We start from the raw sequence: 53,593 nt of genomic DNA, 5'->3' as shown, positions 1-53,593 counted from the left end.
AGCCTCCTGATATGAACGAAACTGTCAAGGCTCCCACTCTTCACCAGGTTTGGATTGTCTTTTGACCAACTCTAAGAAGAGAAGCTATTTACGGCTTCTTTTCTTGATTTTGTTAGTTAGCAAGCCATTCTGGCTAGAATAGCTCCTTCTTTAGCTTACTGACCACTTCTCACTTCTTTGTATGTCTGTCAAGTGGTCTCCTTGACTGTCATACAAAGAAGTGAGAGACTCCATTAAGCTATAGAAGGAATCTGTTCCTTTCTCCTTTTTTTGACTTGAATAGAAGTTAAGAACACGGCACGAAGGCAAAAATCTCTACTGCGGTTTACGCTCTGATATCCGTGGGTTTTCACATTTTATCTTTCCGTATAAAGGACTAATCCACTAACTCGGCACGTGCGTTAATCTATTTAGATATAGCACAGAGGAGGCCACGTGGGTTTTCCTTTCCGGTTTTTTTCTTTGCCTTCGAGCCCTGTTCTCAATCATCTATCTTTCTTCGTAAATTATTCGTGTGAAATTAAAGCCATACATAAAAAATGGATCAATAATACCTATATCACCGTAACATGACAACTTGTAAGATCAAAAACTAGCGTTTTTTACTTCTTCTACCTCTTGTGTAATAGCCCAAATAAAACCAGCTAATTCTCTGGCAACTGCAGTAATTGCTTTTCCACTTTCTTTTCCTCTTGATAATAATCGGTAATACTTTTTATGAAGTCGGTTTTGTGCTTTCCAGGATATCGCTTGAATAGTGGGGGACTGTCCATTTTGTCGTCTCATCAATTCTCCTTTAACTGACGGTTGATAACGATAACTCCATGCAGCTTCTACTAATAAGCGTCGTACATGACGATTCCCTGTTTTTGTGATGCTCCCTTGTATTCTTCTTTCACCACTTGAGTATTCACTTGGTATTAAACCAATATAGGCCATTAATTGTGTTGGTGATGAGAAACGTTTGAAAGAACCTATCTCCGCTACAAGACTAGTCGCAGTAATAAGAGCTACACCTCTTAGTGATTGTAAGGCTTGAATGGTTGGGGCGTGTACGCCCTCCGTTGCCTGAACTCTAATTTCTTCCTCTAGTCTTAAAATTCGTTGTTCTAGCTCTTTCAATTGATGATAATATTCTTGAAAGACCACACGTAGTTTGGAGCTTTCAAATTTTAATGCATCCAGCCATCTACGATATTTGACCGTCCATTTGTTCACACCTGACGGTGGCTTAATGTTATTACGAAGCAAAAATTTACTCAAACGGTGCCTTGCCCTAAGTTCATCTTCTTTTGCATCTTCACGACATCTTACAAGATCACGGAGAGCTTCATCCTCTTCGTTTGGAACATAGATGTTAGTTAATTCTCCTGCTCGATATAACTGAGCCAGTCGAATAGAGTCTCTACGATCTGTCTTAATACGTTCACCTGGTCTTTTAGGTATGAGAGATGGGGCTATCACATCACAATGAACACCTAGGGAAAGTAATAATCTATATAGTGGGTATCCAGTTGGACCGGCTTCATAACAGACTCGAAGAGTCTCGGTGTTTCCAAGTTTATTTATTAATTTCCTAACTGCTTCTGGTGTGTGAGGAATTACTCCCCAGTATCTCGGCTCTTCTCGCCCCTCATCCGCGATCGCAACTGCAATTTTTTCTTTTGATACGTCTAAACCTACATATTTTATGGTATCCTTCATAATAACTAGCTCCTTCCGTAATGTAGCTCTGATTTGGTTTGTTTTTACCAGTAAACATTCTAACCAAATTAACCTACGATGTTACGAGTAAGGAGCTAGTTTCGTTCATGATAACTCGGCTTCGCCTGTGGGGTCTCGACCCTTTCTCCTCTTCCCGCAGGAGTCAAGTGTCTTCCGCTCCATTACTATAGAAATTAAATGATATGCAAAAGCAACAATCTTTACAAAAACAGCCTTTATTAAAATGCAATTACGATAAAAGCTTGTATTAAATGTAATATGAAGAAGTTCTAACCCGACAATTTTAAAGAATAACTTTTACAACAACAGTCCTCAAGATATCATAATTAGGCACCTCATACTTGACTATAGCTACTATTTAAAAAGAGTCACCAATATGGCGACTCTTTTTAGATTAAGCATTTACTTTTAATTTCTTAAATTCTTCAGTTAATAGAGGTACTACTTCGAATAGATCTCCAACAATTCCATAGTCAGCTACCTTAAAGATGTTTGCTTCTGGATCTTTGTTGATTGCTACAATTACTTTTGAGTTTGACATACCTGCTAAATGTTGGATTGCTCCTGAAATACCACAAGCGATATATAAGTCTGGAGTTACAACCTTACCAGTTTGCCCGATTTGTAGGGAGTAGTCACAGTATTCAGCATCACAAGCACCACGAGATGCACCTACTGCACCACCAAGTACGTCTGCAAGTTCTTTTAACGGGTTGAAGCCATCTTCACTCTTCACTCCACGTCCACCAGCGATAACAACTTTCGCTTCTGAAAGATCTACTCCTTCAGTTGTCTTGCGTACAATTTCCTTAACAATTGTACGAAGATCTTTAATTTCCACATTAAGAGGTGTTACTTCTCCTGTACGAGAAGTGTCAGCTGCAAGTGGAGCAATATTATTTGGACGAACCGTCGCAAAGATTAATCCATCTGTTACAATCTTCTTTTCAAATGCTTTACCAGAGTAAATTGGACGAGTAAATACTACATTTCCTCCAGCTACTTCAAGTGCAGTAGCATCAGAGATTAATCCAGAGTTTAATTTACTCGCAATTTTTGGTGATAAGTCTTTCCCTAAAGCTGTATGACCAAATACAATTCCTTCAGGTTTTTCAGCATCTACTGCTGCCATTACTGCTTGAGAATATCCATCTGGAGTATAGTTCTTTAAATTTGCAGAATCAACTGTTAATACACGATTTGCACCGTAATGGAATAGTTGATCAGCTAAATGTGCTACTCCGTCTCCTACTATTAACGCAACTACTTCGCCACCTTCTGCAATTACATTCGCTGCTGCAATTGCCTCAAACGATACGTTACGTAAACCACCATCACGTACTTCACCTAATACAAGAACTTTTCTAGCCATTGTTATTACCCTCCTTGATCAATTGTAAGTATGAATACGGCGTATTACACCACTTTAGCTTCTGTGTGAAGAAGTTTAACAAGTTCTACAACTTGGTTTGATAAGTCACCTTCTAAAATTCTTCCTGCTTCCTTCTTTGGAGGTAGGTAAATTTCAATTGTCTTTGTTTTTGCTTCTACATCCTCTTCTTCTAGATCTAAGTCATCTAGTTCTAATTCTTCAAGAGGCTTTTTCTTAGCCTTCATGATACCAGGAAGAGATGGATATCTTGGTTCATTTAATCCTTGTTGAGCCGTAACTAGTACCGGTAATGTTGTTTCGATTACTTCTGAATCCCCTTCAACATCACGTTCGATAGTAACGGTTGATCCGTTTACATCTAATTTTGTAATAGTCGTAACATAAGAGATATTTAATAATTCAGCTAAACGAGGTCCAACTTGTCCAGAACCACCATCGATTGCAACGTTTCCTCCTAGGATAATGTCATACTCCTTGTCCTCGAAAAACTTAGCTAAAATCGTAGAAGTCGTAAATTGGTCTCCATTTTCCACATCATCTTCTATATTGATTAATACTGCTTTATCTGCTCCCATTGCTAGTGCTGTACGAAGTTCCTTTTCGGAATCTTCCGAGCCAACTGTTACAACTGTTACTTCTCCACCATGTTGGTCACGAAGTACAATCGCTTCTTCAACTGCATACTCATCGTATGGGTTGATGATGAATTCAGCACCATCTTCAGCTATCTTACCGTTTGTAACAGCAATTTTTTCTTCAGTATCGAAAGTTCTTTTCATAATTACAAAAATGTTCATGGTATACCCTCCCTGGAAATTTGCAATATTAAGTGGATTTATATCATTTAAAGGATTCCGAAAATTTTAGATAAAAAAATTATTCACCTTTAAATGTTGGTTCACGCTTTTCAATAAAGGCAGTAATACCTTCTTTTCCATCTGCAGATGTAAAGACTTCACCGAATAATTTCGCTTCACGCTTCACACCTTCATAAAAACTACCTGTTTTTGCGTAATTCAACAATTCAATCGTAGCTTTCATTGAAATTGGACTTTTCTTAGCAATTTTTGAAGCAAGTTTCTTCGCTTCTTCAAAAAGTGTCTCTTCAGGAACAGCACGGTTTGCTAGTCCTAATTGGGCAGCTTCTACTCCTGAAATCGGATCACTTGTTAATAGCATTTCAGCGGCTTTAGGTGCCCCAACTAATCTAGTAAGACGTTGAGTTCCAGCAAACCCTGGAATAAGTCCTAATTGTAACTCAGGTAATCCAAGCTTTGCATTTTCAGATACTAATCTGATATGACATCCCATTGCTAATTCTAGACCACCTCCGAGTGCAGCACCGTGAATCGCGGCAATAATCGGCTTCGGGAATTTCTCCATACGATCAAATAAATTTTGACCAAATGTAGCTAGCTTTTCAAATTCTTCTCCACTTGGGACTGTCGTAAATTCCTTTATATCAGCACCTGCTGAGAAAAAACGCCCTTCTCCGTGGATTAATAATACTCGTACTTCTTGGGATTGCTCCAGTTCATCTAACAGTGATGAAAGCTCTTTCAAAACATAAGACGATAAAGCGTTTGCTGGAGGTCTGTTTAGTGTAATAACTCCTACTGAATCTAGAACTTCATATTTAAAGAATTCCAAGCTTCCTCCCCCTACTCTTTGAATATATTATACTCTCAATCTATTTTAATGTAGATTGAGAGTATCCGCATCCATTTATTAATAATTGATGGACCGGATTTACTAATTGTAGTAAATCATATTTTTGGTCATTCATGATCCAACTAGTAACAGTCTCATCAATTGTACCAAAAATCATTTGTCTTGCTAGTCTTACATCTAGACCAGGGTTAAACTCTCCACTTTCCATCCCCGTCTTTACTATATGGTCGACAACTGCCAAATATCCTTTTAAAACTCCGTTAATACGTACACGAAGTTCAATATTGGATTGACGAAGCTCTAGTTGCGTAACAATCGCTAAATGATGATCGGATGCTAAGTGATGAAAGTGCATCTCAACTAACTTGTGTAGCTTTTCTGATGCAGTTGAGATTTTAGAGATTTTATTTTCTAACTCTCCAACAAAAGAACCCATCTTTTCTTCAAATAATGAAACGAGAATATCTTCTTTGTTTTTGAAGTATAGATAGATCGTTCCATCTGCAACTCCGGCAGCCTTGGCGATTCTTGATACTTGTGCAGCATGATAGCCATTTTCAGCAATAACTGTAACAGCAGCATCAATGATTTGCATATATTTCGGTTTATTTCGTTTCAAAATAAATTCTCCTTTATAAAATGAATGACCATTCATTCATATCTTCATTCTAATTGAGAGACAACTTTGTGTCAAGAGATGTAATGTATATTTGGTAATATTAAAGGGGCTTATTAGCCCCTTTAATATTACCATATTCATCTATAGATGGTGTATGTTTTATATGCTTTTAGCTAAGTTTTTCTAACTTTGCTTTCTCTTCATCGACAAGAGATCGCCTTAGAATTTTTCCAATTGCAGTTTTCGGTAGTTCTTTCCTGAACTCATACAATCTTGGTACTTTGTATGCTGCTAAATGTTTTCTAGCAAATTCATTTAGCTCCTCCTCAGTACATTGTGCACCTTCTTTTAATACAATGTAGGCTTTTACCGTTTCGCCTCGATAAGGATCTGGTATTCCAGCTACAACTACTTCTTGGACTTTCTCACATTCATATAAGACTTCCTCAATCTCACGAGGATATATATTAAATCCACCAGCAATGATCATATCTTTCTTTCGGTCTACAATGTAGAAATATCCGTCCTCATCCATGTAACCTACATCACCAGTGTATAGCCATCCATCTTTTAAAACAGCTTCTGTTTCTTCAGGCTTGTTCCAGTATCCCTTCATAATTTGAGGTCCTTTAACAACTAGCTCTCCAATTTCCTTAGGCGCTACTTCTTCACCCGTCTCAAGCGATATTATTTTTGCATCTGTATCCGGCCATGGCACACCGATACTACCGCTTACTCTCTTCGTCCAAATAAAGTTAGCGTGTGTAACAGGAGAAGATTCAGTTAAACCGTAACCCTCGACAAGCTTACCACCTGTAACCGCTTCAAAATTTTCTTGCACTTCAACTGGTAGAGGTGCTGAACCACTTATACAAGCGTCAATGGATGATAAGTCATATTTCTTTATGTCTGGATGATTTAACAATCCAATATAAATAGTTGGAGCACCCGGGAACATAGTTGGCTTTGTTTTTTGAATTGTTTTTAATGTCGATTCTGCATCAAACTTCGGCATTAGTATCATTTGTGAAGCCTGTAAGATTGATAAATTCATAACTGTCGTCATTCCGTACACATGGAAGAATGGTAGAATACCGAGTACTCTTTCCTCACCTTTTTTACCTTTGTACATCCAATGCGAACACATCACTACATTAGAAACTAAGTTCTCATGTGTAAGCATTACTCCTTTAGGGAAACCAGTTGTACCACCTGTATATTGTATAAGTGCTAAGTCATCCTTAGATGAGACTGAAACATTGAGTTCATTGTCATTGCCGTACACCATAATATGTTTAAATAAATGGTTATTTCCTTTATTTTCCACTTTTACTACAATACCATATTGCTTTTTTTGAATATAAGGATATACCATGTTTTTAGGGAATGGAAGGTAATCTTTAATGCCTGTTACAATGATATGTTCAATATTCGTTACACTTTTTACCTTACGTACTCGTGGATATAAAATATCAAGACATAATATAAATTTTGCTCCTGAATCACTTAGTTGATACTCAAGTTCTCTTTCCACATAAAGTGGGTTTGTTTGTACAACTATTCCGCCTGCTAGTAATGTTCCATAATATCCAATTACTGCTTGCGGACAATTCGGAAGCATTATAGAAACACGATCACCTTTTTTTAAGCCGATCTCAATTAAGTAGTTTGCAAACTTTAATGCCTCTTTATAGAGTTGGGAGTACGTTAATTCCTTCCCCATAAAATAAAGCGCTTTCTTTTGTGGGTATTCTTTTGCAGTGTCGATTAAGTATTGCTGTAATGTTCTACCTTCGTATGTGACAGTATGTGGGATTTCTGAGGGGTAATGTTCTAACCAAGGCCTATTCATCATACTCAGCCTCCTCTTCTATAATAGTATTATTTTCTTAACTTTATTATAGTACACAACTATTTATGTGACAATTATAATAAATTTAGAAAATTTAAAAATATACAAACTAGCTTGACCACTGCCTCGAAAAGCCACTGTAACTCAAATACTCTTAGGAATAAAATTCCTTTTATTTTAGTAATATACATATTTTGTATTAACAGAGTAGTTCAATAGTAATAGTTGTTTTGCCAACTAATAAATTTGGACAAAAAAAGTGGCCAAAGTTTTGGGCCACTTAGTCAGTAATCTATTTAGTTAAGACATAAACATATATATAGCACCTATGATGATAAACAATCCGCAAAGTGCCATTAGTACTTTCGCTAACTTTTCCACCGTATTCTCCCCTTTTATATTGTTTACGGCAATGAATGAGTATAGGAGAACTCTCATTACACTAATTATGCTCCAATACCAGCTCCAATAACGAATGATAATCCAACTGAAATGACCATTGACATAAATCCTACAGCACGATTGTCTTTTTCTATTTCATGGTCGATTCGAAATTTAGGAGTTAAGAATTCAAATATAAAATAACCCATCAATAATAGAAGAAAACCAAAAAAACCCCAACCTATCATCGTTAATAATGTATGATGAGCTTCAATTGAATAACGAAAAATGTTGGCAATTCCTAACAACTTTCCACCTGTAGCCATAGCAACTGCCCAATTCCCTTTTTGAATTTGTTCCCAATTTTTATATTTTGTTACAAGTTCAAATATTGTCAAAAATATGAGCATACATAAAATTACAACACTATAATAAGCTGCAGTTTGGATATAAACATTCTCCCAAAAATCTCCCACCGTTTCTCCCTCTTTTCATCTACAGTTTACTTCTTACTTAAATTCAATTACCGTGATTCCTGTTCCACCTTCTGATGCTTCACCATATCGAGCTTTTTTTACGGAACGATGGTTCTTCACATACTCTTGAACTCCTTTGCGAAGCGCACCTGTACCTTTACCATGAATGATCGACACACGCGGGTATCCAGCTAGTAACGCATCATCAATATATTTTTCTACTTTTAATAATGCATCCTCATATCGTTCACCACGTAGATCCAATTCTAGCTTTACGTGTGCATCGTTTCCTCTAACTGTAGCTAAAGGCTTTGTTTCTATCGGCTTTGGCCTGCTCATGTATTCAAGATTCTTCTCTTTTACCTTCATCTTCATAACACCAATTTGAACTTGCCACTCTTTGTCCCCAACTCTTTCTAATAAGTGACCTTTTTGATTTAAAGAGATTACTTTCACTTCATCACCTGGAGATAACTTTTCCGTCAGTTTATTGGCAGAGACAGGTGATTTTTTATTTTTAAGTAAATGAGGAGATGATTCTTCTAAGCGTTTTCTCGCCTCAATTAACTCGTGATCCTTAATCGTTGAATATTGCTCTTTTTGCATTCTTCTAAGCTGTTTTATAATGTCCTCAGCTTCATGTTTTGCTTTTTCAATTGCTTCAGCAGCTTTTTCCTCTGCCTTTTCATACATACGGTCACGTTTTTCATTAAATTCAATTATTTGTTTTTGTAGTTCTTTTTGAAGGTCTTCTGATTGTTTTCTCAGTTCTCTAGCTTCTTCAAGTTCACTTTCAGCATTCCTTCTATTCTCTTCCAGTGAAGCAATCATATTTTCGACTTGGTTGCTTTCGGCACTAATGTGCAGTCGTGCTTGTTCAATCACATCAGGATTTAATCCAAGTCTTTTTGAAATTTCGAACGCGTTACTTCTTCCCGGTACACCAATTAATAATTTATATGTTGGACTTAATGTTTCAACATCAAATTCCACACTAGCATTAATGACTCCTTGACGGTTGTATCCATAAGCTTTTAATTCTGGATAGTGCGTAGTCGCAATGACTCTTGCACCGCGTTGGTATACATAATCGAGAATTGAAATCGCTAGAGCAGCTCCTTCTCCTGGATCAGTTCCCGCTCCAAGTTCGTCAAATAATACCAAGCTATTAGCATCTACCTTCTTTAAAATCTCTACAATGTTAACCATGTGAGAAGAAAATGTACTTAAGCTCTGTTCAATCGATTGTTCATCACCAATATCAGCATACACAGATTCAAACATTCCCATTTCAGAGCCATCTAATGTTGGTAGCTGTAAACCCGATTGAGCCATCAACGTAAGTAACCCCACTAGTTTAAGTGTTACAGTTTTCCCACCTGTATTTGGTCCTGTAATCACGATGCTCGTAAAATCCTTTCCTAACTCAATATCATTAGGAACAACTTCATCTATTGGAATGAGTGGATGTCGTGCCTTTTTTAACTTTATATAGCCGACATTATTCATCTTTGGCTTTGAACCTTTGATTTTATGGCTGTATGATCCCTTCGAAAACATGAAATCTATTTCGGTTAACAGACTTACATTATTAAGTAGATTATCAGCCTCTACAGCAACTTCACTTGAAAGTTCAATAAGAATTCTTTCAATTTCTTGTCGTTCTTTTAATTTTGTTTCATTTAACGTGTTATTTATTTCCACAACTGACTGAGGCTCAATAAAAAGCGTTGCTCCTGATGCAGATTGATCATGGATCATTCCACCAAATGCACTTCGATACTCTTGTTTTACTGGAATGACATATCGATCATTGCGAATTGTAATAATTGCATCAGAAAGCATTTTCTGAGTTGAAGAAGAACGTATAATTCCTTCTAGTTTTTCTCTTGCACGTGATTCTAGTGTTTTTAATTGTTGACGTATTCCTCTTAGCTTTTCAGATGCACTATCTAACACTTCACCATTTTCACCAATACAAAAGTTAATTTTCTTTTCTAGGTCACTTAGCACAATAAGCTTTTCCCCGTATTTCTGTAAATACGGGGTTGTTAGCTCCTCTTCCAAAAGTTCTTCGATAAATTTTTTGACCTGTTTTGTCGCATACAATGTACTAGAAATATCAAGTAACTCGTATGGACTTAATGTACTACCGATTTTAGAACGTTTCGCGAATGCACGTATATCTTTAATTCCACCTAGTGGAACATGCCCTTTTAAACGTAATATCGTTGCAGCTTCATCCGTCATATCCTGCCATTTCACAGCTTCCTCATAAGAAATAGTCGGTTTAAGCTGTTGTACTCTTTCTTTTCCTAGCGATGACGAGGCATGCTTCGAAAGCTGCTCTTTCACTTTTTCATATTCTAACACTTTTAATGTTCGGTCTAGCATACTTGTACCCCTTCCGTTCGGTTGGTGTCCTAGGTTAGTTATTCCTATTAAGGAAGCTTTTTAGTTCTTCAATTTCTAAGCAGTTTATAACACTATCCTTACGAATCCACCCTTTTTTCGCACATGATACTCCAATACCCATGTATTCAAGCTGAGCCATGTGATGAGCGTCTGTGTTAATCACAATCTTAACACCCGCTTCTTGAGCTAATTGTATATAATGTGAAGATAAATCTAGTCGATTTGGATTCGCATTTAGTTCTAATGCAGTATTTGTTTCTTTTGCCAATTGTATTAACATTTCAACATCGACATCATAACCATCTCTTCTACCTAGTATGCGCCCAGTTGGATGAGCAATGATATCAACATGAAAACTCTCTAGTGCCGTTCTGAGTCGATTCATTATTGTTTCTCTCGGTTGAGAAAAGCTAGAGTGAATAGAAGCAATAACTAGATCCATTTCTTCTAACAATTCATCATCATAGTCTAAAGTACCATCAGGTAAAATATCCATTTCGACACCTGACAGTATCGTAAAATCATCGTACTTTTCATTCAGACGTTTAATTTCTTCTCTTTGACGTATTAATTGTTCTACGGTTAATCCATTAGCAACACGTAAATATTTCGAGTGATCTGTCATGGCCATATAGGAATACCCTTTTGCACGGCATGCTTCAGCCATTTGTTCAATCGAATGAGCACCATCACTCCACGTTGAGTGCATATGCAAATCTCCTTTAATATCTTTCAGTTCAAGAAGAGGTACTATTGATTGAAATGCTTCAACTTCACTTCCTGTTTCTCTCACCTCAGGAGGAATGAAATTCAAGCCAAAAAATTGATAAAACTGTTCTTCTGTTTCGAAGGTCTTTACTTCACCTGTTTCTAAGTTTTCTACACCATATTCACTTATCTTTAATCCTCGTTCCTTAGCCAGCTGTCTCATTTTCACATTGTGCTCTTTTGAACCAGTGAAATGATGTAGTGTAGTAGCAAACTCTTTCGGCTCAACTAATCGGAAGTCAACTGATACTTCAAATTCATAAGCAAGCTGCAGGAAAACCTTCGTATCACCACTCGCAATCACATCTTTCACACGTTCTAATCGTAAAAGTTGTTCTCTAACTGAACTTGGATCATTCGTAGCTATAATAAAATCTAAATCCTTGATCGTTTCCCTCGCTCTTCGCAAGCTCCCGGCTCTTGAATATCGAACTACATCATGCATAGTTGATAACTTGCTTTCAATTTCTACTGCAATCGGAAGCATGAAGGCAATGGGTAATCGTTCTGGTCTGTTTCCAACTTCCTCAATTGCCGCTAGTATTTTTTGTTCTGTCTTCTCTCCAAATCCTGTTAACCCTCTAATTTTATGTTCCAAACATGCATTTTTTAACTGATCTTTATTTGTAATTCCAAGTTCCTTATACAGTTTAGAGATTTTTTTACCACCTAAACCAGGAAGCTTTAATAAAGGAATTAACCCTTGTGGTACTTCTTCTCTTAATTCCTCTAATACTGTTGATTGCCCTGTTTGTATGTACTCATGAATAACAGCTGCGGTTCCTTTACCAACACCGGAAAGAGCCGTAATATCTTCAATATCTTCTAACGTACGCTCATCCTGTTCAATGGCAATCGCCGCCTTACGAAAGGCTGATACTTTAAAGGGATTTTCTCCTTTTAATTCCATATAAATGGCGATCGTTTCCAGTAACTTAATCACATCTTTTTTATTCATTGTAAACACCGTCCTATCGTTCCTACCAAAATGATACAAGGAAATGATAAAAAAGTACAATGTAACCCGCTTGGAAAGGATGCGCCTGACTTAGCCAATCTAAAAAAACTAAGCAATCAGGCATGATTGCTTAGAAAAGGATGAGTAATGGGTAATATAATATCTACAGTCGTTCCAACTTCTTTTTCGCTTCTAAAGTTCATAGAACCACCATGTTGTTCTACAATTTTCATACTTACGGTTAACCCAAGTCCAGTTCCCTTTTCTTTTGAAGAATAAAACGGCTCTCCAATTCTCGTTAAAAAGTCTTCACTAAACCCAACACCGTTGTCTATTACCGAAATACAAATCTCTTCAGGCGAGTGACGTTTTACAGTAACACTTACTTCTCCATTTGGAGTCGAAGCTTCAATCGCATTTTTTATAACATTTATAAATAGCTGTTTCAGTAGGTTGTCACTACATTCAATAAAATGATTTTCATTTTCTTCGTAGTTTAATGCGACATTATTCATGTTGGCTTGTGTTTCCAATAAAGACATTACATCTTTTACGATCGTATTCACACTATGCTCTGAGATCGATATTTTTTGTGGTTTTGCAAGGATTAGCAGTTCTCCAACAATATGATTAATACGTTCTAATTCGTCCAGCATAATATCATAATAATATTTCTGCCTTTCATCTTTTGTGTCTGTTCTAAACATCTGTACAAACCCTTTTAAAGAGGTTAACGGATTACGTATTTCATGGCCAACACTCGCAGCTAACTCTCCAACAACAGATAATTTTTCTGTTCTTCGAAGTTTTTCTTCCGTTATTTGCTTTTCTGTTATATCTCTTCCGATGACTACTAGTCCTTTTCTCATCCCATTTTCATAGTAAAGAGGAACCTTAATGGTATCAAATACTCTGAATGTCCCATCGGGCATGGGCAGGCGCTCTTCACAACGAGTCGTTTTACCATTTTTCCAAGCTTCTTCATCTGAAACTTCACAATAGATAAGAGCTTCATTATAAAAGGATGTATATTCTGCTAACTCAGAATCCTTTTTACCACGATAGTCTACCCCTTCAAGCTGAAACAATTTTAAGCCAAATTCATTCGCTTCAATCCATCTACCGTCTCCGTCCTTAAAGTTAACAAAGTCAACCATAGAATTAATGAGTGTAGTTAGACGTTGCTCTGCTTCTTTTATCTTAATCAGCTTTGTATCTTTACGAAATACAACAATTAATAGAAAAACGATAATGACCATGTAGACGATTTCATTAATTTTATGAGAAATTGTCATAGGATTAGTTGTGAAAGTAAGTATACTTACGATTAAGACAATCCCGATTAATATATAGTTAGCAAACCTCTTTTTTTCTGTCATCATGGTATGCTCCTTTAAAGTCGTTCAATTTCATACTACTATTGTAAATCATTTAATTTCAAGATGATAGGTTATGAAACGTTCTTTTATTCCACCTAGTTGTTCTATCACTTCTAAAGAAAAAACTCCCATTACAGTATATGAAATGGGAGTATTGTAGATAAATTCATATTTTCGATCCATAGTTCTTGAATTGTACCCGAGAAAATCGGTGTATGTTTCACAATCGTCATCGCCATAAAGGAATCTTGCATATGAGACTGAATGAGTTCAACTGGCAGTAATGCCCCTATATAAAGAAGCAAGAACATTATTAGATATACTTCTACAAACCCCAGAACTCCTCCTGCCCAACTATTAATCTGTTTTAATATTGGGAGATGCGCTAAGAAATCTAGCATTGAGCCTAAAATTTGCATAACTATTTTTGTTCCGAAAAATAGCATTGCAAAAGCAATAGCGCGATAGTAAGCTGACTCTAAATCTGCACTACTAAAAATCAGTGACATCACACTTCCATCTGATAATTCAGGATATGGAACCCAAAGCTTTAACTTCGGAGCAAGTTCATCAAAATATAAATATGATACGATAAATGCGGCAATAAAGCCCGTTAAATGGACCACTTGTAAAATGAGTCCTCTACGTAGTCCAATAAAAAAACCGATACCAAGAATTAATAGTATTGCTAGGTCTAGCATTTGTGTCAACCCTTTTCATTCAATATTTTAGTCTGCAGTGCCTCAAGTTCATCCTTCACCTTTAAATAATCGTGCACAACGTTAACCGCTGTAAGAACAGCTAGCTTTGAGCTATCAAGTGATGGATTCTTTTCACCAATTTCTCTCATTTTATCGTCTACGATCGAGGCAACTAATCTTATAAAACTAGTACTCTCACTACCGATGATCGAATACTGTTGACCATATATATCTACTGTTGTCCTTGTCTTTTTCTGTTCAGACATTTAGTTGCCTCCCGCTCATATGAAACATCTTAAATAATATGATAACATGAACCATAATGATTGGAAAGAACTAGTATATTTACGCTATGATAAAAAATAGGAGATTTCCTCAAGAACAAAAAGGAGAGAGTCTAATGTCAACAACTGTCATAAAGGTTACAAATGAAAAAATCACTCAAATAAAGGATCACTATAAATCTTATCTATTAGATAAAGTCCCGCCAGGTGGAGTCTTTGCTGCAAAACATCCTACGTGTATGATAACTGCCTATAAATCTGGAAAGGTCATGTTTCAAGGTAATGGAGCGACGGTTGAATCTAGCAAATGGGGAGGAGAACCAGCAGAATCAAAAGGTAAATCTTCCTCCCCGAAAACTAGAACAGATCGGTATGCAGTTCCTTCTAATATATCTTCTCTTGCCATTGTCGGATCAGATGAAGTAGGGACAGGAGATTATTTTGGCCCAATGACTGTCGTGGCAGCTTATGTAGAGCCTTCTCAAATTCCTTTACTAAAGGAGCTAGGTGTGAAAGATTCAAAGGACTTAAAGGACCCACACATTATCAAAATTGCGAAAGATATTATTCATGTAGTGCCACATAGCATTCTCGTTCTTCACAACGAAAAATACAATGCCTTGCAAGAACGCGGAATGACACAAGGTAAAATGAAAGCATTGCTACATAATAAAGCCATCGCTCACGTATTACGTAAAATTTCACCGACGAAGCCAGATGGAATTTTAATTGACCAATTCGCTGAACCTGATATTTACTTCCGACATATTCAAAAAGAAGAACAAATCGTGAAGGAAAATGTATATTTCAGCACGAAGGCAGAAGGAGTTCATTTAGCTGTTGCTGCCGCCTCTATCATAGCGAGATATGCGTTTGTCACAGAATTTGAGAAGTTATCAGATATAGCAGGCGTTCCGTTACAAAAAGGAGCTGGAGCTGGTGTTGATAAAATCGCAGCACAGATTATCAAGAATAAAGGCGAAACTAGTCTACGCCAAATTGCTAAGCTTCATTTTGCGAATACAGATAAAGCTAAAAGAATGGTTTAATATTCAAGAGCCTAAGTTGAAAAAATTCATCTTAGGCTCTTTTTGTTTATGCTTTTGTTCCTGTTAAAGCAACAGTATGAAATCCTCTAGAAATTGGTCCTCTAATTAACTGTATGTTATTAAATTCAAGCTGCTTCGCACTAGGTAAAAATTCCTGTTCCATTTTTAGTTGGACACCTTCCCACTTTTCATGATCTTTACCATCACATAATGTGATCATGAAGGTGCCACCAGGCTTTAAGACCCTGTATATTTCAGATAACGTTTTATAAACATTTTCCCAAAAATATACAGTATGTATTGAAAAGATCTTGTCAAAACTCCTCTCTGGAAAAGGTAAACTTTGTACATTTCCTTGAACTAATATAGCTCGATTTTCTTCAATCGCTTTCTTATTACGTTTTCTTGCTGATTTTATTACAGTAGGAGAAATGTCTAACCCCACAACCTGTTCTACTGCATTATGTTCGAGGATGAGATTTATTGCATACCCTGCTCCGCAACCAAGTTCAAGGACCCTTTCCTTTGGCTGTAGATTTAATAATTCAATCGTCCATACTGTTTCTAGTTTATGCTGACGAACCATTTTTTCACCAATATACGTTCCAATTACTCCGGATGGTTTACTATACTGTTGATCAATATAGTCTTTTATTCTTTGAAATGGCACTATTATCACTCTTTTCATAGACAATAACTATACATAATACTGTTCCATACAATAGGACATAAACCCTTTGTTTTCACTACTATTTTTGTATAAGAACAAGAGGATGGGTGCTGGAGCTAGATTCAAACGACACACACTTAGTTATACACAAGTGATTAAATATATAAATTCCTTAACAAAAACAAAAGAGTACCGGTCACCCGGTACTCCATTTTATCCTCTTAATACTGCTCCAGTTTTTTCTTCAACAGCTTTTAATACTTTGCTATGCGCTTTCGTTACATCTTCGTCAGTTAATGTACGTTCAGGATCGAAGTAACGTAATGAGAAGGCTAGTGATTTCTTCCCTTCCTCCATCTTGTCTCCTTCGTAACGGTCGAACACATGAACATCTTTAAGTAATACTCCACCTGCTTCGACAATTACTTTTTGAATATCGCCAGCAGATACTTCCTTGCTCACGACTAATGCAATATCACGAGTGATTGAAGGGTAACGTGGAACTGGTGAATAGGTTACTTTATCTCCAACAAGTTCTGCGATCTTATCAAATGATAGTTCAAACACATACGTTTCTTGAACATCCATTTCCTTTTGAGCACGTGGATGAATTTGGCCAATGTATCCGATATACTCACCTTTCACAGAAATCTGAGCTGTTCTACCTGGGTGAAGGTCTTGCTGTTCTCCTGCTTTATACTCAACATTAGCTAACCCAACTGTATCAAACAGACCATCTAAAATACCCTTTACTACGTAGAAATCAACTGATTTTTTCTCACCTTGCCATAAATGAGAAGTCCAAATTCCCGTTGCAATCCCAGCAATTTTTTCGATTTCGTTAGGTAATTCATTGGTTGATGTTGGAATAAAGATTGAACCAAGTTCATAATAGCCAAGTTGATCAACTTGACGTGCAACATTATGCTTAACCACATCAACTAAATGTGGAACTAAGCTTAAACGAAGAACACTTCTATCTTCACTCATCGGCATTAATAATTCGATTGGTTGTACTTGATCTTCTTTGTTTAAGAAACGATGTACTTTATCCTTGGAAGTTAAGGAATACGTTACAGCTTGATATAATCCTGCTCCTTCTAAATAACGACGAACTTGTCTGCGAAGCTGTTGAATTTCTGTTAAATGACCAGGAGTCTGCTCACCAGCTGGCAATGTTACTGGCAGGTTATCATAACCATATAGCCTTGCCACTTCTTCGACAATATCTTCTTCAATCGTAATATCACCACGTCTAGATGGGATTGTAATGAGAAATTCATTATTATCTAGCTTATATTCGAATTGTAAGCGACGAAGAATGTCTTCTACTACTTCTGCTGTAATCTCCATTCCGATCACTTTATTAATGCGTTCTAACGTAATTCTCACTTCTGCAAGTTGTAGTTTTAATTCATTGAACTCAACTGTTCCTTCTAAAACTGTACCACCAGCATATAGAGCCATTAATTGAGCAGCACGTTCAGCAGCATCGTGTGTGCGTTTTGGATCAATTCCTTTTTCAAAACGAGTGCTTGCTTCACTGCGTAATCCGTGATCTTTTGAAGCTTTACGAACTGTACTTCCTGTGAAATAAGCTGATTCAATTAAAACAGTAGTAGTGTCAGATTGCACTTCAGAAGAAGCTCCCCCCATCACACCAGCAAGAGCAACTGCCTCTTTACCATTTGTAATGACTAAATGATCTTCTGTTAACGTTCTCTCGTTATCATCAAGCGTTACAATCTTTTCACCAGAATTAGCACGTCTAACAAGTATTTCTTTTGAACCTAGTCGATCGTAATCAAATGCATGTAACGGTTGACCGTATGCTAATAAAATGTAGTTTGTAATATCTACTACGTTCGAAATCGGTCTAATTCCAGCTGACATTAAACGGCTTTGTAGCCAGTAAGGTGATGGACCAACTTTAACATCTTTTACTACCTTCGCAACGTAAAGTGGATTATCTTCTGCAGCAGAAACATTTACAGAAATATAATCTGATGCCTTTTCTGAAGAAGCATTTACTTCAATCGTTGGGAACTTAACTTGACGGTCTAAAATAGCTGCTACTTCATATGCAACTCCAAGCATGCTTAGGCAATCTGATCGATTTGGTGTTAAGCTTAGCTCCAAAATTTCATCATCAAGATTTAATTGTTCAAGTGCATCTGCACCAACCTTAGCGTCTGATGGGAACACATAGATTCCTTCAGAAAACTCTTTCGGTACAAGCTTTCCTTCAATACCAAGCTCTTGAAGAGAACAAATCATTCCGTTTGACTCTTCCCCTCTAAGCTTTGCAGGCTTAATCTTGAAGTTGCCAGGTAAGACTGCACCCACAGTCGCAACCGCAACCTTTTGTCCTTTATCTACGTTAGATGCACCACAAATAATTTGAACGGGTTCACCTTCACCTAAGTCAACTAGGCATTTGTTTAACTTGTCAGCATTAGGATGTTGTTCACGCTCTAAAACATGTCCTACAACAACACCACTAATTCCTTTATTTAATACTTCTACACCTTCAACTTCGATTCCACTTTTCGTAATTAGTTCTGCAAGTTCTGTTGCAGACACACCTGATAAATCTACATATTCACTTAACCATTTATATGAAACAAACATGTGTTGTACCCTCCTTTATTACGCTCGCTTGAACTGTTCAATAAAACGTCGATCATTGATATAGAAATTACGGATATCTTCAATACCGTACTTAAGCATTGCAATACGTTCTGGACCCATACCAAATGCGAAACCAGTATATTTCTTTGAGTCAAATCCAGCCATTTCAAGAACGTTTGGATGTACCATACCCGCTCCTAAAATTTCAATCCATCCAGTACCTTTACACACATTACAGCCTTCACCATTACAAATTTTACAAGAAATATCCATTTCAACAGACGGTTCTGTGAATGGGAAGAAGCTAGGACGTAAGCGAATCTTTCTGTCTGCTCCGAACATCTTTTGTGCAAACACAGTTAGAGTTCCTTTTAAGTCACTCATACGAATGTTCTCATCTACGACTAAACCTTCAATTTGTGTAAATTGATGTGAGTGAGTCGCATCGTCATTGTCACGGCGATACACTTTTCCTGGACAAATGATCTTAACTGGACCTTTACCATTATGCTTTTCCATTGTTCTTACTTGCATAGGAGAAGTTTGTGTTCGAAGTAACGTTTCTTCCGTGATATAAAACGAATCTTGCATATCTCTAGCCGGGTGACCTTTTGGAAGGTTTAACGCTTCGAAATTATAGTAATCTTTTTCAACTTCAGGACCTTCTGCGATTGTATATCCCATACCGATGAATAAGTCTTCGATTTCCTCAATAATCGCAGTAAGTGGGTGATGACTTCCCTTTCTTACCGGTCTTCCAGGTAGAGTTACGTCAATTGTTTCAGACGCTAACCTCTTTTCTACTTCAGCCTTTTCAAGTGCTGCTAGTTTCTCTTCAATTGCTAGAGTGATTGCTTCACGAACTTTGTTCGCAACCTCCCCTACCTTTGGACGCTCTTCAGCTGAAAGCTTCCCCATCCCTTTTAATACTTCCGTAATCGGGCCTTTCTTTCCTAAGTAGCTAACACGAATATCGTTTAATGCTCGTAAATCTGTAGTTGTTTCAATTTGCTTAAGTGCTTCTTCTTGAAGCTCGGCTAAACGGTCTAGCATGTTTGTAATCCTCCTCTATAAAAAATAATAGGTGATACATCTGAAAATTTTTTAGAACACAAAAAATCCTCGCCCTAAACAAGGGACGAGGATATCAGTCGTGGTACCACCCTAATTACTAAAACAAAAAAGCTTTAGTCACTTCATTCCGATAACGGCCAATGCCGGTACACCTTTACAAAGAAAATTTTCTCTGGTCCAAGTGCCAACTCGAGAGGTGAATTTTACTTATTTCTACTATAAAGATGCTTTCAGTCTCAGGCATCTTCTCCCTATATAGCGATTGATAAGCTACTTGTCTCTGTCACTGTTTTTAAATATTTTTATACTATATGATAGTACATGAAAGTATTGACAAAAACAAGTGAATTTAGGCACTCTCTCTAATTTGTTGTTGTTTCTTCATATACCAAAACGGCAAATACAAGAATGTAAACAAGAAAACCGCTACCGCTTCTAATGAGATAATGTAATAAGGATAAGGTCCGAGAAAATCTAATAAACTTGGATTGGATGGTTTTCTTGCTAAAAACATATAATTGCCACCCGTCCATTTATTAATAAAGAATATCGGAATTGCAATCAAGTTTAATGCAATAATTGCCTTCCAAATTGAATAAAAAGTGGGATGAAATTTTTCTACCCATACCATGTAAAAACAAGAAAGAAGAATGGCTATATGTGCGATAAAGAAGTGAAAGTAACGATAGTGAGGAAAATCATAAAACAACTCAGGTGTTAGCAATGCTTGCGTGGCACCTGCGATTCCGAAAAAAAACGTGATTTCAAAGATTTTATAACTGTTCATCGTTAACATAAAAATACAAAGAATAAGAGAAATCGAACAAAGCTGAAAAGGCAGTGTATCATATGGGTTCCACACATCGGTATAAGCATACCAAATTTCTAACGAAAGCTCGCTTCCAATTAATAGACTAACAAGGATAAAACGAATGATCCTTTTTCGGTTATCCTGCCTTAGCCATTCTCGGTATATAAAGAGCAATAATGTAAGAAAGCCGAACAATAAAACCATACTCAGATGTGATATCGAAAATGCAGTAAATGGACTACCTTCTAACGAAAAGAAACCTTCCAACAATTGCACCGCCCTTCTCTTTCGCTCTTATCCTCTTAAATAATATAATAAAATACCAGCAGCAACTGTAACATTCAGTGATTCAGCTTTACCATGGATTGGTATATAAAGATTTTGATTCGTCTTAGATAACCATTCTTTTTGTACACCTTTCCCTTCGTTTCCTACTAATAAAGCAAATGATTTAGTTGGGGGAACTTGTGGAAAAGGCTTACCACCTTCAAGCGCTGTTCCAAAAACAGATATTCCGTTATTTCGTAATTCATCAATACATTCTCCGATATTTCCTCGAACAATCGGTAAATGAAAAACCGATCCTTGTGACGCGCGAAGAACTTTACTGTTAAATAAATCTACCGTTCCCTCACCTAAAACGACACCATTAATGCCTGCAGCATCTGCTGTACGTATTAGTGTTCCTAAATTCCCAGGGTCTTGAACAGCATCAATTAATAAGATTGAATGAACGTTGCCTAATTCGATTGTTTGTTCTGGTTGAAGACAAATCGCAATAACACCTTGTGGAGATTCCGTACTTCCGAGATCCTTAATAATCTCATCAGTCGTCAAATAAAGAGAAACACCATCAAGATTCCATTGACTAGGTATTTGGAATAACTCACTGACAACAATATGTTTAATAAATGACTTGTATTTTAAAGCTTCTTCAACAAGATGCTCACCTTCAATAATAAAAAGGCCAGATTTTTCTCGTTCTTTTTTTGTATGTAGCTTTTTCCATTGCTTCACTGTTTGGTTTTGTTTGGATTCTATCCTCTTCATATTTTCAATCCTTTACTTTGCTTGTATGATTTTTCATTATATCGCAAGTCTCATACATAATTAAAGCGAATATGAAGAATGATAGAAGAGACAAAGCCATATTTTTGCAGAAAGGGTGGAAACAGTGAACTTAAACTTACGAAATGCGGTTATTACAAACGTTTCTGGGAATAACCAACAAGAATTACAAGATACAATTGTAGATGCGATTCAAAGTGGAGAAGAAAAGATGCTTCCTGGTCTTGGAGTATTATTTGAAGTAATCTGGCAAAACTCAAACAACGACGATCGCACAGAAATGCTTACAACATTAGAACAAGCATTAAAAAAATAAAGTGAATCCTCAATCAGTGGAATACTATTTCACAATGATTTAGAAGCGGAAATTAGGTTAGCACGCCTTGTGGAAACACCTAAGTGACCAACATCTATTTACCCGAACCAATCGGGCTCCCCCAATTCGAACGGGATAAACACTGTTTAGATAGCCCAGTTGGCTATCTATTTATTTTTTCACTGCTTGTACATTTATATGAGTCATAAACTATTCATATTCATGGAGTAGTTCGAATCTTCTATATGAAAATTAACATATAAATGAAGATATGATAAACAATAGAAACAAAAAAAGCAGTAGTAACTAGGACTACTGCTTTCGATTTTTATTCAAATGTTATCTTTCTGACCTTATCGGCATCTAAGCGTTTGATCACTTCAACAATTAGTTTTACTGTGTTTTCATAATCATCACGGTGAAGCATTGCCGCGTGTGAGTGAATGTAACGAGTTGCGATTGTGATGGATAATGCAGGTACACCATTTGCTGTCATGTGAATAGCCCCTGAGTCTGTTCCTCCACCAGCTAATGATTCAAACTGATAAGGAATTCCTAATTCATCTGCTGTATCAGTTACGAAGTCTCGTAACCCTTTATGAGAAATCATGGAAGCATCATAAAGGACAATTTGTGGACCATCTCCCATTTTACTTGCTGCTTCCTTAGGTGTAATGCCAGGGGTATCTCCAGCAATTCCGACGTCTACACCGAAGCCAATATCTGGTTGAATCAGTTGAGAAGCCGTTTTCGCCCCACGTAATCCGACTTCTTCTTGAACGGTACCCACACCGTATACGATATTTGGATGTTTTTCACCCTTAAGTTGCTTTAATACATCAATGGCAATTGCACAACCAATTCGGTTATCCCATGCTTTTGCTAATAGTAATTTTTCATTATTCATGACAGTAAATTCAAAATAAGGCACGACTTGGTCACCAGGACGCACGCCAAATTCCATTGCTTCTTCACGACTTGAAGCACCGATATCGATGAACATGTCTTTAATTTCAACTGGCTTTTTACGAGCTTCAAGCGGTAAAATATGAGGTGGTTTTGAACCGATAATTCCTGTCACGTCACCTTTGCGTGTAACAATTGTTACGCGTTGTGCCAGCATCACTTGTGACCACCAGCCACCTACTGTTTCAAAACGTAAAAATCCTTTATCATCAATTTGAGTGATCATGAATCCAACTTCATCTAAATGACCGGCAACCATAATCTTCGGACCATTCTCATCGCCAACCTTTTTAGCGATTAAACTTCCTAAGCCATCTGTTGTGATTTCATCAGCATAACCTTCGATGTAGCGCTTCATTACATCACGTGGTTCTTTTTCATTTCCTGGAATACCTTTAGCATCAGTTAAATCTTTTAGCATCGTTAGTGTCTCATCTAAATGTTTTGTCATGACTTAACCCCCAATTAATATGTAATATATTTAGTATATCGAAATTTCCACCTTAATTGTACAAAATTATCAGAATTAATATCCACTATTTTGTCTTTCGTGATTAACTGTATTTTTCTTAACATATGCATCTTCAATCTCTTTATAGCTATACCCTAAACCTTTGGCTAATAATAAGAATTCTACTAGTAACTTCTCATAATTTCTTTGAGAAGGTTCGTTTTTATAGGATATAGCAAATGAATAGACGTTAAAAAATGCAGTAACCGTATCTAGCGGCTTACCATCTAAATGATCCATATCGATTGTTTCAAAACCCTTTTCTATACCAAGTGACAATATAAAATGTAGTCCATCTACATATTCCTCAAGGATTACTTCCTTTGGTGAAGCTCCTTTCTTACTCCAATATTTAAAGCATCGTGTTTCATTTGCCAGCTCTCCTACCTCTACTAAGAGTGCTAATATCTTTCTTTCAAACAATTCCTCATTATGTAATGAATGCTCTTCTATAATTCTTTGATCTAATTCCTTTTGCATCTTAAAAAGCATGTTCATGTTCATACTTACACCCTCTTAATTATTAAAATCACCTGTAAAGTTTTAAAAATCCCTTAAATAAATACAGGAATCTATCGAACAATCTATATTATAGCAAACTTTTATGAAACCAATGACACCGTTCATTCGTATACTAGTAAAGGAAACGTTTCTTAGGAGGCCCTTATTATGATCGTCATACTACTTCGATTACTTATTTTAGTTGCCATTATTGTCTTAGTTTATGCAGGATTTAAATATGTCATTAATCCAAAGAGGAAGCTTGAGCTTGCTCAAGAGCATCACCAATTTTACTTTTTGGATGATTCCCGAAATGTTCATAAAAATTTCCTACTGACATATAAAGGAGCATTATTTGAAGGAGAAAAATATTTAGGAACAACCAGTCATTCATTTGAAGTTGTAACCATTAGCATGTCTGTAAAAAATTCAGCTAAACTGCAAGGATTCACAAAGGATGACTTCAACATGATCGAAAAGAAAATTAATAGCTCTTATCCACACGCTAAAGTTAATTGGAAAAGTCCTATGAGAGAGCTTTTGAAGCGTTAGAAAACATAGGAATATTTTCGGCAATAAAAAAGGTTTTAAACGAAGCAATGTTCGTTTAAAGCCTTTTTAACTTTTATTTCATCATTATTTATGCAGCCTTCTCAGGAAAAAATTCTTTCCATTTCATATAGATTTGCTTTTCCCTTAGCATATAAAACATGATGGTCATTGAACAAAGAATGATAATAATTAAAGTAGGTGAGAGTCGACTTATGGACTGACCGAAAAGCGTGTACAGGACAGCTACTGGAATATTCGTTAAAAAGGATTGTTTCGTATAAGAAAAAAGATTCTTTTTTCTCTCTAGTAAAATCAGTGAGAGTAAGTTGTATTGCATAAATGGGATACATCGTAATAATGCAATCTGACCTGGTGTAAACGATAAGCGATTTCCTATCCACTTGTCTTTCATCCTATGAATCTTGTTAAATAGCTTTGGCATCGATTGATATAAAAAGTAGAATAAGATACATGAGATTGTTAAGCCAGTTAACGAATAAATGGTCCCTAAAATCGTCCCAAAAAGAATTCCACCTATTACACATAATACCGCTACTGGAATAAATAAAAATTGCCGGATGCTATGAAATAGTAAAAAAACAAATGGTGCCCAAAATCCACTTGATTCTAAAAAGGCAAATAGCATCGTCATCGATTGGCTCATGATGGACTCCTCCTAGTTGTTTGACCAGTAAATGACAAACTACTCTCTACTATATACGGAGGTACGAGCCATTATGACATTTTCTGCAGAACAACAACTAAAATAGTTAAATAGGCTAGTATTACAAGTGGGACTCCATATTTAAATGAATTGTGTTTTGTCTTATGGCGAAATACTCGCATTCCTGCAAAAATCCCAAATGCTCCACCGATGAAGGCATAAGTCCATAATGTACTTTCAGGCGTCCTCCATTCATTTTTCTTTGCTTTTTGTTTATCACGGTACATTGTACCAAAGGCTAGTAAATTGACGAGTAGTAAATATATGATGATGTAAACCAACATAAATTTCCCCCTAATAGTAAAAAAGAGTCACTCTGATTAACGGAGTGACTCTTCAATGTTTATTACTTGTTTAAGCTGTTTTTTGCAGCTGTTGCTAATTCAGCAAATGCTTTTGCATCGTGAACAGCTAAGTCAGCTAACATTTTACGGTTAACTTCGATACCAGCTTCTTTTAATCCATGCATTAAACGGCTGTAAGAAAGACCGTTAATACGTGCAGCCGCGTTAATACGTGTGATCCATAATTTACGGAAGTCACGCTTCTTTTGACGACGGTCACGGAAAGCATAGTTTAAAGACTTCATTACTTGTTGATTTGCTACTTTATATAACGTATGTTTTGAACCATAATAACCTTTAGCTAACTTTAAAACGCGCTTACGACGCTTACGAGTTACTGTACCACCTTTAACTCTTGGCATTTTGTTTCCCTCCTAATATATAAACAAACTCCGAATTTTTTATTACTTAGAACCGATCATGAAGCGGATGCGCTTGTAATCGCCACTGCTTACTAATGCTGCTTTACGAAGCTTACGCTTTTGCTTTTGAGACTTGTTTGAGAATAAGTGACTTGTGTAAGCGTGTGAACGCTTAAGCTTACCAGATCCAGTCTTCTTGAAACGCTTAGCTGAACCTCTATGAGTTTTCATTTTTGGCATTGGGTATTCCTCCTCAATCTTTTACTTATCAGCTTTTGGTGCTAAAACTAAGAACATGCTTCGGCCATCCATCTTTGGATGAGATTCAATCGTACTAACTTCCTTACACGCTTCTGAGAAACGGTCAAGTACGCGTTGGCCGATTTCCTTGTGAGTAATCGCACGACCTTTGAACCTGATCGATGCTTTTACCTTGTCTCCATTTTCAAGGAATTTAATCGCATTACGTAATTTCGTATTAAAGTCATGCTCTTCAATAGTAGGACTTAGACGAACTTCCTTGATGTTGATAATCTTTTGATTTTTACGTGCTTCTTTGTCCTTCTTTTGTTGCTCAAAACGGAACTTACCATAGTCCATGATACGACATACAGGCGGTTTCGCTGTTGGAGCAACCATCACTAAATCAAGATTAACGTTTTGTGCCATTTCAAGTGCCTCTTGACGGGACTTGATACCAAGTTGGTCTCCATTTGCCCCAATCAAACGTACTTCACGTGCACGAATTCCTTCATTAACCATCATGTCCTTGCTAATAATGAGCCACCTCCGAAATATTGTTCCGCAACTTCCTTCTTGCACAAATGAATTGCAAATAAAAAAAGTGTGGGTACGAACACCCACACTAACGAAATGTATATTATACATTAATTCATCGTTTTTTAACCTGCCAACTACAATTTGTGTGTGTCAATCAGGTGAGAAGCGGGTGCTCCTGCTTGTTCATTACAAACTATTCAGTTACCTAAACAACTTTACCATTCATATTGGAACATGTCAAGCAGCTAATTTGTTTTTTGTTGTTTTTATATTAGCATGCTATTGAACGAATATAGTAGAGGTTGATTTCCGCTCCAGGATTCTCGCTTTCCAGAGGTAGCCCGGGAGCCTCAGTCGCTATGCTCCTGTGGGGTCTCACCTGTCCCGCTACTCCCGCAGGAGTCGAGCACCCTCCGCTCCAATCAACATATTAATGTCAGTTTACATATCAATTTTTTCATCAAAAAGCTAGTGTTAAACAGCCTTATTTTTTTACTTCTTCTAAAATTAATGCTTTAAACTGTTCAACTGAGATAGTCTCAGACTTCTGTTCACCATACTTACGTACATTGACAGCATTTTCTTGGATTTCATTGTCCCCAACAACAAGCATGTATGGAATCTTCTGCATTTGGGCCTCACGAATTTTATAACCAATCTTCTCATCTCGCGAGTCAAGTTCTACACGAATTCCTTCAAATTGAAGTTCCTCTTGAAGCTTTTTTGCATACTCAAGGTGTACAGATGGCGAAACCGGAATCACTTGAACTTGTACGGGTGATAACCATGTTGGGAAAGCACCTTTGTATTCTTCAATTAAGAAGGCAACAAAGCGTTCCATAGTTGATACAACTCCACGGTGAATAACAACAGGGCGATGCTGCTTACCGTCTTCTCCAACATATGTTAAATCAAAACGCTCTGGTAATAAGAAGTCAAGTTGAACAGTAGAAAGTGTTTCGTCCTTTCCAAGTGCTGTACGTACTTGAACATCTAACTTCGGACCGTAAAATGCTGCTTCGCCTTCAGCTTCGTAATAATCTAATCCGAGGTCATCCATTGCTTCTTTTAACATACCTTGCGCTTTTTCCCACATTGCATCATCATCAAAATACTTTTCTTTATCTTCTGGATCACGGTAAGAAAGGCGGAATGAATAATCACTAAAACCGAAATCTTTATATACCGCTTCAATAAGACGAACTACACGGATGAATTCATCTTTAATTTGATCTGGGCGTACAAAAATATGAGCGTCATTTAATGTCATTCCACGTACACGTTGCAGTCCTGTTAAAGCACCCGACATTTCATAACGATGCATGAGTCCTAATTCTGCAATACGAATTGGTAATTCGCGATAGCTATGAATATCATTTTTATAAATCATCATATGGTGCGGGCAGTTCATAGGGCGAAGAACTAGCTCCTCATTGTCCATAGACATGACAGGGAACATGCCATCTTGATAATGCTCCCAGTGACCTGATGTTTTATAAAGGTCGACACTCCCTAGTGCTGGTGTATAAACATGAGAATAACCAAGGCGTAATTCCTTATCAACAATATACCGCTCAATAATACGTCTGATTGTTGCACCTTTAGGTAGCCATAATGGGAAGCCTTGTCCAACTTTTTGAGAGTTCGTGAATAAGTCTAGTTCTTTTCCTAATTTACGATGGTCACGTTCTTTTGCTTCCTCTAATAAACGCAAGTGTTCAGCTAAGTCTTCCTTCTTAAAGAAAGAAGTCCCATAAATACGTTGTAGCATCTTGTTTTTGCTATCACCACGCCAGTATGCACCAGCAACACTTAATAACTTAAATTCTTTAATTTTTCCTGTTGATGGAACGTGTACCCCGCGGCAAAGATCAAAAAACTCACCTTGCTCATAAATTGTTACAGTTTCATCTGAAGGAATTGCTTCTAATAGCTCTAGCTTTAACCCATCATTAATTTCTGCAAAACGCGCCTCAGCTTCAGAGCGTGATACTTCAACTCGCTCTATTGAAAGATTTTCATTCGAAATTTTTTGCATTTCTTTTTCTATAAGAGCTAGATCTTCATGAGTAATAGACTCTTCCATATCAATGTCATAGTAGAAACCACCCTCAATAACAGGTCCAACACCTAAGCGTACGTTTTGACCTTTGTATAGACGTTTAACAGCTTGAGCCATTAAATGTGCTGTACTATGACGTAAAATCTCAAGTGCTTCTGATGAGTCTTGTGTAATGATTTCAATACTGCCATTTTCTTGTATAGGAGTACGTAAATCAATTAGATTTCCGTCCAGTTTCCCTGCTATGGCCTTTTTCCTTAAACCAGGACTAATTGATGCCGCGATATCTTCTGTCGTCGTACCTTTTTGAAACTCCTTCACCGATCCGTCTGGAAATGTAATGTTTAGTATTTCAGACATCCTTGTTCACTCCTTAAAAGTATTTATTCACATGACTTTTGGTCATAGGTGATATTAGTTTAATGAAAACAAAAAAACTCCTCCCTAGATAAAGGGACGAGTTTGTAGTCGTGGTTCCACCCTTCTTTCCAACGAAAAATAGCATTGGCTCAAGAAGTTCAAGATAACGGTTGAGACCGTTAGTACATAGTGAGATTTTCATCTGTTCCGTACTAAAGTTCAAAGGTGGTAGGCATATTTTTCGTGTTTAGGAAGCTCACAGCCTGTTTGACTTCCCTCTCTGTAAAACCGTAAAAATAACCCATGTCCTTCTCATTACAAGTTATTACTTATAGTGATTATGTAGGTTATTATAGCCACAAGTCTAGAATGAAATCAAGTTAATTCCTATTTTTTTTAGTATTTATTATGTATGGTCAATTGGATATTTTTCAAGAAAACGTTCGTAAGGGAAAATCGTTACTCGTTCCTGAAAAATACTTACTACCGTTTGAACAATTCCATGATCTAAGTTAGCCGAATATAAGTGAATAGAAGCTGGACTTAATAATAACAATGGCGCTATAAGCTCTTGGTCGACTTCAAATCCGTAATTCGAAACGAATTCTTCTTCAAGTTCTACCTTTACTTCTAGCTCGGTAAACATTTCGTCATAAAAGATAAAACGTTCCTTCTCTTGGACAACATGTATGAGATTGATATGACTAGTTTTACAAGCGATATACTTTCTTAATGTTTCTATAAAATCTTGATAATCCTGTTCTAACTTATATTCATCAATGGCAACCTCAATATATTCCTGCAAGCGTAATAAGTAATCTTTCAATCTGAATGTTAAAAATGCCTCAAACGAAAATTGTACCTGCTTTGTTAGAAACATACTTAACGCCCGCTTAATAATTTCTTCTCTCGGATACCCTTCTTTTAAAGAAGGATGTAATCGTTCCTCATCATCACTTACGAGTGATTGCACCATTTCAATAATTTGTAACTGTTCCGTTTCATCCTCATAAAAAAACATCGTACTTAAAAAATATCGGATATATTGCGGTTCTTTTATTTTCAATACAAACTGTGTTAAGGCAGGAATAATATATGTACGAATACATTCTTCATCGTTTTTCAAAACATCGATGAATAATGTAGCATCTTTCATTTTTAATTTTAAGGATTGATTCTTTGAGTTTGAAAGCAGCTTATAAACATATTGAAGATCTAATTCGGTGTCAAACGTTATATGCATATTGGTTGTCCCCCCTTTTTGCATCTGATTCTATTTATATGAAGGGGAAACAAAAAAATGAATTACATTTTATTCACAAAATAAAAAAGAGCGTTTTAAGCTCTTTTAGTTACGACGATTAATATCTACTAATTCAATTTCTTCAGTTAAAAACTTAACTCTCTCTAGTATTCTTTTTGCTTTAATACCTTCCTCTTCACCTTTTTGAGAGTACGTATAATGGCGAAGTAACTCATCTAAATTCAAATTTGAAGTGAAGAACGTCGGAAGTTTTTCAAGCATCCTATATTGCAGTATCGGTCCTAGTATTTCATCACGCATCCAGCTTGTCATGGATTCAGCACCGATATCATCAAACATTAGAACAGGTACTTTCTTAGCAGCTTCCAGCTTGTTATTAAAAGCACCTTCATTACTCATTACGCTTTTTAATTCACGAATGAATTCTGGAAAATACATAATCATCGATTCTGTGTTTTCTTCTGCTAATTCGTTTGCAATTGCACATAAAATATATGTTTTTCCTACACCAAATCCACCGTGTATATAAAAACCTTTTGTATTCTTATTTGATTTATATGATTTTAAGAAACTCCATATTTGTTGTTTAATTTGGTAGCGATATTCATCGTCTTCATAAATATCCATAAAAGTTGCATTCAGTAAGTTTGAAGGGATATATACCGACTTTATCTTGTTTTTCTTTTCCTTCTGAATTTCGGCTAACACTTTGCTCGGACACTGCTGATAATCGAGTTCAATTGATTGTTTGTTCTTTAAAACAAGTTGTGGATGGTATCCAGGCACCATATTTACACATTCACTTAAGCTTGGACAATTCGCACATTCTTTACTTTGAGTGTGATACTCATACATCTTAAGAAGACCACTATCAAAAATTTTCCGATTTAAAAAAGGTCGATTTTGATCCAAAAACACTTTAATATCCGGGTCATTTAAAACAATATCCTTAAATTTTTCATATTGTTCTTCCATTCGCTTCGGATACGACATTTGATTTAATGCATCCTTAATTGATTTCATAAAGATCACCTCTCCCTGTGCGTTAGTTACTTCTCTCGCTGTTTATTCATTAATTGCTGTTTTCTCTTCTCAATATAATCTGGATCTGTCATCCAATCGGGTAAAATTTCTTTTCGAATCGGTTTTCTTAAACTGCTACCAGAATTTTGTTTTGTTTTTATTTCTTTATCTTTATATTCTGCCACATCTTTTTCAAAATCCTCTATTTGATCAAGTGCTTCTTTTACTGTTTTAATTTTTTGTCTTGCCCAGTTACTAGCTGTATTCTCAATATATTTTTTATTTAAGTTCATCTTTTTGTGGTTTACAACATAATCGAGTAAAACATTAACAACACCAGGTGGGATATGTTGGTTTACCATAATACTTTCTACTATGGCTAAATCACTACTTGTAGGAGAGGCACCTCCAGCAAGTTCAATTAAGAAATCCTTTGGAGTTGTTGTCTCAAAGTGATGAATTCGTCTTTCCTGTTCTGTTTGAGGCTCAATATATCTCATCGTTTGAAGTTGCAATGGTTGAATTTTTTCAACCATTAGTGGAGCTCTTCCAAAATTTTCAATTTCATAATACATTTTAGCCTTCTCAGATAATATATCTAAGTCAATTTCATCTTCATTGCCATAGGTGGCATTCATCACGACCTTTTGCATATCTAATGGAGATAATCCGTATACATACGCAAGTAGCTTGATCCGCTCTCCTACTTCATCTGTTATAAGTTGTGGCGAGACAAAATTGTCAGAAAGACCATAAATGAATAAATCAAAATCGAAATCAAATTTGCCGACCTTTAGCGAAGAAGGTTGCTCTCTTTGTATATATTGTTGATCATCTGTCTCAGGTTGAAGTCCTTTATGTTCTTTAGTCGGTGAATATACATCTGCAAAAGATTGTGAAATATCCTTAAAGTCTTTAGAATTGATACTTTTTGTAACAAATAGCGATTTTAACTTATTGTATCTAAGTTCGCCTACCTCTTCTTTTAGAAAAATACTAAAGGGAAAATCAGAACTAAAAAATATATGTGGAGAAAAAGGAGGCTTAATTTCATATATAAAATTTCTTACTTCAGATGTTTCCTGTACATATGTCTTAAGAAGACCAATACCTTCTAATTTTTTACGCGCAACAAGAATTTCATCTAAATTCATTTTCATTGATGCCATTAGTTGTCGATGCGTTGAAGGTGAACCCCAATATTTATAAGCCTCTACTTCTCCCCAAAGTAACATGTACAATGAAAAACTAAGTGGACCAATAAGTGGTTGATACAGTAATGTTATAACCTTCCGATCCAAATCATTAAGTATCGTGTCCGTTTTCACTAAGTATTGATCTAAAGGTAATACTTCTTTCCAAGATTGCATGTTTGTTATATCCCCTTTTATTACTAGGAATTCGAAGTAAAAAGCTTATCTAAAAAGTAGCCATACAATGTTTGGCCAATGCATCCAATGCATTAGTGTTCCTTATTTATTCAGAAATTAGTTAAAACATTAATATATTTAACACAGCCTAAAACTTAAAAAAATAGAGCTTTCAGCAAATATGCCTAGTCGCTCACTAGTTTCTAGTTTTTAATAAATCTTTAAGCTCATCAATAAATACATTTATATCTTTAAATTGTCTATAAACCGAAGCGAATCTTACATAAGCGACATCATCAACAACCGCTAATCGATCCATCACCATTTCACCAACGATATCACTATTTATTTCGGAAACTCCTTGATTTCGAAGCTCTACTTCTACTTCATGAGTAATATCCTCTAGTACCTTTAAAGGAACTGGTCTTTTTTCACATGCCTTTATTAGCCCGCGTAAAATCTTATCACGACTAAACTCTTCCCTCGTTCCTTCCTTCTTAACAACAATTAAAGGGATTTCCTCAACTTTTTCGAAGGTCGTAAAGCGATATTGACATTCTTCACATTCTCTACGTCGTCTAATCGATCTTCCGTCGTCAACAGGGCGTGAATCAAGTACTCGAGTACCGTTATGGTGGCAGCTTGGACATTTCATTCTATCAACTCCAAAGCATTTATCAAAAAACCTAAAATGATAATATTTACATGTTTCTTTATATTAATCTTATTGCAAATTCCGACATTAGACAAGTATTTTCATACTTATGTTTTACCTTAACGGTGAAAGCTTTTCATTTATCATATTATAGAGTTTCTTCACAATTACCTTTGTATAGCCTAAACTTAGTAACCCTTCGTAAGTAACCGAGAAATCAACTGCAGTTTCGTATGGTCTCACAGAAATAATGGAAACGACAATAAACGCCTTCTTAGGAGAAGTCATTTCTACACTTAATTCACCATGTTCCTTTGAAACTGATGTCACTTTAATACCTGGTTCACTCGATAATAATTCATCAATCATCTTAATTGCGTTACTGTTAGTTACTTTATAATAACGTGTTCTTAACGAGGGATCTTCGTGTTTTTCTCCAGTTTCACAATGATTTGAGAAAAATTGACCAATTGAACGAATAGCTCCCATTGTCCGTACCCACTTTCTAAATAATAGTATGTATGTCCATTAAACACTAAAAAACATAGAATGTAAAAAAAGAGGTGTGATTACACCTCTTTTCTAGTTTCATATTATAAAGCTTTAACTTTAGCCTGTTTTACCTGAACCGGACCCATTCCACGAGGAATTTCGATGTTCTCACGAGTTTGTGCACCTAATGCTTCAGAAATATAATCAGCCGCAATGTTAGGATCAAGATCACCACAAGTATAAACATCGATACTTGCATAACCATGTTCTGGGAAGCTGTGGATAGTTAAATGTGATTCTGAGATAATGACTACCCCGCTTACACCTTGAGGAGCAAATTTGTGGAATGCTACCTCACGAATTTCAGCACCAGATTTTAAAGCTGCGTTTACAAATGTTTCTTCAATAAAGTTCATGTCGTTAAGTTTTTCAAAGTCACAACCCCATAGTTCTGAGATTACATGACGACCCATTGTTTCCATAATAGTACTTCCCCCTTTAACAATTTTAGGTGTTCATGAATTTCTTTCGCTTAAAGGCAAGTTTACTACCACGGGGGAAAGTTAGTCCAAAGAGGTCCTAACCCTTTAAGTAGCCTCTTAACCGAAGCTTTAGTTAAGAAGTTCACGAAAAATAGTATACTTTGTTTGATTCAATATTGCAACACATCATTGGAAAATTTTTTTATTATATTTCGTCTATTTTCCTTGAAGGCATTTTATCAAACAAGGTATCTTGTTAAAGGAAGCCACCTTTTTAGCTCAAATGGCTAGCATCCCTTACTTTTTCCTAATGTCTTAAAAATATCCGATTGCTATTGATGATATTGCCCACTCATCTAGTAGTGGCAAATGTACTGGAGAGTATCTAATTAAACATTTGAAAATGCTAAAAAGACCTTACGAATGTGTTCCATTCGTAAGGCCGTTAATGATTTTTCTATGTGCGTTATTTATTATATTGCAGAAACCTCTTTTGTCTTTGTTAACTGCTCAGAAACAATTTTCGTTAAATCTACAACGCGTGTTGAATAACCCCATTCATTGTCATACCAAGCAAGTACTTTAACTTTTCGATCTCCCATAACCATTGTAGATAAACCATCAATGATAGCAGAGCGTGAATCTGTATTAAAGTCGATAGAAACAAGTGGTTCCGTTGTAAAACCAAGGATACCTTTTAATGATCCTTCTGAAGCAGAAACAAACGCACTATTAATATCATCTACTGTTACATCTCTCTTTAAATCAACGACTAAATCTACAAGTGAAACGTTTGGTGTTGGAACGCGTAATGCCATTCCGTGTAATTTCCCTTGTAAGCTGGGTAACACTTTCGCAAGCGCTTTTGCAGCACCAGTTGTTGTAGGAATAATAGATGATGCACATGCTCTCGCACGACGTAGATCTTTATGTGGATTATCAATGTTCTTTTGGTCATTTGTAAATGAGTGAACAGTTGTCATTAATCCATTTTCAATTCCAAATTGCTCGTCTAACACCTTTACAACAGGTGCTAAGCAATTTGTTGTACAAGAAGCATTTGATATTACAATATGATTTTCAATATCTAATGTATTGTCATTTACACCGACAACAATTGTTACGTCCTCTTCTTTACCAGGTGCTGTTAAAATTACACGTTTAGCCCCTGCCTCAACATGAAGCATTGCCTTGTCTTTAGAATTGAACTTACCAGTTGCTTCGATTACGATATCTATATTTAATTCCTTCCAAGGAAGCTCAAGCGGATCTCTAGAGCTCAATAACTGCACTCTTTTTCCGTTAACAATGAGAGCATTATCAGCAGCAATTACTTCCCCATCAAATTTACCATGAATTGTATCATACTTAATTAAATGTGCTAATGTCTCAGCTGGATAACTTGCATTAATTGCAACAATCTCTAATTTGTCCTCTTGGATTGCATTTCTAAATACCATTCTCCCAATTCGGCCAAACCCATTGATTGCTATTCTACCTCTCATGTCGTTGTCTCCTCCATATATGTTATACTTTTTATTCCTTACCCTGCTATTAGTATAACATAAAACGTTTTCATTGTGATGGTATTTTTTTATTTTGTACATATTATTTGTAAAATTGGTTATTATACATAGTTTGATAACATATTTGATGTATATATAGATGTGTTGTTATCGTTCTTAAGATGTTTGCGCAAGTCCATGTGCCACCACCTACACTATTCTCACCCCATTTACTTCATTCAAAAATGCGGTTGACAACACAATCAATATAAAAAAGACCTGCAATTAGCAAGTCTCATAATTCAGTTATACGAGTTCCCATTTAGTTAAAACTTGAAGTAACTGCTCTTTTGTTTCTTTAATTGTACCATTATTATTAATAACTTCATCCGACCGATTTATCTTGTCAGCGAGTGGCAATTGCGAATGAATTCTAGCAAGAGCTTCTTCTTTTGAAAGCTGATTACGATTCATTAAACGCTGTAATTGAGTGTCAGGATCAACGTAAACAAGTAATGTTTTATCAACCATATATGTTAATTGGCTTTCAAATAATAGCGGTATATCTAATACGACTGCATTATTCTCTGACAAGTAGGTTTCCTTAAGTTCAATCATTCGTTTTCTTACTGCGGGGTGTACAATGCTGTTTAGTGTTTTTCTCATTTCTTCACTATTAAAAACAATAGCTCCAAGCTTGGCACGATCAATTGAACCGTCCTGCCTAATTATTTCATCTCCAAACGCGTCCACTATAGAATGATAAGCTTCTTCTCCTACCTCTACAACTTCACGGGCAATTACATCTGCATCAATAATTGGAAACTCAAGCTCACGTAGCATCGATGAAACCGTGCTCTTTCCACTTGCAATTCCACCTGTTAGTCCAATTGTCACCTTCATTTTTTTCCTCCGCTATAATTTCCATATACCTAGCATGATGAGTAAGAAACCTGGTAGAAAGGCAAATTTCTGTACCCATTTCAATTTCGATAAACCTCTGCCGCACTTTAACCCGCCAAATAAGAAAATCGAACTAATAGCAGCCACTAATATTGCCATTACAATTGGAGAATAACCTAATAATGCAGCTCCAATTCCTGCACCAAACGCATCTAATGATAAGGCAAAACCGAGTAAGAAAGCTTCTATTCCTGTAATTGCTCCTGATTTATCGATGTCGGCATCCATTGGTTTTCTTAGAATGTGAATGACAACACCCAGTGATTTGATCTCAAGTTTAATGAGTAACGGATCAGCATTTGATTCGGCTTGATCTTTTTCGGGACGAAAAAATTGATATAATACCCAGGCCCCAATTCCAACAAGAACGATGCCTCCAATTTTTTCTGCCCATTCAGGTGAAAGAAACACTGAGATGATATTTCCTACTCCCATTGCTACCATTAACGTGAAGGCAGAACAAATGGCTATGACGATAATAGAACGAATGGGTAAATTCATTTTCCGTAGTCCGTAAGTAAAACCAACACTAAAACTATCCAAGCTAACAGCAAATGCAAGCAGGATGAGAGATACTGATAGAACCATGATCAAGCTCCTTCCATATTCAAGCTATGGTAGTATATGAAAAGAGCCCATCCATTGTTATTTCAAAACCTACATTTATTTCTCAACATGTCACTTCTTTTTTTGACACTTCGGACAAATGTGCGTTCCTCTTCCTCCGACTACTAGCTTTTGAATCTCTGTTCCACATCTCTTGCACGGTTCACCTTTTCTACTATATACGTACAATTCCAACTGAAACATGCCAATTTCACCTTGTGTGTTCACATACGAACGAATTGTACTTCCTCCTTTATCAACTGCTTCTTTGAGGGTTGCTACTATTTCTTCGTGTAATCGTTCAATTTCCTTCTTTTTTAACGAGCTAGCTTCTCTTTCAGGATGAATACCGGCTCGAAATAATGCTTCATCTACATAAATGTTCCCTAATCCAACAACCGTTACTTGATCAAGAAGTGCCACTTTAATTTTTCGGTTAGTTTTCTTTAGTTTTTCAGCTAAATGACGAACTGTAAATTCCCTAGCAAACGGCTCTGGACCAAGCTGTGATAACGGTAATTCAATTTCTTCTTCACCAGGCTTAAATAAGTGCATCGTTCCAAATTTTCGAACATCACGGTAACGTAGCTGAGAACCATCAGTAAACGTAAATAACACATGTGTATGTTTATCATACGGTTCATTTTTTGGATATAAACCATAACGTCCCTCCATTCGAAGGTGAGAGACCAGTACATAATCCGTTAACTTAAACTTCAGAAATTTGCCACGCCTCTCGACATCTAAAATGGTTTGTCCAATAAGTGCATCAGCAAATTGTTCGATCGGTTCTGGCTTTTTAATAATCTTTGGCCATAGAACCTCAACATGTTTTATTGTTTTTCCTTTTAAAAGTTCTACTAATGTTCGTCTTACAGTTTCAACCTCTGGAAGTTCTGGCATAGTGTCACTTCCTTTCAGCAAGATTCATTTATATTACTTCGCATCATACCATGTTGAGCCATAAGCATAATCCACCTTTAATGGAACTTTTAACTCAAGCGTATTTTCCATTACTCGAGAAACAAGTTCTGTTAGCTTTTCAATCTCATTTTTAGGTGCTTCTAGAATTAGTTCATCATGCACTTGTAAGATTAATTTCGCTTCAAGGTTTTCATCTCTTAATGCGCCAGCTAAATCAATCATCGCTTTTTTAATGATATCTGCTGCGCTACCTTGAATTGGTGTATTCATCGCCGTTCTTTCTGCAAAGCTACGTAAATTGAAATTTCGATTTGTAATGTCAGGAATGTATCTGCGACGTTGCATTAACGTGCTAACATACCCTTTTTCTTTCGCTTCAATAATGATATCGCTCATATAATCTTGAACGCCTGGGAAGCTCTTTAAGTATTTATCAATAAAGGTCGCAGCATCCTTACGGGTGATACTAAGACTCTGCGAAAGCCCATAGTCACTAATTCCATATACAATTCCAAAGTTTACTGCCTTTGCTTGCCTACGCATATCTGAAGTGACCTCATTCGCTTCTACCCCAAAAACGTCCATTGCTGTCTGAGTATGAATATCAAAATCGTTCTTGAATGCATGAATTAGCTTTTCATCACCTGCAATGTGTGCAAGCACCCTAAGTTCAATTTGCGAGTAATCAGCTGCGAAAATAACCCAGTCTTTAGTCGATGGGACAAAAGCTTGTCTAATTTTCCTTCCTTCTTCTAAGCGAATCGGAATATTTTGTAGGTTTGGATCAATAGAACTCAATCTTCCTGTTTGTGCTAATGTCTGATTAAACCTCGTATGAACCTTACCAGTTTTTATATTTATCACCTTTAACAAGCCTTCGAGATAAGTCGAATTCAACTTTCCTAATTGACGATACGTTAAAATTGCTCGGATTATTTCGTGTTTCCCTTCAAGTTTTTCTAAAACATCAGCAGAAGTGGAATAACCTGTTTTCATCTTTTTTACAGGTGGCAAACTTAACTTCTCAAATAAGATAACCCCTAACTGTTTCGGTGAGTTAATGTTGAATGCCTCACCTGCAAGTTGATGAATTTCTCTTTCAAGCTCCGCAAGTCGACTTGAAAGCTCATTTTGCATATCTTCTAGTCGACTCTTATCCACTTTAACTCCTGTATATTCCATTTCAGCAAGTATAAACGACAAAGGTAACTCTAGTTCACGATATAACATTAATTGATCATTCGACTCTAATTCTTGTTCAAATGTATCTCTAAGAGCATGAATGGCTACTGCTTTTCGAACGAGATGCTCACTTAATTCCTTTTCTTCTGGAATACTTTTCTTCGCACCTTTTCCATACACAGTTTCATCAGATTGGACGTCGTGGTATCCCCTTTTTCTTGCTACTGCAGCTAGATCCACTGAAGGGTCAGATGGATTACAAATATAATCAGCAATCATTAAGTCAAAATCAATTCCCTTTAATTCAATGCCATGACCATGTAATGCGACAATTGCTTGCTTACCATCAAACAGTGCCTTTTTCATATTTTCATCTCGTGCCCATTGTTTAAACTCACTAGATTTTAATGCAATGTTTGTTGGAATAAAGTAATTACCTGTTTCGTTTGAAATAGCAATACCTAGTACTTCTGCATGGTGATAATGGTCACTAAAAGTCTCTACACTTAAACTTGAATCATTTGATAACACATCCGTATTTAACTCCTCAACAATTTCAAAGTGAAGCTCTGCAAGTTCTTTTGGTTGTTCCGTAACTTGTATATCCATCTTTTCAAGTAAAGAATGGAAATTGAGCTCCTTGAAAAGCTTAATAACAGCGTCTCTGTCAAAATTCTCGTATGTAATATCATCGACACTTACCGTGATTGGTGCATCACGCATAATCGTTGCGAGCTCTTTACTCATAATCGCTTGTTCTTTATTTTCCTCTAATTTTTCTTTTAATTTCCCGCTCACATCTTCAATATGTTCATATAAGTTCTCAACCGTTTCATACTCTTTTAGCAGCTTGATAGCTGTTTTTTCTCCAACACCAGGAACACCAGGAATATTATCTGAAGCATCCCCCATTAACCCTTTCATATCAATGATTTGGTTAGGCGAAATGCCAAGCTTTTCATTTAAAAATTGAGGAGTATACGAATCTACCTCAGTAATCCCTTTTCTTGTAATATCAACCGTTGTATGTTCAGAGACAAGCTGCAAGAGATCTTTATCTCCAGTAATAACCTTGATCTCTGCATTTGTCCCCTCTGCCAATTTCGAGATAGTTCCGATAATATCATCTGCTTCATAGTTTGGTAACTCGTATCGTTTTACTTGGAATGCATCTAATAGTTCTCGTAAAAAAGGCATCTGTTCTGATAGTTCTGGTGGAGTTTTTTGTCGTCCACCTTTATATTCTTTAAATGTACTATGTCTAAAGGTTGTCTTACCGGCATCAAAGGCAACTAACATATGCGTTGGCTTTTCTTCCTGTAAAATCCTCATTAAAATCATTGTAAAGCCATAGATTGCGTTCGTATGTATCCCTTTGTCATTGTTTAACAATGGTAAGGCAAAAAAAGCACGATAGGCTAAACTATTCCCATCTATTAATACTATTTTTTGAGTCATATCATCATCCTCCTCGTCGGGCTGCTTTCACATTTCTTAAAAAAAGCCATTTTCCCTATCTTATCATTTCTCATGATAGAAAGGAAAATGGCATGTTTATTCTAAATATCCACTCAGTATTTTTGCATACGGAGAATCTGATGGTATGACGATTACGGTCTCTCCATCGATTGTCTTTTTATAGGATTCTAGTGTGCGGTATAAATCATAAAACTCTTTATCTCTACTAAATGCATCATTGTAAATTCGGGCAGCTTGACCTTCTCCTTCTGCCTTGATTCCTTCTGCATCAGCTTTTGCTTTTGCTAGTAGTTCAGTTACTTCCTTGTCTGTTTTGGCAATCATTCTATTTTTCTCTGCATCGCCCATAGATAGATATTGCTGTGCCGTTGATTCGCGTTCAGAAATCATACGTGTATACACTGATTCTTCGTTCTCTGTAGGTAAGTCTGTACGTTTCATCCTTACATCTGTTACAACGATTCCGTAATTAGCATTATCTAATAACTCGTTTACACGTTCCGTTACTCGGTCATTCAAACTACCTCGTGATGACTTTTCATCATTAATGATCTCATCATAGTCTAATTGCCCTAATTCAGCACGAATGACAGAGAAAATAAATTCCCCCATCTTCGTTTCAGCATTCACGACACTACGTGCATTAGATATCATCTTTTTCGGATCTTCTATTTTCCAAACAGCATAATTATCAATTATCATACGCTTTTTATCTTTTGTATTAATCTCTTCTTTTTCTACATCGTACACCATTTGATATTTTGGAAGAGTTTCAACTGATTGTACAAAAGGAATTTTATAGGATAATCCGGGAGTAGAATCAATCCGAACAACCTCACCAAATTGTCTTACTACCTTATATTCACCCTCTCTAACAATAAATAGATTCGTAATGAGCATGATGAACAATAAAAGAATGAGTAAGAAGAAAATTCCTGCCTTTGAATACTTTCTCCAATCCACCTGCTTCTTCTCCTTTATATCGATTACGTTTGGATCAGTCATTCTTTTCACTTCCTTCCGTTTCAACCGCTGGAGGTGTTTGTTTTTCTAATGGACGGAGTGGGAAATACTTCATTGTATTTCCATCGTCATTCATAATATAAATTTCAGCATTTGGTAATACAGATTCTAATGTTTCTAAAATTAAACGCTTTCTAGTAATGTCGGGCGCTTTCACATACTCTGTATATAAAGCATTAAATTTTGATACATCCCCGCGTGCCTGTTCAACTCTTGCTGTTCTTTCACCCTCAGCCTTTGAGATTAGGGCATCCTTTTCACCTTCTGCCTCTTGGCTCCGCTTGTTAGAATATTTTTTCGCTTCATTTATTTTCGTATTCATTGTTTCACGGGCACTTGTTACATTCGTAAATGCTTTTCTAACCTCTGAATTTGGTAATTCTACGTCTTGTAGTTTTACAGTTGAAATAGAGATTCCAATATCATATTTATCGATTAATGATGCCAAGAGATCTCTTACTTCAGCCTCAATCTCTGCTTTCCCAGAAGTTAATGCATCATCAATTTTAGAGCTTCCGATTATACTTCTTAAAGAAGCAGATGTTGCATTGTACAAGATTACTTCAGGATCAATTGAGTTATATAGATACTTTGATGGTTCAGTTATTCTCCATTGAACTACCATATCAGCTAGTACTATATTCTCATCTCCAGTAATCATTTTAGTATCCTCTGGAAATTCCTTTAGCTCTCCACCCTTTTCTTCATAACCGAATTGTAAACTGAATGTTTCTTTTGATAATATTTCGACATCCTGTATTGGCCATGGTAACTTAAAATGTAAACCTGGTTCAATGACAGCTGTATCGACCTTCCCCAATGTTAAAATAACTGCTTGATCCGATTCATCGACCGTATACCAAGTCGTAAAGCCTAAAATTGCCAGGATAACAATTCCAACACCTAGCCCAGTATACGTAAATAAACGTTTTAAACTCATGCTGTTCCCCCTCTTTTTTTTAGCATACTACTATTACGTACATTTGCACACAAAGTTTCAGTTTTCTTAAAAATGATATATAGATTGTACAAAAAAACGAGAACAGTTTGTCCTCGTTACCAAAATGGTCTATAGATGAAGGGGTAATTCCTCTTCATCATACCCAAGTAAAATTAAGGTACTATATAGAAAGTGTAAAAACTTTGTAAATTAATTTCGTTTTTTCTTATTAAATTCAATTGTAAACGTGGTGCCAACGGACTGTTCACTCTCTACCATTATTGTTCCACCGTGCACATCAACAAGATGTTTTACAATTGCTAATCCTAAACCAGTACCACCAGAATTTCTAGTTCTTGCCTTATCCACTCGATAAAAACGTTCAAATATACGAGGGAGTTCTTCTTTTGCAATTCCAATCCCTGTGTCCAAAACTTGAACTTTTATCTTTTTTGAAAGCTCTTGAATCGCGATTGAAACAGTACCGCCAGATGGAGTATAAGCAATTCCATTGTTTATTAAATTGATAAAAATTTGTTTTAAACGATATAAATCACCATCTAACCAGTATTCGCCCTTTCCTTCTAGAACAAGCTGTACATTTTTCTCTGCTGCTTTTCCTTCTAGGAGAACCATAATTTCCTCGATTAATCCCCTTAACTCAACCCTTTTCCAATTAATCGCGTATCCTGGTTGTTCTATTTTTGATAAATCAAGAAGGTCTTGAATTAAGCTTTGCAATCGGTCACTTTCTGTTAAGATGATATTCAAAAAGTTTTCAAGTAAATTTTCATCCTTCATCGCCCCATCTAATAAGGTTTCTGAGAAACCTTTAATGGAAGTAATAGGTGTTTTTAATTCATGTGATACATTGGCAACAAAATCTTGTCTAATTTGCTCAAGTTTCTTTAAATCTGAGATGTCATGGAAAACTAGTAAAATACCTTTCCATTCATCATTTGCACTAATAATTGGAGAACCGTACACTTCAAAATGCTTTTGCGTGATACCGAATGATAAATGCAAGTGTTTTCTGATTTTAATCTCTGTCATAAAAATTTCTTCTAACATTGAAATTACTTCTCGATGTTCGATGACATCATAGTATGATCTATATAAATAATTTTGAGTATCAACCTTAAAAATATCCTTATACGTCCTATTAACAAGATTAATATAGCCCCTACTATCAATGAAAATTAATCCACTACCCATATTTTCGATGAGTGTAGTCAGTCTTGATTGCTGAATCTCTTGTGTTTTAACCATATCTTGAAGATTACGGGCTAGAATATTGATTGATTGACTCAGCATGCTCGTCTCTTTAGAATGGTTTTCATAGGTTCTAGCTTTATAATTTCCTTTTGCTAATTCGGTTGCTACAATTGTTGCAGACTCAATTGGCTTCATATAATAACGAGTTATTCTTGCTCCAAAAATAAGCATCACAATGAACGCTAAACCAATACTCGTAATTAGTACTGCCCATATTTGTTTATACGTTTTTTCATATGAGTCTACAGGTTGACTTAACAACAGATACCCTTCACTCTTCATAGGAACAACGTAGTAAAACCGATTTTTTTCGCTACCCTCAATATGGAGTGGTTTTTCACTAAGCTTTCCTTCGGTAAGACGACTTTTATATTCATTTATTAAGTAAGAGGGAGTGTCATCAAGATTCTCTTCTGAACTTAATAGAATTTCTCCATTCCCATCTACCATCGTCACTTTCGTTTTTAGCGAATTGGCTACATCTTTAATTTGTATATCTACTTCTTTTTCAATGATTTGTAATACTAAATTTGCCTCTTTTTCTAATCTTTCGTTATAAGTCACCGTATAAAATGCCTTAAAAATTTGTCCAATTAACCCCCCCATTCCAATCATGACAAAAAGTGTAAGCATAACGAGCCAAAATAGTAATCGAGATTGGAACTTACTCATTCATTTTAGGCTCCTCTAATTTATAACCTAATCCGCGGATTGTTTTGATATATGCTGGCTTTTTCGTGTTTTTCTCGATTTTTTCACGTAAGTGGCTAATATGTACATCCACAATTCGTGTGTCTCCTGCAAAATCATAATTCCATACCGCACTTAACAGTTGATCACGAGTTAACACACGGCCTTTATTCATCGCTAAGTACATTAGCAATTCAAACTCTTTAGGCGTTAGTTCTAATAATTCCCCTGCAAAAAATGCCTCGTAATTTTCTGGCTTAATAATTAAATCTAAGATATTGATTTGATTATCCTCTGAGTCTTTCAGTTGAATTTCATTTGTAAACTGCGTTCTTCTCAAAATCGCCTTCACTCTTGCAACCACTTCTCTTGGGCTAAAAGGCTTTGTCAAATAATCATCTGCCCCTAATTCTAATCCTAGTACTTTATCAAATTCATCATCCTTAGCTGTTAGCATTAAGATGGGTATCATCACTTTTTGCTGCCGGAGCTCTTTACAAACTTCAATTCCATCCATTTTAGGCAGCATTAGGTCAAGTACCATAATGTCAGGTTGTTCTGTTACTGCTAACTCTTTTCCAGCAAGACCGTCATTAGCTGTAATTACGTCAAATCCTGCCTGTTGTAAATTATATTGAAGCAAGGTAACAATTGATTGTTCATCATCTACAACGAGAACTTTTTTGTTCATCATTTCCCCAACCTTTGCATATTTTCTGACTTCATTATACTCTTCATCTTACTACTAAACAGGCAGTTTAACATAGTCTTTACATTTTCTTTATATTTTTTACATTAGTTAATGAGGTTGGCTTGTACCACTATTTGTTGGTATTAGCGTGCTTATTCGCTTTACCTCACTGGCAAAGGATGTACTGCCTTCTGCGTCCGGTACAGAACGTGTGCATAATTAGCAAAGACTATCTATTTAAAGAACCTACAAATGATAATAAGCGCTGAAATATACACTTACTATCTTGAATTTGCAGTTCAAAAAAAGAAAGCATCTCTGCTTTCTTGGTAATTAAAAATTATCGAGTGCTTTACCTGTCATCGTTTCAATTAAGTGTGGTGGCTCCACTTTTAACGTTCCATCTAGTACAACCTGATTTTCTTCATTTGTCGCCTTTACACTAAGCTCAATTTCATTTTTATCTTCCTTAACATCCGTAACTTCAAAGAAAAATTGAACTGTTGCGTAATGATATACAGGTAGATGAAATTTGATATGTTGTTCGACAATCGTGCTCCCTGGTCCAGGCATGTATTTCGATACTGATGCTGATAAAATGCCTGATAGCATGATTGTAGGAACAATCGGTTTTTTATAAGGTGTTTGTGATGCATAATCATGTTGGATAAACAAAGGATTCGGATCGTTCGTTAATCCTAAGTATAATAGTATGTCTTTATCTTCTATTTTCTCTGTTAAGGTTAGTTTCTCACCAACCGTAATTTCTTCAATTTTGCGTCCAAGTTTTCTTTTCTTTCCGAGTACCATAGTAAAGGCACCTCCATTCAATTATGTAGAGGGTTGTAATCGTTTACATTTCATCGTTAAAACAAAGCTAGCAAGCGCTAGCTTTACTGTGTTGTTTTATAATACCGCCATTACACCTTTTACAGATTCTACTGATTTATCCAGAGCCGCCTTTTCACTATCAAGCAAATCAAGTTCGATTACTTTCTCAATACCATTCCCACCGATAATTGTAGGCACTCCTAGGTATATATCATGGTATCCATATTCACCTTCTAAATATGCGATAGAAGGTAGTACACGTCTTTGATCTTTTAAAATGGCCTCAACCATTTCTACTAGAGCAGCAGCAGGTGCATAGTAAGCACTACCATTTCCTAATAGATTTACGATTTCTCCGCCACCTTTACGTGTACGCTCTACTATAGCATTAAGGCGTTCACTAGGGATTAAAGTTTCTAACGGAATTCCACCAGCATACGAATATCGAACTAATGGCACCATATCATCACCATGTCCACCAAGAACAAATCCAGTTATGTCCTTCACAGATAGATTCAATTCTTGAGCCACGAATGTCCGGAAACGAGCGGTGTCAAGCACACCTGATTGACCTATTACACGTGTCTTCGGAAAACCAGATTCTTTAAACACTGTGTATGTCATCGCATCAACAGGATTTGTTAAGACAATAATAATACATTCTGGAGAATGTTTAACAATTTCTTGAGTTACACTTTTCATGATCTTGGCATTTGTGCTAACTAAATCGTCACGGCTCATACCTGGCTTACGAGCAATCCCAGCTGTAATAACTACAACATCCGAGTTTGCAGTATCCATATAATCAGAAGTACCGACGATATTTGCATCAAAGCCTTGAACAGGACTTGCCTCTAACATATCAAGAGCTTTCCCTTTAGTTGGGTTTTCTAAATTTGGAATATCGACTAATACAATATCTCCAAGTTCCTTCTGAGCAGCCATTAATGCAGTAGTTGCGCCAGTAAAACCAGCACCGATTACAGAAATCTTTCTACGTTTAATCCCAGCCATTTCAAAACCCCCTCTTTTCTTGTTGTCAAGAGTGTAACTCACATTAGCACAAAAGGAAGTTAAGATTAACTTCCTTTTGCTTCGTTTTATATAATTATGCCATATTGTTAATTAATGCATCTCCGAATTCAGAACACTTAACTTCAGTTGCACCATCCATTAAACGTGCGAAGTCGTAAGTTACAACTTTAGATGCAATTGTCTTTTCAACTGAATCCATAACAAGCTTAGCAGCTTCATGCCAACCAAGGTGTTCTAACATTAATACTCCAGATAGAAGTACTGATGAAGGGTTAACCTTATCTAGACCCGCATACTTAGGTGCAGTACCATGAGTTGCTTCAAAGATTGCATGACCAGTTTCATAGTTAATATTTGCTCCAGGAGCGATTCCGATACCACCAACTTGAGCAGCTAGTGCGTCAGAAATGTAATCACCATTTAAGTTCATTGTTGCAACAACATCGAACTCACTTGGACGAGTTAGTATTTGTTGTAAGAAGATATCAGCGATAGAATCCTTGATGATAATCTTTCCAGCTGCTTCAGCATCAGCTTGTGCTTTGTTAGCAACATCTTTACCTTCAGCTTCTACGATACGGTCGTATTCTGCCCAAGTAAATACTTTATCTCCAAACTCTTGTTCAGCTAATTCATAACCCCAGTTCTTGAAAGCACCTTCAGTAAACTTCATGATGTTTCCTTTATGAACTAATGTTACAGACTTACGGCCTTCATTAATTGCATAATTAATTGCAGCGCGTACTAAACGCTTTGTTCCTTCTGCAGAAACTGGCTTAATACCGATACCAGAAGTTTCAGGGAAACGGATCTTGTTTACGCCCATTTCATTTTGAAGGAAGTTGATAAGCTTTTGAACTTCTTCTGAACCACTCTTATACTCGATACCAGCATAAATATCTTCAGTATTTTCACGGAAAATAACCATGTCTGTATCTTCAGGACGTTTTACAGGTGAAGGTACACCTTGGAAATAACGAACTGGACGTAAACATACGAAAAGGTCAAGCTCTTGACGTAATGCAACGTTTAAAGAACGAATCCCACCACCGATTGGTGTTGTAAGAGGACCTTTAATTGCGATTATGTATTCACGAATAACATCTAGCGTTTCGCTTGGTAACCACTCGCCTGTTTGATTGAATGCCTTTTCACCAGCTAATACTTCTTTCCAAACAATTGACTTTTCGCCATTGTAAGCTTTATCAACTGCTGCTTCTAATACTTTTGAAGCTGCTGCCCAAATATCCGGACCGATTCCGTCTCCTTCGATGTAAGGAATGATAGGATTATTTGGTACGTTAAGTGTTCCGTTAACAACTGTAATTTTTTCACCTTGTGTCATTGCTATTTACCCCCAAGTTAATATTAAGTATAACGGTTAGAAGACTTATTCACTTCTAACCAATTGTAAATTATAAATTAAGCTCTTTGCTCGATTGGTACATAAACTTGCTTATTTGGTCCTGTGTATTCAGCACGTGGACGGATAATACGGTTGTTCTTGTATTGCTCTAAGATATGTGCGATCCAACCAGATACACGACTTACAGCAAAAATTGGTGTGAACAGGTCATGGTCAATCCCTAAGCTATCATATACTGAAGCAGAATAGAAATCTACGTTTGCAGGAATACCTTTTGTAGAGGTTACGATTTCTTCAATTTTCACAGACATTTCATATAACTTTGGCTCACCAGTCATAGCCGTTAATTCTTTTGACATCTTTTTAAGATGTTTTGCACGCGGGTCACCATTTTGATATACACGATGTCCGAAGCCCATAATTTTTTCCTTATTAGCAAACTTATTTGCTAAGTATGACTCAACATTTGCTACATCGCCAATTTCAGAAAGCATCTTCATTACTTGCTCGTTCGCTCCACCATGTAATGGACCTTTTAATGCTCCGATAGCTGAAGTTACTCCAGAGTATACATCTGATAGTGTAGCTACACATACACGAGCAGTAAACGTTGAAGCATTTAACTCATGATCAGCATGTAGAACTAGAGCAGTGTTTAATGAATGAACGGCAACTGCATCCGGTTCATTACCAGTCAACATATAAAGGAAGTTCGCAGCAAGACCTAAGTCAGCTTTTGGAGCGACTGGCTCTAATCCTTTTCTAATTCTAGAGAATGCTGCAACGATTGCAGGAAGTTGAGCTTGCAGGCGGATTGCTTTGTTATAGTTCGCAGCCTCATCCATCACTTCTTGCTCTTCATCATATAATCCTAATAGGGATACAGCTGTACGAATTGCTCCCATTGGGTGAACTTTATCAATTGGATATGTCTTGAAGTGATCAAGAACTCCTTGTGGAAGAACTGAATTTTTAGCTAATTGTTTTGTCAGTTCATCTAACTCTGCTTGATTAGGTAGTTTACCATGCCATAATAAATAGATTACCTCTTCAAAACTAGCATGTTCAGCAAGGTCATCAATATTGTACCCTGCATACGTTAGAACATCATCAATAATAGAACTAATAGCAGAAGTTGTTGCTACAACTCCTTCAAGACCACGTGTTGCTGTCATTTTAACCTCTCCTTTTGCTAGAATATTTCCATCCCGTTAAAAACGTAAATGCTTACATTTTATAAAAAACAAAAAATCGTGATAAACTTATTCCTCGTGTTTATCATGACATATGTAAGAAGGATGAGTCATGTGCTAAGCATGTCTTGATTTCTCACTGCTTGCACCCATCTCCCATTATAAACAATTATCAGATTTTTGTGAATCGCTAGGAGGAAATTACTTCTCAAGAATATTATAACGCAAAAACAAATTTAATAATTAAATACAATAAAATAATTGCTAAAAAAGCTCCATAAATTTCATTGCAATATATGCAATGCCTGCTCCGATTAAAGGACCAACAGCAACACCATTAAATAGTGCAACGGATAATACCGTGCCAAATACCAACGCAACTGTAATATGAGGATCTTCCTTTAATAGTACTAATCCGCTTTTTGCTATTAAGGCAACAGCAACACCTGAAGCAATCGCAACCCATGCGTACGCTGATTTTAGTGCCTCTCCTAATTGCTTAAAGCCGATCTCACCTGTTGCAATCGGAACCAGGACGGCTATTGTTATAACTGTAACACCCCAGTTAATTCCCTTCGTCTGGATATGAGGAAATACTTTATCCCCAAGTCCTATTATTTTAATAACAAATAAAAAACCGACAGCAATTAATAGAGACTGATTTTTCGCAAGAAGACCGATTAAGAATAAAATTGCAAGAAAGAAAACCGGCTGTGAAAGCACTGATGTCACCTTCCTTTTCCTTTAGCAGAGTGGGAAGCATACTTATGTTAGCACAATTTTTTTTTACTCAACAAGCAATGTGCCTATAAACGATAAAGTTTCCCCTTTATTTCATTGCCTCTTCAATGTAAAATATTACTAAAGATGCTTGTTCAAAGTCTTGTTTGAACTTCCTCTTTAATAGGGATGGCTTCATTACTGATGCTTTGCAGAGACATTTGTAAATACAGCATAAGCATAGCTATTACCCAAGCTAGAGAGAAAAGGAGGATTCTGATTGAATTTAGGTTTAGTACATCAAATATTAAGATCTCTTTTGGTGATTGCAATTGTTATCTTGGGATTTCTTGCTTTTTATCATGTATCCACTGTTACATACCCGTTTATTATTGCCTTAATCATCGCTTATATGATTAACCCGCTTGTAACACTTTTTGAAAAGAAAGCAAAGATACCTAGATATTTGTCAGTCTTTCTAGTTATTATTCTTGTTTTCGCTGTTTTTGCAGGACTGTTAACTCTATTAATCGCAGAGATAATTAGCGGCTCCAACTATCTTGCTGCAAATGTTCCTCAACATTTTGAAAAGCTAGTTGAATACTTAGAACAATTTTTCGCTGGACAGATTATTCCGTTTTATAATCAACTAGCGAACACATTTGAAAACTTAGATCCAGGTCAGAAAGAAACGATCAGCACAAATATTGAAAGCTTTGCCGCTAACATTATTAGTTCTGGTAAAGATGTACTCGAAAACATTTTAACGAGTATTCCAGCAGCTGTTGGCTGGATTCCAAATTTCGCGACTGTCATCATTTTCGTCTTATTAGCAACCTTCTTTATCAGTAAAGACTGGGACAGCTTAAGAAGACGCTTTGCCTCCCTTCTTCCAAGGAAAGCAAAAGAAAGTGGAAGAACTGTATTTACTGACTTAAGGAAAGCATTATTCGGATTTATTAAAGCACAAGCAACATTAATTTCAATCACAACAGTTATCGTATTAATAGGTTTACTGTTTTTACGAGTAGAATATGCCATTACGATTGCACTCATCATTGGGATTGTCGATATACTTCCATACTTAGGAACGGGACTTATCTTCGTCCCATGGATTATCTATTCATTTTTTACAGGTGACATCGCTTTTACGATTGGATTATCAGTATTATATGTTATCGTTATCGTTCAAAGACAAATCATGGAACCGAAAATATTATCATCTAGTATCGGATTAGACCCGCTTGCAACACTGGTTGCTCTATTTGTTGGGTACAAGCTATTTGGGTTCCTGGGATTAATTATCGGCCCAGTTGTGTTAGTAATCGGTAAAACCTTACATAGCGCAAATGTATTTAAAGATATTTGGAATTATATAATTGGAAAAAAAGTTGTTTAAGGAGTCTCTTTTTGGGGGCTCTTTTTTTTACATTTCAATATAATATCTTCTATCTTTAGTAACCCCGGTAAAGGGAATGTTTAGTGATGTAAGTATCCTTTTCGTTGTTGCATCTGAATCTAACCTTAAGAATTCCCTTGCTTCCTTATTGGTTATTGTTTCGTTTATTAATAGGCTGAAATCTCTTAGTGCTATTTGATGCGCATTTTTTGATTTGTTCTTACATATCTGACACAGCCATTTACCATGCAATCTTTTCATAGGTAATGCACCACATGCTGGACATTGGACACCTGTCAAAAGTTCCTGTTGACTTATATTAAATTTTTCAAGAATATCAAGCTTAACTGACTGATTAATTTTTAATAAGTACTTCGATAAATTTTTTATTTCCTTTGAACTCAATCTAGTTTCCTTATATTTATCGTCAATCTCCTTTAACCTTCTTGCTAGATTCCCGCTATGAATAAGTTTTCGCGAGATATCCTCTTGATTATTGGAGGTTTTCAGTATAGTTAAAGGATTGCTTATTACAGCTAATGTTTCAATAGGAGTATAGGGGTATTTCCTTTTAGTTAGTAGAGTGAGAAGTTGAAATTTTTGTCTTTCAATTTGCGAAAGTGGATCCGGTAAAGCTACTTCTTTACCATTCATTGTTCGGATTAGCTGGTGAAAATGAGGATCATAATGTAACACACCAGCATAATTCTTAACCTCAATTAGTAAGATATACTTTTCCGTTATTAGTAAATAATCGATTTGAAAGTAATACACCCCGTTATGTAACCTAATATTATGTAGAACCGTATAGTTATCTTTGGATAAGAAACTAAGATAATAATCTAGTGATTTCTCACCCTTATACCCCGCTATACTTCTTGAATAGGATTCAACTACTGTTTGATACCTAGGATGATTAGGGGATAATCTTCGTTCTAAAGCCTGCAACTTTTCTAAATAAAGCGGTAAATCTTTCTCTTTCTCATTCATGAAATCACCTTCTTGTTTTAATCGATTCAATTAAAGCAAGAGATAAAACTTCTAGCAAACATTAATAAATAGATTACTTACCTCCATATTCA

The 53,593-nt window shown here is 36.2% G+C and carries 50 protein-coding genes and 3 other annotated features; of the genes, 4 read left to right on the top strand and 46 right to left on the bottom strand.

The window, feature by feature from the left end; all coding sequences use genetic code 11:
* Positions 1-585 precede the first annotated feature (585 nt).
* From JR050_RS07575 to zapA, 12 genes are all read right to left on the bottom strand, one after another.
* Positions 586-1,704 (bottom strand): IS110 family RNA-guided transposase, encoded by a 1,119-nt coding sequence (locus JR050_RS07575; RefSeq protein ID WP_204201818.1) that lies wholly within the window; start codon positions 1,702-1,704, stop codon positions 586-588.
* A 415-nt stretch (positions 1,705-2,119) separates the two neighbouring features.
* Positions 2,120-3,097 carry an electron transfer flavoprotein subunit alpha/FixB family protein gene (locus JR050_RS07570; RefSeq protein ID WP_204202908.1) on the bottom strand — a complete coding sequence of 326 codons (978 nt, stop codon included), beginning with the start codon at positions 3,095-3,097 and terminating at the stop codon, positions 2,120-2,122.
* Positions 3,098-3,141: 44 nt separating this feature from the next.
* Positions 3,142-3,915 (bottom strand): electron transfer flavoprotein subunit beta/FixA family protein, encoded by a 774-nt coding sequence (locus JR050_RS07565; RefSeq protein ID WP_204202907.1) that lies wholly within the window; start codon positions 3,913-3,915, stop codon positions 3,142-3,144.
* A gap of 79 nt (positions 3,916-3,994) precedes the next feature.
* Complete coding sequence (locus JR050_RS07560; protein WP_204202906.1) at positions 3,995-4,768, bottom strand: enoyl-CoA hydratase; 774 nt, start codon at positions 4,766-4,768, stop codon at positions 3,995-3,997.
* A 40-nt stretch (positions 4,769-4,808) separates the two neighbouring features.
* Positions 4,809-5,408 carry a fatty acid metabolism transcriptional regulator FadR gene (gene fadR / locus JR050_RS07555; protein WP_204202905.1) on the bottom strand — a complete coding sequence of 200 codons (600 nt, stop codon included), beginning with the start codon at positions 5,406-5,408 and terminating at the stop codon, positions 4,809-4,811.
* A 169-nt stretch (positions 5,409-5,577) separates the two neighbouring features.
* Positions 5,578-7,263, bottom strand: coding sequence for an AMP-binding protein (locus tag JR050_RS07550; protein WP_204202904.1), 1,686 nt, complete (start codon positions 7,261-7,263; stop codon positions 5,578-5,580).
* 443 nt (positions 7,264-7,706) lie between these two features.
* Positions 7,707-8,117, bottom strand: coding sequence for a DUF350 domain-containing protein (locus JR050_RS07545; protein ID WP_204202903.1), 411 nt, complete (start codon positions 8,115-8,117; stop codon positions 7,707-7,709).
* 33 nt (positions 8,118-8,150) lie between these two features.
* Positions 8,151-10,511, bottom strand: a complete 2,361-nt coding sequence (locus tag JR050_RS07540) for an endonuclease MutS2 (protein ID WP_204202902.1) — start codon at positions 10,509-10,511, stop codon at positions 8,151-8,153.
* A 34-nt stretch (positions 10,512-10,545) separates the two neighbouring features.
* Positions 10,546-12,258 carry a DNA polymerase/3'-5' exonuclease PolX gene (polX, locus tag JR050_RS07535; RefSeq protein WP_204202901.1) on the bottom strand — a complete coding sequence of 571 codons (1,713 nt, stop codon included), beginning with the start codon at positions 12,256-12,258 and terminating at the stop codon, positions 10,546-10,548.
* A gap of 116 nt (positions 12,259-12,374) precedes the next feature.
* Positions 12,375-13,640, bottom strand: a complete 1,266-nt coding sequence (locus tag JR050_RS07530) for an ATP-binding protein (RefSeq protein WP_204202900.1) — start codon at positions 13,638-13,640, stop codon at positions 12,375-12,377.
* A 128-nt stretch (positions 13,641-13,768) separates the two neighbouring features.
* The gene (locus JR050_RS07525) at positions 13,769-14,338 is read right to left on the bottom strand and encodes a CvpA family protein (protein ID WP_204202899.1); all 570 of its coding nucleotides are present in this window, start codon (positions 14,336-14,338) and stop codon (positions 13,769-13,771) included.
* A 5-nt stretch (positions 14,339-14,343) separates the two neighbouring features.
* Positions 14,344-14,604, bottom strand: a complete 261-nt coding sequence (gene zapA, locus JR050_RS07520) for a cell division protein ZapA (RefSeq protein WP_204202898.1) — start codon at positions 14,602-14,604, stop codon at positions 14,344-14,346.
* Between the two features lie 134 nt (positions 14,605-14,738).
* Here zapA and rnhC point away from each other — a divergent pair, with 134 nt between their 5' ends.
* Positions 14,739-15,671, top strand: a complete 933-nt coding sequence (gene rnhC, locus JR050_RS07515; RefSeq protein ID WP_204202897.1) for a ribonuclease HIII — start codon at positions 14,739-14,741, stop codon at positions 15,669-15,671.
* 46 nt (positions 15,672-15,717) lie between these two features.
* Here rnhC and JR050_RS07510 read toward each other — a convergent pair whose 3' ends face one another.
* The 5 genes from JR050_RS07510 to JR050_RS07490 all read right to left on the bottom strand — a co-directional run bounded on the left by JR050_RS07510 (position 15,718) and on the right by JR050_RS07490 (position 21,907).
* Entirely contained in the window at positions 15,718-16,341 is a 624-nt protein-coding gene (locus tag JR050_RS07510; protein WP_204202896.1) for a methyltransferase domain-containing protein, read from the bottom strand.
* A 213-nt stretch (positions 16,342-16,554) separates the two neighbouring features.
* Positions 16,555-18,972, bottom strand: coding sequence for a phenylalanine--tRNA ligase subunit beta (gene pheT / locus JR050_RS07505; protein ID WP_204202895.1), 2,418 nt, complete (start codon positions 18,970-18,972; stop codon positions 16,555-16,557).
* Positions 18,973-18,990: 18 nt separating this feature from the next.
* Positions 18,991-20,025, bottom strand: a complete 1,035-nt coding sequence (gene pheS / locus JR050_RS07500) for a phenylalanine--tRNA ligase subunit alpha (RefSeq protein ID WP_204202894.1) — start codon at positions 20,023-20,025, stop codon at positions 18,991-18,993.
* 78 nt (positions 20,026-20,103) lie between these two features.
* Positions 20,104-20,342: a binding site (T-box leader), on the bottom strand.
* 53 nt (positions 20,343-20,395) lie between these two features.
* Entirely contained in the window at positions 20,396-21,133 is a 738-nt protein-coding gene (locus JR050_RS07495) for a YwaF family protein (RefSeq protein WP_346726723.1), read from the bottom strand.
* A gap of 18 nt (positions 21,134-21,151) precedes the next feature.
* Positions 21,152-21,907: a TrmH family RNA methyltransferase gene (locus JR050_RS07490; RefSeq protein ID WP_204202893.1), complete on the bottom strand. Its 756-nt coding sequence runs from the start codon at positions 21,905-21,907 to the stop codon at positions 21,152-21,154.
* A gap of 124 nt (positions 21,908-22,031) precedes the next feature.
* Here JR050_RS07490 and sspI point away from each other — a divergent pair, with 124 nt between their 5' ends.
* Positions 22,032-22,241: a small acid-soluble spore protein SspI gene (gene sspI, locus JR050_RS07485; RefSeq protein WP_204202892.1), complete on the top strand. Its 210-nt coding sequence runs from the start codon at positions 22,032-22,034 to the stop codon at positions 22,239-22,241.
* Between the two features lie 328 nt (positions 22,242-22,569).
* Here sspI and JR050_RS07480 read toward each other — a convergent pair whose 3' ends face one another.
* Together JR050_RS07480 and JR050_RS07475 are read right to left on the bottom strand one after the other, a co-directional pair.
* A complete protein-coding gene (locus JR050_RS07480; protein WP_204202891.1) occupies positions 22,570-23,658 on the bottom strand; it encodes a M42 family metallopeptidase in 1,089 nt (362 codons plus the stop codon).
* 75 nt (positions 23,659-23,733) lie between these two features.
* Positions 23,734-24,222, bottom strand: coding sequence for a dUTP diphosphatase (locus tag JR050_RS07475; protein ID WP_204202890.1), 489 nt, complete (start codon positions 24,220-24,222; stop codon positions 23,734-23,736).
* Between the two features lie 165 nt (positions 24,223-24,387).
* Here JR050_RS07475 and JR050_RS07470 point away from each other — a divergent pair, with 165 nt between their 5' ends.
* Positions 24,388-24,771 carry a sigma-w pathway protein ysdB gene (locus tag JR050_RS07470; protein ID WP_239454189.1) on the top strand — a complete coding sequence of 128 codons (384 nt, stop codon included), beginning with the start codon at positions 24,388-24,390 and terminating at the stop codon, positions 24,769-24,771.
* A gap of 88 nt (positions 24,772-24,859) precedes the next feature.
* Here the strand turns inward: JR050_RS07470 and JR050_RS07465 are convergent, their stop codons facing one another.
* The 26 genes from JR050_RS07465 to JR050_RS07340 form a co-directional block, all read right to left on the bottom strand.
* The gene (locus JR050_RS07465; protein WP_204202889.1) at positions 24,860-25,435 is read right to left on the bottom strand and encodes a TVP38/TMEM64 family protein; all 576 of its coding nucleotides are present in this window, start codon (positions 25,433-25,435) and stop codon (positions 24,860-24,862) included.
* A 71-nt stretch (positions 25,436-25,506) separates the two neighbouring features.
* The gene (locus tag JR050_RS07460) at positions 25,507-25,779 is read right to left on the bottom strand and encodes a DUF1294 domain-containing protein (protein ID WP_204202888.1); all 273 of its coding nucleotides are present in this window, start codon (positions 25,777-25,779) and stop codon (positions 25,507-25,509) included.
* Positions 25,780-25,841: 62 nt separating this feature from the next.
* Positions 25,842-26,201: a 50S ribosomal protein L20 gene (gene rplT, locus JR050_RS07455; protein WP_204202887.1), complete on the bottom strand. Its 360-nt coding sequence runs from the start codon at positions 26,199-26,201 to the stop codon at positions 25,842-25,844.
* 42 nt (positions 26,202-26,243) lie between these two features.
* The gene (gene rpmI / locus JR050_RS07450) at positions 26,244-26,441 is read right to left on the bottom strand and encodes a 50S ribosomal protein L35 (protein ID WP_149218201.1); all 198 of its coding nucleotides are present in this window, start codon (positions 26,439-26,441) and stop codon (positions 26,244-26,246) included.
* 21 nt (positions 26,442-26,462) lie between these two features.
* A complete protein-coding gene (gene infC / locus JR050_RS07445) occupies positions 26,463-26,981 on the bottom strand; it encodes a translation initiation factor IF-3 (RefSeq protein ID WP_149218642.1) in 519 nt (172 codons plus the stop codon).
* A gap of 52 nt (positions 26,982-27,033) precedes the next feature.
* Positions 27,034-27,168 (bottom strand) — a sequence feature (ribosomal protein L20 leader region).
* Positions 27,169-27,465: 297 nt separating this feature from the next.
* Entirely contained in the window at positions 27,466-29,403 is a 1,938-nt protein-coding gene (thrS, locus tag JR050_RS07440) for a threonine--tRNA ligase (protein ID WP_204202886.1), read from the bottom strand.
* Positions 29,404-29,492: 89 nt separating this feature from the next.
* Positions 29,493-29,728: a binding site (T-box leader), on the bottom strand.
* A gap of 81 nt (positions 29,729-29,809) precedes the next feature.
* Positions 29,810-30,646, bottom strand: coding sequence for a putative sporulation protein YtxC (locus JR050_RS07435; protein WP_204202885.1), 837 nt, complete (start codon positions 30,644-30,646; stop codon positions 29,810-29,812).
* Between the two features lie 105 nt (positions 30,647-30,751).
* Positions 30,752-31,690 (bottom strand): primosomal protein DnaI, encoded by a 939-nt coding sequence (gene dnaI / locus JR050_RS07430; RefSeq protein WP_204202884.1) that lies wholly within the window; start codon positions 31,688-31,690, stop codon positions 30,752-30,754.
* Positions 31,691-31,716: 26 nt separating this feature from the next.
* Positions 31,717-33,060: a replication initiation and membrane attachment family protein gene (locus JR050_RS07425; protein WP_204202883.1), complete on the bottom strand. Its 1,344-nt coding sequence runs from the start codon at positions 33,058-33,060 to the stop codon at positions 31,717-31,719.
* A 196-nt stretch (positions 33,061-33,256) separates the two neighbouring features.
* Entirely contained in the window at positions 33,257-33,715 is a 459-nt protein-coding gene (nrdR, locus tag JR050_RS07420; protein ID WP_204202882.1) for a transcriptional regulator NrdR, read from the bottom strand.
* A gap of 114 nt (positions 33,716-33,829) precedes the next feature.
* Positions 33,830-34,204 carry a cytosolic protein gene (locus JR050_RS07415; RefSeq protein WP_204202881.1) on the bottom strand — a complete coding sequence of 125 codons (375 nt, stop codon included), beginning with the start codon at positions 34,202-34,204 and terminating at the stop codon, positions 33,830-33,832.
* 104 nt (positions 34,205-34,308) lie between these two features.
* Positions 34,309-34,689 carry an adenosylmethionine decarboxylase gene (gene speD, locus JR050_RS07410; RefSeq protein ID WP_149218194.1) on the bottom strand — a complete coding sequence of 127 codons (381 nt, stop codon included), beginning with the start codon at positions 34,687-34,689 and terminating at the stop codon, positions 34,309-34,311.
* A gap of 473 nt (positions 34,690-35,162) precedes the next feature.
* The gene (locus tag JR050_RS07405; RefSeq protein WP_204202880.1) at positions 35,163-36,194 is read right to left on the bottom strand and encodes a glyceraldehyde-3-phosphate dehydrogenase; all 1,032 of its coding nucleotides are present in this window, start codon (positions 36,192-36,194) and stop codon (positions 35,163-35,165) included.
* Positions 36,195-36,500: 306 nt separating this feature from the next.
* Positions 36,501-37,097 carry a dephospho-CoA kinase gene (gene coaE, locus JR050_RS07400; RefSeq protein ID WP_204202879.1) on the bottom strand — a complete coding sequence of 199 codons (597 nt, stop codon included), beginning with the start codon at positions 37,095-37,097 and terminating at the stop codon, positions 36,501-36,503.
* A gap of 12 nt (positions 37,098-37,109) precedes the next feature.
* Positions 37,110-37,745, bottom strand: a complete 636-nt coding sequence (gene ytaF, locus JR050_RS07395) for a sporulation membrane protein YtaF (RefSeq protein WP_204202878.1) — start codon at positions 37,743-37,745, stop codon at positions 37,110-37,112.
* Positions 37,746-37,835: 90 nt separating this feature from the next.
* A complete protein-coding gene (mutM, locus tag JR050_RS07390; protein WP_204202877.1) occupies positions 37,836-38,666 on the bottom strand; it encodes a DNA-formamidopyrimidine glycosylase in 831 nt (276 codons plus the stop codon).
* Between the two features lie 33 nt (positions 38,667-38,699).
* The gene (gene polA, locus JR050_RS07385) at positions 38,700-41,327 is read right to left on the bottom strand and encodes a DNA polymerase I (RefSeq protein WP_204202876.1); all 2,628 of its coding nucleotides are present in this window, start codon (positions 41,325-41,327) and stop codon (positions 38,700-38,702) included.
* Between the two features lie 96 nt (positions 41,328-41,423).
* The gene (hflC, locus tag JR050_RS07380) at positions 41,424-42,353 is read right to left on the bottom strand and encodes a protease modulator HflC (protein WP_204202875.1); all 930 of its coding nucleotides are present in this window, start codon (positions 42,351-42,353) and stop codon (positions 41,424-41,426) included.
* Positions 42,346-43,311: an FtsH protease activity modulator HflK gene (gene hflK / locus JR050_RS07375; protein WP_204202874.1), complete on the bottom strand. Its 966-nt coding sequence runs from the start codon at positions 43,309-43,311 to the stop codon at positions 42,346-42,348. Before hflK ends, hflC begins: the two co-directional genes overlap by 8 nt.
* A 210-nt stretch (positions 43,312-43,521) precedes the next feature.
* A complete protein-coding gene (gene pnpS / locus JR050_RS07370; RefSeq protein ID WP_204202873.1) occupies positions 43,522-45,258 on the bottom strand; it encodes a two-component system histidine kinase PnpS in 1,737 nt (578 codons plus the stop codon).
* Entirely contained in the window at positions 45,251-45,967 is a 717-nt protein-coding gene (locus JR050_RS07365) for a response regulator transcription factor (protein WP_204202915.1), read from the bottom strand. The genes pnpS and JR050_RS07365 overlap by 8 nt, the downstream gene beginning before the upstream one ends.
* 333 nt (positions 45,968-46,300) lie before the next feature.
* A complete protein-coding gene (locus tag JR050_RS07360) occupies positions 46,301-46,777 on the bottom strand; it encodes a MaoC family dehydratase (protein ID WP_204202872.1) in 477 nt (158 codons plus the stop codon).
* Between the two features lie 96 nt (positions 46,778-46,873).
* Positions 46,874-47,812, bottom strand: coding sequence for a malate dehydrogenase (gene mdh / locus JR050_RS07355; RefSeq protein WP_204202871.1), 939 nt, complete (start codon positions 47,810-47,812; stop codon positions 46,874-46,876).
* 94 nt (positions 47,813-47,906) lie between these two features.
* Entirely contained in the window at positions 47,907-49,178 is a 1,272-nt protein-coding gene (gene icd, locus JR050_RS07350; RefSeq protein ID WP_204202870.1) for an NADP-dependent isocitrate dehydrogenase, read from the bottom strand.
* A gap of 77 nt (positions 49,179-49,255) precedes the next feature.
* Positions 49,256-50,374, bottom strand: coding sequence for a citrate synthase (gene citZ, locus JR050_RS07345; RefSeq protein WP_204202869.1), 1,119 nt, complete (start codon positions 50,372-50,374; stop codon positions 49,256-49,258).
* A gap of 282 nt (positions 50,375-50,656) precedes the next feature.
* Positions 50,657-51,115, bottom strand: a complete 459-nt coding sequence (locus JR050_RS07340; RefSeq protein WP_204202914.1) for a DUF441 domain-containing protein — start codon at positions 51,113-51,115, stop codon at positions 50,657-50,659.
* 277 nt (positions 51,116-51,392) lie between these two features.
* Between JR050_RS07340 and ytvI the strand changes: the two genes are divergently transcribed.
* On the top strand, positions 51,393-52,511 hold the full coding sequence (ytvI, locus tag JR050_RS07335) for a sporulation integral membrane protein YtvI (RefSeq protein WP_204202868.1): 1,119 nt from the start codon (positions 51,393-51,395) through the stop codon (positions 52,509-52,511).
* 27 nt (positions 52,512-52,538) lie between these two features.
* Here the strand turns inward: ytvI and JR050_RS07330 are convergent, their stop codons facing one another.
* The gene (locus tag JR050_RS07330; RefSeq protein WP_204202867.1) at positions 52,539-53,501 is read right to left on the bottom strand and encodes a nuclease-related domain-containing protein; all 963 of its coding nucleotides are present in this window, start codon (positions 53,499-53,501) and stop codon (positions 52,539-52,541) included.
* Between the last annotated feature and the right edge of the window lie 92 nt (positions 53,502-53,593).

This window comes from Bacillus suaedaesalsae, assembly GCF_016890225.1.
In the GTDB taxonomy this organism is placed as follows: domain Bacteria; phylum Bacillota; class Bacilli; order Bacillales; family SA4; genus Bacillus_BS; species Bacillus_BS suaedaesalsae.
This window is presented reverse-complemented; position numbering and strand designations above follow the sequence as displayed.

Coding starts and splice junctions, on each gene's coding strand:
- JR050_RS07575 (WP_204201818.1), bottom strand. CDS start 1,704: ATGAAGGATACCATAAAATATGTAGGTTTAGACGTATCAAAAGAAAAA.
- JR050_RS07570 (WP_204202908.1), bottom strand. CDS start 3,097: ATGGCTAGAAAAGTTCTTGTATTAGGTGAAGTACGTGATGGTGGTTTA.
- JR050_RS07565 (WP_204202907.1), bottom strand. CDS start 3,915: ATGAACATTTTTGTAATTATGAAAAGAACTTTCGATACTGAAGAAAAA.
- JR050_RS07550 (WP_204202904.1), bottom strand. CDS start 7,263: ATGATGAATAGGCCTTGGTTAGAACATTACCCCTCAGAAATCCCACAT.
- JR050_RS07540 (WP_204202902.1), bottom strand. CDS start 10,511: ATGCTAGACCGAACATTAAAAGTGTTAGAATATGAAAAAGTGAAAGAG.
- polX (WP_204202901.1), bottom strand. CDS start 12,258: ATGAATAAAAAAGATGTGATTAAGTTACTGGAAACGATCGCCATTTAT.
- JR050_RS07530 (WP_204202900.1), bottom strand. CDS start 13,640: ATGATGACAGAAAAAAAGAGGTTTGCTAACTATATATTAATCGGGATT.
- JR050_RS07525 (WP_204202899.1), bottom strand. CDS start 14,338: ATGCTAGACCTAGCAATACTATTAATTCTTGGTATCGGTTTTTTTATT.
- zapA (WP_204202898.1), bottom strand. CDS start 14,604: ATGTCTGAACAGAAAAAGACAAGGACAACAGTAGATATATATGGTCAA.
- rnhC (WP_204202897.1), top strand. CDS start 14,739: ATGTCAACAACTGTCATAAAGGTTACAAATGAAAAAATCACTCAAATA.
- pheT (WP_204202895.1), bottom strand. CDS start 18,972: ATGTTTGTTTCATATAAATGGTTAAGTGAATATGTAGATTTATCAGGT.
- pheS (WP_204202894.1), bottom strand. CDS start 20,025: ATGCTAGACCGTTTAGCCGAGCTTCAAGAAGAAGCACTTAAGCAAATT.
- JR050_RS07490 (WP_204202893.1), bottom strand. CDS start 21,907: ATGAAGAGGATAGAATCCAAACAAAACCAAACAGTGAAGCAATGGAAA.
- JR050_RS07480 (WP_204202891.1), bottom strand. CDS start 23,658: ATGACAAAACATTTAGATGAGACACTAACGATGCTAAAAGATTTAACT.
- JR050_RS07475 (WP_204202890.1), bottom strand. CDS start 24,222: ATGAACATGAACATGCTTTTTAAGATGCAAAAGGAATTAGATCAAAGA.
- JR050_RS07470 (WP_239454189.1), top strand. CDS start 24,388: ATGATCGTCATACTACTTCGATTACTTATTTTAGTTGCCATTATTGTC.
- JR050_RS07465 (WP_204202889.1), bottom strand. CDS start 25,435: ATGAGCCAATCGATGACGATGCTATTTGCCTTTTTAGAATCAAGTGGA.
- JR050_RS07460 (WP_204202888.1), bottom strand. CDS start 25,779: ATGTTGGTTTACATCATCATATATTTACTACTCGTCAATTTACTAGCC.
- rplT (WP_204202887.1), bottom strand. CDS start 26,201: ATGCCAAGAGTTAAAGGTGGTACAGTAACTCGTAAGCGTCGTAAGCGC.
- rpmI (WP_149218201.1), bottom strand. CDS start 26,441: ATGCCAAAAATGAAAACTCATAGAGGTTCAGCTAAGCGTTTCAAGAAG.
- thrS (WP_204202886.1), bottom strand. CDS start 29,403: ATGTCTGAAATACTAAACATTACATTTCCAGACGGATCGGTGAAGGAG.
- JR050_RS07435 (WP_204202885.1), bottom strand. CDS start 30,646: ATGCATATAACGTTTGACACCGAATTAGATCTTCAATATGTTTATAAG.
- dnaI (WP_204202884.1), bottom strand. CDS start 31,690: ATGAAATCAATTAAGGATGCATTAAATCAAATGTCGTATCCGAAGCGA.
- JR050_RS07425 (WP_204202883.1), bottom strand. CDS start 33,060: ATGCAATCTTGGAAAGAAGTATTACCTTTAGATCAATACTTAGTGAAA.
- nrdR (WP_204202882.1), bottom strand. CDS start 33,715: ATGAAATGTCCAAGCTGCCACCATAACGGTACTCGAGTACTTGATTCA.
- JR050_RS07415 (WP_204202881.1), bottom strand. CDS start 34,204: ATGGGAGCTATTCGTTCAATTGGTCAATTTTTCTCAAATCATTGTGAA.
- speD (WP_149218194.1), bottom strand. CDS start 34,689: ATGGAAACAATGGGTCGTCATGTAATCTCAGAACTATGGGGTTGTGAC.
- JR050_RS07405 (WP_204202880.1), bottom strand. CDS start 36,194: ATGAGAGGTAGAATAGCAATCAATGGGTTTGGCCGAATTGGGAGAATG.
- coaE (WP_204202879.1), bottom strand. CDS start 37,097: ATGAAGGTGACAATTGGACTAACAGGTGGAATTGCAAGTGGAAAGAGC.
- ytaF (WP_204202878.1), bottom strand. CDS start 37,745: ATGGTTCTATCAGTATCTCTCATCCTGCTTGCATTTGCTGTTAGCTTG.
- mutM (WP_204202877.1), bottom strand. CDS start 38,666: ATGCCAGAACTTCCAGAGGTTGAAACTGTAAGACGAACATTAGTAGAA.
- polA (WP_204202876.1), bottom strand. CDS start 41,327: ATGACTCAAAAAATAGTATTAATAGATGGGAATAGTTTAGCCTATCGT.
- hflC (WP_204202875.1), bottom strand. CDS start 42,353: ATGACTGATCCAAACGTAATCGATATAAAGGAGAAGAAGCAGGTGGAT.
- hflK (WP_204202874.1), bottom strand. CDS start 43,311: ATGAGTTTAAAACGTTTATTTACGTATACTGGGCTAGGTGTTGGAATT.
- pnpS (WP_204202873.1), bottom strand. CDS start 45,258: ATGAGTAAGTTCCAATCTCGATTACTATTTTGGCTCGTTATGCTTACA.
- JR050_RS07365 (WP_204202915.1), bottom strand. CDS start 45,967: ATGAACAAAAAAGTTCTCGTTGTAGATGATGAACAATCAATTGTTACC.
- JR050_RS07360 (WP_204202872.1), bottom strand. CDS start 46,777: ATGGTACTCGGAAAGAAAAGAAAACTTGGACGCAAAATTGAAGAAATT.
- mdh (WP_204202871.1), bottom strand. CDS start 47,812: ATGGCTGGGATTAAACGTAGAAAGATTTCTGTAATCGGTGCTGGTTTT.
- icd (WP_204202870.1), bottom strand. CDS start 49,178: ATGACACAAGGTGAAAAAATTACAGTTGTTAACGGAACACTTAACGTA.
- citZ (WP_204202869.1), bottom strand. CDS start 50,374: ATGACAGCAACACGTGGTCTTGAAGGAGTTGTAGCAACAACTTCTGCT.
- JR050_RS07330 (WP_204202867.1), bottom strand. CDS start 53,501: ATGAATGAGAAAGAGAAAGATTTACCGCTTTATTTAGAAAAGTTGCAG.